Here is a 55,791-nt window from a genome sequence, read left to right as displayed (position 1 = left end):
CGTCGGTGTCGATGGCGAACCTCACCCCGTGGCGGCGCGCGGCCAGAATGTGCTCGTCGTTCAGGTCCAGCCGGCCCGGTGAGGCGTTCACCTCCAGGGCGGTGCCGGTGTGCGCGCACGCCTCGTACACCGCCTCCAGGTCCACGTCGATCGGCGGCCGGCGGCCGATCAGCCGCGCGGTCGGATGCCCGATCACACTGACGTGAGGGTTCTCGCAGGCCCGGACCAGCCGCCGGGTCAGCTCCGCCCTGGTCTGATCGAAGTGGGAGTGCACGGACGCGACGCAGATGTCGAACCCGGCAAGGAAGTCCGCCGGCCAGTCGACCTCGCCGTCGGGGTCGATGTTGAGCTCGGTCCCGTGCAGCAGAGTCATCGCCGGGTACCGCTTCGCCAGGGCGTGCAACTGCTCGCGCTGGGCCAGCATCTTCTCGTCCGTCATCCGTTGCATGAAGAGGTTCGGCGCGTGGTCGGTGACCGCGTAGTAGTCGTAGCCGCGCTCGGCCGCGGCGGCCACCATCGCAGCCATCGGCGCCACCCCGTCGGTGAGGTCGGTGTGGGTGTGCAGGTCGCCGCTGATGTCCTGCTCGGTCACGACGTCGGGCAGCGCGCCGTCGCGGGCCGCCTCGATCTCGCCGCGGTCCTCCCGCAGGGTCGGCGGGATCCACGGCAGCCCGATCCGGGCGTACACCTCCTTCTCCGACCTCGACACCACCAGCTCGCCGGCCTCGGGAGGTCCGGGCTCCTCTGCCGCCTCGACCTTCTCCTCGCCCGAATCCCCTTCACCACTTACCGTTTCGGCTGTCAACCCAGCCTTGCGCCGGTGCCGGCGCTGCGCGGGCGGGACGGTGAACAGGCCGTACTCGGACAGCTTGAGGTCCTGGCGTACCGCGATCTCGCGCGTGCGCACGTTGTGCGCCTTCGAGCCGGTGGAGTACTGCAGCGCCGCGCCCCACGACTCCGGGGGTACGACGCGCAGGTCGACCTGCATTCCCGCGGTGGTGCGCACCGACGTCTTGGTGTCGCCGTGCGCGATCACCTCCGCCACCAGCGACAGCCCGGTCAACGCGTTCATCAGCGACCGCGGCTGCGTGGACGCGGCCAGGATGTCCAGGTCGCCGACGGTCTCACGCATCCGGCGCAGCGACCCGGCGAAGGTGCAGCGCTCGCATTCGGGCAGGGCGGACAGGGCGGCGACGATCTCCTCGGCGAGCGCCATCGCCACGTCCAGGGTGACCCGGCCACCGGCCTGGCGGAGCAGGGTGATGCCGTGCCGGAGGTTCTCCTCGGTCTTCGGCCCGAACCCCTTCAGGCCCCTCAGCCGCCCCGCGTCCAGTGCGTCGAGCAGGTCCTGCACCGAGGCGATGCCGCGGTCGTCGTACAGCATCATCGCCTTGCGCGGGCCCAGCGTGGGGATCCGCGTCAGCTCGCGCACGCCGGGCGGGATGCGGGCACGCAGCCGCTCGACCTCCTCGATTCGGCCGGTTCGGAAGTACTCGACCACCTTCGCCGCGATCGAGTCGCCGACATTGGGGATCTCGCGCAGACCGGCCTCGTCGAGCGTGGACACGTCGAGGTGATGCCCGGCGAGCGATCGCGCGGCCTTCTCGTAGACCCGGGCACGGTAGGGCGCGCCACCGGTGATCGCCACCAGGTCGGCGTACTCCTGCAGGAGCGCGCCCACCTGCTCGTTCGGTCGCGCCATGGTGTCGAGTCTAGGGTCTGTCCTGCCGATCATGGCCGAACAGTGAGCGGGTCATCCGCGCCCGTCCGGCAAGGCGGAGGAGGAGACGCGTAGCGGTGTTCTACGCGCGACGACGACAACGCGGCCGGGCGGGATGCGGGGGCACGCGAACCGGCCATGATCCGCAGGACAGACCCTAGGCCGGGAGGGCCCTCACTCCACGAAGTTGATGCCGCGCAGGAACGTGCGCGCCACGGGTCCCGCGTCCTTGCCGCCGGCGCCGCCGTCCTCGACCAGCACCGCGAACGCGATGTCGCCGCGGTAGCCGATCATCCAGGCGTGCGTGCGCGGCGGGTCGTCGCTGCCGTACTCCGCCGTGCCGGTCTTGGCGTGGACGTCCGGGCCGGGCAGGTCCAACTGCTTGGCGGAGCCGTCGGCCACCACCGCCCGCATCAGCCCCCGCATCTCCTGGACCAGTCCGGCCGGAAGCGCCTCGCCCGCGGGACCGCCGGGCGCCACGTCGGGCAGCAGCACCGGTTTGTACGGCCGTCCGGCGTCCACCGTCGCGGCGACCAGCGCCATGCCCAGCGGGCTCATCAGCACCCGGCCCTGGCCGATCATGCTGGCCGCGCGGTCGACCAGATCGTGGGGCTCGGGGACCGAGCCGGAATAGGCCGGCAGCCCGAGCTTCCACTTCGTGCCGATGCCGAACCGCTCGGCCATCGCCACCAGGTCGCCGTCGTCCAGGTCGCGGGCGCGGTCGACCACGGTGGTGTTGCAGGAGTGCGCGAACGCGTCGGTCATCGGACCGTCGGGCAGGGAGAAGGAGTAGGCGTTCTTGAAGTGCTTGCCGCCCACGGACGTGTCGGCCGGACAGGTCACCGTGTCGCCGGGACGCAGCCCGCCCTCCAGCAGCGCGGACACCGACACCACCTTGAAGGTCGAGCCGGGTGCGTAGTGGCCGACGAAGGCACGGTTGTACGACGTCACGCCAGGGCCGTTCGCGGCGGCCAGCACCTCACCGGTGCCGGCCCGGACCGCCACCAGCGCGGTCGGTTTCTGCTGGCCCGCGACCGCGTCCTCCGCGGCGTTCTGCGCGTCCTGGTCGAGCGTCGTGCGCAGCGACCTGCCCGGCTTCGCCGTCCGCGAGAACACCGTGGCCACCCGGTGGTCGTCGGCGGTGCGCACCACGTCGATCCGGCCGCTCGGGCTACCGGCCAACCGGGTCTGGTACGCCGCCTGCAGCCCGCTCGCGCCCACCGCGTCGCCGTCCGTCGCGAACGGGCCCGCGTCCTTCAGCGAGTCCGCCGTCGCCGGCGCGACGACGCCGAGCACGCCGCGGGCGAACGACGACGACGGGCCGAGCGACATGGTGTCCTCGCGGGTCACCACCCCGGGGATGTCGTCCAGCCGGGCCCGCGCCTTCTGGTAGGCGGGCTCGCGCAGGGTCAGCACGTCGACGAAGAACGTCGGGTCGGCCGCCTCGGCCCGCCTGCGCAGGGCGTTCGGGTCGACGTCGAGCACCTGCTGCAGCTTGGCGTAGGTGACGTCCGGCTCGACCCGGCGCGGCTCCACCCCGACCCGGACCACCGGCGTCTCCTTGGTCAGCGGCTTCCCCGCGCGGTCCAGGATGGACGCCCGCTTCGGGAGCTCCCGGTGGCGGAGCAACTCCGTGCCCGCCACGAGCTTCGGGTGGAACGTCTGTGGCGTCCACCACACCTTCCACCTGCCCTGGTCGTCCTGGCGTACCTGCGCGGTGGTGGTGTAATGCCAGTCGCCCAGGCCGGCCAGCTCGTGGGTGACGGTCAGCGGCTGGCGGCAGACCTTCCCGTCGGCCTTCAGCTTCGCGGCCTGGTCGCTGTCGAGGCAGGTCAGCTCACCGGCCGGGCGGACGGTCGTCTTCCGGACCCGCACTGCCCGCGCGTCGGCCGTCAGGTCGCGGCCCGCGGCCTTCGCCGTGCGCGGGTCGACCGTGGCGCCGAGCGTGCCGGACGACCACGCCGCGGCGAACGCCCGTGCCGCCCTGGACGCCTCCTCCGGCGGGCCCTGCGAGCAGGCCGCCGCACCCGTGAGTAGGGCGAACGCGACCGCCGCCGCGGCCAGGCGTGTACGCATGAGATCCCCCGGTGCGATGCATCGGTGCACGAGTGTCGGGTAGGTCAGTCGGTGCAGTCGGTCGAGTGCAGGTCAGTCGAGAGCCCAGTCGACCGGCTCCCCGCCCTGCTCGGTCAGCAGGGCGTTGGCCCGGCTGAACGGGCGGGAACCGAAGAACCCCCGGTCGGCCGACATCGGGCTCGGGTGCGCGGACTCGATCCTGGGCACCTTGCCCAGCAACGGCCGCAGGCTCTGCGCGTCCCGCCCCCACAGGATCGCCACCAGCGGCGTCTCCCGGGCCACCAACGCCCGGATGGCCTGGTCGGTGACGGCCTCCCAGCCCTTGCCGCGGTGGGCGGCGGGCTTGCCGGGCTCGACGGTGAGCGAACGGTTGAGCAGCAGGATGCCGCGCCGCGACCAGGGCGACAGGTCGCCGTTGGACGGCAGCGGATGACCGAGGTCGGCGGCGTACTCGCGGTAGATGTTGGTCAGGCTGCGCGGGATCGGCCGCACCTCGGGTGCCACGGAGAAGCTCAGCCCCACCGCGTGCCCGGGCGTGGGATAGGGGTCCTGGCCGACGATGAGGACGCGCACGTCGGCGAACGGCTGCTGGAACGCCCGCAGGACGTCGGGACCGGACGGGAGGTAGCGCCGCCCGGCGGCGAGCTCGGCGCGCAGGAAGTCGCCCATCGCGGCGATCTGCCCGGCGACCGGCGCCAGGGCATCCTCCCAGCCGGCGGCCACCAGCTCGGCCAGCGATCCGCGGCCGTCGGTGGTCTGCCGCTCGCCCGCAGGCGTGCTGCCGGTGCCCTCGGTGCCACCCATGACTTCGGTGGCGCCTGGGTCTTCGGTGCCTTCGGCGACACCACTCAGTTGCGTCTGGGCCGCTTCGCTCATGCCTGCCTCCTGGGCTGTCGCCGGACCCGGCCGCCTTCGCCCCTGCTGCGTCGACCGAGCCTATGGGACCGCACCGACACCACCGGATCCACCCGCCGCGCCGGTGCGCGAGCCCCCGCATCACCAGTCGCCACGTGATCCACCGGGGGACCGGACACCTTAGGTTGAGCTCATGAACAACCCCGCCAACTCCGTTCCGCTGCACGGCGCGCTGGACCCACCTGCCTACGCGGCCTTCATCCGGGCCGAGGCCGCCCGCCTGCTGGCGGCGTACGAGACCGGCCCGGACACCGCCCGCGTCCCGTCATGCCCGAAATGGACGCTCGCCGACCTGGTGGCACACACCGGCCGGGTGCACCGGTGGGCCGCGAAGATCGTACGGACCGGCGAGTTTCCCGGCGGCGGGTCGGACACGGTGCCCAGCCCGGCCGACTCCGAGCTGGGACCGTGGTACGCCGAGTCGGTCGACCTGTTGCTCGACCAGTTGGCGGCGACCGACCCTGCCCGGCCGACCTGGGCTTTCGGCGACGGCGGCACGGCGGAGTTCTGGTCCCGCCGCCAGGCGCACGAGGTGTGCATCCACCGGGTCGACGCCGAACAGGCTGTCGGCGGTACGCCGGTGGTCGACCCCGACCTGGCCGCCGACGGCGTGGGTGAGGTCGTGGAGGTGATGATGCCGAGGTCACAGCGCTTCGGGCCGCATCGGCTCCTCGCGCCGGTCCTGCTGCGGTGTACCGACCACGCCGGCCGCTGGCTGGTCAGCCCTCCGGCCGAGCCGGACGGCGTACCGGTCGGAATCGGCCCCGCGCTCACCGACACCGAGGCTGCGGCCGCGACCGCCACCGTCACGGGAACGGCCGGCGACCTGCTGCTCGCGCTGTGGCGGCGGCTACCGGCCGACGACCTCGGCCGGCGACTCACCGTCGACGGCGACCAGGCGGCGGCCCGGGCCGCACTCGACGTCCGCGTGGTCCCCTGACCGGCGAATCACCAGGTCAGCGGGTCACCAACTCAGCGGGTCAGTAGGTCAGCGGCGGCGATCCTCCGCGCCGGGGTGGTCCGGGCCGGACCCGCCGTCCTCCGCGGTGTCGCCCGGCCCGCCGGCCGGTCCTGGCCGGTCACCACCGGCGGGCGGTTGTCCGGGTCCCGGGCGGCGGCGCGGCTCGGGCTCCTCGAACCGCACCTTGCGCAGCTGTTTGTTCATGTTGCGCCACAACAGCACCGTCGCCACGCCGATGGCCGCGATCACCACGAAACCGAGCAGACCGGGGCCCACCCACGCCGCGTCATCCTGCGGCGCGGCCGCCTCGACGATCATGTACAGCACTGGACGTACCTTCTCCCACCTGGGTGTTCGTGGTCCGCGACAGGCACGGGCCCGTCAGCCGATTGTCGCAGCCGAGGATGCGGACACGACCTCAGGACGCCTCCGGGGCGAGCCGTCCGGCGCCTCGCGGGCCGGGCGCGTCCTCGACGAGATCACGCAGCCCGGCGAACAGGTCGTCCTCGGGGACGGGCGCCTCCACCAGGCTGCGGGCCAGTTCGTAGTCCTCGGTCGGCCACGCGGCGACGTGCACCTCCAGCGGGCAGGCGAACCACGGCCCCTCGGGGTCGATCTGGGTGGCGTGTGCGAGCAGGGCCTTGTCGCGGACCGGGAAGTAGTCCGAACACGGCACCCGGGTGGTCACCCTGGCGGCGTGCGCGGGGTCCTGCTTCCATTCGTTCAGCCGCTCGGCGTAGGGCGACTCCAGGCCCCGCCGCACCATCTCGTCGTGCAGCGCCTTGGTGCGCTCCCAGTGGAACGAGTGGTGGTAGTAGAGCTTGAGCGGATGCCACGGCTCGCCGGCCTCGGGATAGGCGTCGGGGTCACCGGCGGCCTCCCACGCGGCGATGGTGACGTTGTGGCACATGATGTGGTCGGGGTGGGGGTATCCGCCGTTCTCGTCGTAGGTCGTCACGACGTGCGGGCGGAACTCGCGCATCACCCCCACCAGCGCACCGGCGGACTCCTCGACCGGCGTCGCCGCGAACGACCCCTCCGGCAGCGGGCCGGGGTTGTCGCCCTCGGGGAAGCCGGAGTCGACGAAACCGAGCCACTCCTGCCGGATGCCCAGGATCTCCCGGGCCCGGTCCATCTCCTGCCGGCGGATGTCGGCGAGGTTGTCCAGGACGTCGGGCCGGTCCATGTGCGGGTTGAGAATCGATCCGCGCTCACCCCCCGTGCAGGTCACGACCAGGACCTCGACACCCTCCGCGACGTAACGGGCGGTGGTGGCGGCCCCCTTGCTCGACTCGTCGTCGGGGTGGGCGTGCACGTGCATGAGTCGTAGCGGTGCGGGTGCGGTGGAAGGCACCGTAGTTGTCTCCTCTGTCCGGCGGCGCGGGTTGCAAAAAGTGCGCGCGACCACCATGGTGGCTCAGACGACCGACATTCTGCTCACCGACCTCGACGTACCGACGTGGGATGGCCGGGAGAGCCGCGCGTTGTTAGCCTGATAGGTCAGTCCGTACAGTTCCGGACACGCACCGAGAGCGCACCCGCGCGAAATGACCGGATCTTTTTCGAATGACCGAAGTGCCCCCGCATGACCAAGGAGCGAAGCTGTGACGCAGTCGACCGACGAGAACGTCATCTGGCTCACGCAGGACGCCTACGACCGTCTGAAGGCGGAGTTGGACCATCTCACGGGCACTGTGCGCGCGGAGCTCGCCAAGAGGATCGGTGAAGCCCGCGACGAGGGTGACCTGCGGGAGAACGGCGGCTACCACGCCGCCAAGGAGGAGCAGGGCAAGGTCGAGGCGCAGATCCGCAAGCTGCAGGACATGCTGCGCCGCGCCCGGGTGGGTGACACGCCGGCAGACGACGGGATCGTCGAGCCGGGCATGAAGGTGACCATCCGCTTCCAGGGCGACGACGAGACCGAGACGTTCGTGCTCGGCTCGCGCGAACTGCTGTCGCTGGACTCCTCGGTCGACCTGGAGGTCTACTCCCCCGAGTCGCCGCTCGGCCGCGCCATCAGCGGCAAGCGCAAGGGCGACCAGGCGACCTACTCCGCGCCCAACGGCCGGAAAGTCAAGGTGGAGATCGTCGACGCCGTGCCGTTCGGCTGACCACCGGCTGACCACCGGCTGAGCCCGGCGCCGGCCTGTCGCCCGGGCCACCACCGGACAGCGAGAACCCACGATGCGCGGTGACGCCGCGCATCGTGGGTTTCTTCGTACGCGCCGGGGTTCGCCGGGACGGTCGCTAACCGACCTGACGGAGCCGGTCGGCGGCCGCGTCCACGTCGATCTCGCCCCGGGCGAGCATGGCGAGGACGTCCTCCCGGCTCTGCTCCGGCTCGGCCGGAGTTGCCGGACCCGCCTGACCCGACGGACCCGCCTGACCTGACGGACCGGCCGCGGCGGCCGGCGACCCGGCGCCCTCCAGGCCCAGCTTCGCCAGCAGGTCGGCGTAGCGCTGCCGGGCCGTCGGATAGCTCACGCCGAGGTGCCGCTCCACCTCCCGCATGTTGCCGCGCGAGACCAGGAAGACGCGGAGCAGGTCGCGTTCGGCGTCGGTCAGGCCGCAGAACCCGCACGACTCGAACACTCCCGACAGTTCGCTGGCGCACGCGTCGCAGCTGAGCCGGGTCACCTGCAGTCCGGCGCCGCAGACGGGACAGTCGCGCGGCGGCCGGTGCGCGTGGGCGGAGGAGTGCCCCGGGTAACCACCCGTGCCGTACGCCATGCTCACGGCGCCTGCTTGACGGTCGCCATCCCCATCACGACCTCCAGGGCCAGCTGGCCGTCGCCGGTGCCGATCACGTGCTCGTCCCGGTCGGCGCCCGGCGGCTCCCACTGCACCCGGCCGAGCTGGACGTCGGGGCGCACCCGCACGCTCGAACCCGGCAGCAGCCGCAGCTGGAGAGAGCCGGACTCCGCCCGCAACCGCGACTTGCCCCGGTGGATGCGTCCCTCCACCTGCGCCGAACCCGCCTGCACGAGTACGTCGATCGGGCCCTCCACGTCGCGGACCCGTGCGGAGCCGCCGGTGACCCGCACCTGCTCCAGGCCCGGGATGCGTTCGGCGTTCACGCTGCCCGCGGTGACCTCGATCTCCACCGCCAAGCTGGGGTTGACGCGGACGGACAGCTCGCGTCCGAGGTCGAACACCCGCTCCTGCACGTCGCGCAGCGACCGGGTGCGCATCAGCGTGAAGCCGTCCAGGGACGCCCCGAACTCACCCTCGCTGGTGACGACCAGCGTGTCGCCCTCCTGGCGTACGACGTGCGGGCCGTCGACCGCGACCGTGGAGACGAACGGCTCACCGATGATCCGGACCCGCCGGCCGACGGCGCGGATCCGCACCCGGTTGGTCGGCTCGGCCGAGGAGGCAGTGGGCAGCGTCCGCCGCTCGGACCCGCCCGGTGCCGTCGCCCCTCCCGGGGTCGCTCCGCCTCCGGACTGCTGTCCGGACGGGGCGGACCCGGTGTCGGTGGTGCGGCGGGCCTCGTCCAGGCGGGCGGCCGCCTCCTCCGGGCCGAGCCGTCCGGCGGCGACGTCGGCCAGGATCCGGCGTACGGGATCGTCGCCTTCCGGCGGCGTGGGGGGCGTCGGCGGCGTCGGCGGCGTGGGCGTTACGGGCGGCTCGGAGGCGGGGTGCTCGCCGTTGCCGTGCGGACCGGCTGCATGCTCGGCTCCGCGGATCGCCTCGTTGGCGGCGGTCTGCGCCTGCTCCGCGCGCTCGGCGGCTTCCCGCTGGAGGCGTTCGGCCTCGGCGCGCACCCGCTCCTCCGCCGGGTCGGGGGTGCTGTGGCCTTCAGCGGTGGGGGTGGGCTCGTCGCGGTGGGTCGGCACGGCGTCGGTCGCCTCGGCCCAGGGGTCCGATTCGGGAGATGTGTTCTCAGGCATGGGTCGATTCCACTCCGCGAATCATGGAGTGTCAAGACAGTCTTTACAGAACCTGATATCTGACCTACGAAAAGTTGACCGTGTAGCCAGCTGATCGCAGTCGGTGCAGGATCTCCTCGCGATGGTGCTTCCCGCGCGTCTCCAGCTGCAGGGCCACGTCGACGTCGCCGAGGTGCAGGCCGGCGCCGGTGCGCTGGTGTACGACGTCCAGCACGTTCGCGTCCGCCTCGGCGAGCTGGCGCAGGAGCGCGGCCAGTCCGCCCGGCTGGTCGGGCACGCGCACGCGCAGGGACAGGTAGCGTCCGGCGGCGATCATGCCGTGGCGCAGCACCCGCATCAGCAGCAGCGGATCGATGTTGCCCCCGGACAGGACCGCGACCACCGGCGGCTCGAACGCGCCCGGGGCGTCCAGCGCAGCCGCGACGGCCGCCGCCCCCGCGGGCTCGACCAGCAGCTTGCCGCGTTCGAGGAGCAGCAGCAGCGACCGCGACAGCGACTCCTCCGACACGGTGACCACGCCGGCGACCCAGCGCCGGACGACCTCGAACGGCACCCCGCCCGGGCAGCCGACCGCGATCCCGTCGGCCATCGTCCGCATGCGTTCCACCGGGACCGGACGACCGGCCGCCAGTGACGGCGGGTAGGCGGCCGCGCCGGCCGCCTGGACCCCGACGACCCGGGCCTTCGAGCCGCGCCCGGCCAGCGCCGCCGCCACCCCGGCCACCAGCCCGCCGCCGCCCGTCGACACCAGGACGGTCGCGACGTCCGGGCACTGCTCCAGGATCTCCAGGCCGAGCGTGCCCTGGCCGGCCATGATGTCCGCGTGGTCGAACGGGTGGATGAACACCGCACCCGTCTCCTCGGAGTACTGCCGCGCGGCGACCAGCGCCTCGTCGATGGTGTGGCCGTGGAACCGCACGTCGGCGCCGTAGGAGCGGGTGGCCTCCTCCTTCGGGATGGGCGCGCCGAACGGCATGAACACCGTCGCCCGGGTGTCCAGCAGCCGGGCGGCCAGCGCGACCCCCTGCGCGTGGTTGCCGGCGCTGGCCGCCACCACGCCGCGGGCGCGTTCGGCCTGGCTCAGCCGGGAGATCCGCACGTACGCGCCACGGATCTTGAACGACCCCGCCCGCTGGAGGTTCTCGCACTTCAGGTGCACCGGCCCGCCCACCCGGTCCGCCAGCCAGCGGGACGCCTCCATCGGCGTGGTGCGGGCGATCCCGCGCAGGGTGCGCTCGGCGTCCTCGATGTCGGCGAGCAGGGCGCCCAGGTCCGGGCTGTCTTCCGCGCTGCCATCGGGGCTGCCGGTTGCGCTGTCGTACGGGCTGTCGTGGGGGCGGGCACCGGTCATGGCCGCAGTCTGGCACTCCCCGGCAGCCAGACCGACAGCCCGGCGGACAACGGGCCCAGCCGCGCCGACTGTGCGTCCGGGCGGCCGGAAACCACGTAGAACAAGTACATGGCCACCAGCCCTCCGTCCGACCGCACCGACCCGCCGCGCGACGACGACCGCCCGCAGCGACGTGGCCCGCACCGCCGTCCGGGCAGACCCGGCAGACCCGGCAGGCTCGGCAGGACCGGCCGGGTGGCCCGGCCGCCGGGTCCGCCCGGTGCGCTGCTGTACGCCGGACTCGCCCTGCGCCGCGACCCGCCGGCGTACTTCCTCCGGATCGCCCGCAGACATCCCCGGCTGGCCCATCTGCGGCTCGGCGGCGAACACGTCTACGTCCTCAGCCATCCCGACCTGGTGCACGAACTCTTCGTCACCCGGGGGCGGGATCTTCGCAAGGGCCGCACGCTGGAGCGGATCCGGATCCTCCTCGGCGAGGGCCTGCTCACCAGCGAGGGCGAGTGGCACCGTTCCCAGCGGCGGCTGATCCAGCCCGCGCTGCAGGGCGACCGGCTGCGGGCGTACGCGCCGGTGATGGTGCGGGCGGCACTCGACCGCGCGGCCGGCTGGCGGGACGGCCGCCAGGTCGACCTGGCCCGGGAGATGTCCGCGCTGACGGTGGCGGTGGTGGGCGAGGCGTTGTTCGGCACCGACCTGCGGGACCGCAGCGCCGAGGTGGCCGACGCGCTGGGTGAGCTGATGGACGGGTTCTCCCGGCGGATGCTCCCGGGCGCCGACCTGCTGCTGTCGGTGCCCACGCGCGGCCGGGCCAGGCTGTTCGCCGCCGCGGACCGCCTGGACGCCCTGGTGCGGACCATGATCGCCGAACGCCGCGGCCGCCCGCCCGGCCCCGACCTGCTGTCCACCCTGCTCGAGGCGGCGGCCGACGGGAACGGCACCGGGAACGGCGCCGCGACCGACGCCGACACGGTCGTACGGGACGAGGTGATGACGCTGCTGCTGGCCGGGCACGAGACCACGGCGAGCGCGCTGTCGTGGGCGTGGTGGCTGCTGGACCGGAACCCGGTGGCGGCGACCTGGCTGCACGCCGAACTCGACGCCGTGGTGACCGATCCCGCCCGGCTCACCTACGCCGACCTGGACCGGCTGCCGCGGACGAGGGCGGTGCTCGCGGAGGCGATGCGCCTCTACCCACCGTCGTGGATTCTCGGCCGGCGCACGCTCACCGACGTCGAACTGGACGGCTGGACACTGCCCGCGGGGTCGCTGTGCGTGACCAGCCAGTACGCCCTGCACCGCGACCCGCGGTTCTGGGCGGCCCCGGACGCGTTCGCACCGGCTCGCTGGATCGGCTCCGACGGGGCCTTCGGCGAGGGCGTCCCGGGCCAGCCGCGGGCGGCGTACCTGCCGTTCGGGGTGGGTGCCCGGATCTGTGTCGGGCTGGGCTTCGCCTGGACCGAGGGGGTGCTCGTCCTCGCCACGCTGGCCCGCCGATGGGCGCCCCAGGCGGTGCCCGGGCACCGGGTGAGGCCCCAGGCGGCGGTCACCCTGCGGCCCGGCGGAGGCATGCCGGTCGTACTCCGCGAGCACTCCCCGGAGCACTCTCCGCGACACTTCCCAGGGCACCTTCGGAGACACTTTCCGGGCACCGGTCAGGACCACCGTGAGCGAGATCCGGACGGCCCTCGGTAATGGTTGCATGGCGCATGCAAACCCGTATACTTGCGGCGTGCAAGCAACTGGCAATCCCGCTCCGACCGGCGAACCCGGCGGCTCCCCCTCCGCCTCCGGTCCGGCGCCGGAGACGTTGCTGGTCGCCCTGATGCGGCTGGTGCGGCTGGTCAAGCGCGGAAATGACGCGCCGATCGAGCCCGCTCTGCATTACGTTCTTCACACGGTCGCGTGTTCGGGGCCGACCCGGCTGTCCGATCTCGCCGGCCAGGTGCAGCTCGACGTGTCGACCGTGAGCCGGCACGTCCGCGCGCTGGAGACCTCCGGCTACCTCGGACGCGTCACCGATCCCGACGACCGCCGGGCCGCACTGGTCTCGGTCACCGAGGTCGGCAACCGCGTTCTGGAGGAGGCGGCGGCCCGCAGGCGCGCCCGCATCGACGCCGTGCTGTCCCAGTGGCCGGCCGACGACGTACACACCCTCGAGCGACTGCTCGACCAGCTCGCCAAGGACCTGGAGGCCGAGACGTCCACGCCGCCTGGGCCCTGACCCGGAGGACGCCGCCATGGCCACACCACGACCTCACCCGCACAAAGCGAACTCACCGGCGCGCCACCGCGCGCCCACCACGAAGCACTGGTTCACCAGGCAACAAGTCACCAGGCAACAAGTCACACGGAGTGCTGTTTCGATGAACGAACCCCAACGCGGGCCGTCGGCCGGCGCGGGAACGACCCCCGCGCCCGCCGACGGCCCCTCCTACCTGTCCCACCGGCAGATCCTGATCACCCTCGGCGGCCTGATGGCCGGGATGCTGCTCGCCGCGCTCGACCAGAGCATCGTCGGCACCGCGCTGCCCCGCATCGTCAGCGACCTCGGCGGCCTGGACAAGCTGTCCTGGGTGGTCACGGCGTACCTCCTGACCTCCACCGCGTCCACCCCGCTGTGGGGAAAGATCTCCGACCTGTACGGCCGCCGGCTGATCTTCCAGGCGGCGATCGGCACCTTCCTGGTCGGCTCGGTGCTGGCCGCCCTCGCGCAGAACATGCCCGAACTGGTGGCGTTCCGGGCGATCCAGGGACTCGGCGGCGGCGGCCTGATGGCGCTGGCCTTCGCCACCATCGGCGACATCATCCCGCCGCGTGAGCGCGGTAAGTACCAGGGCTACTTCGGCGCCGTGTTCGGCATCTCCAGCGTCGCCGGCCCGCTGCTCGGCGGCTGGTTCACCGACGGTCCCGGCTGGCGGTGGATCTTCTGGATCAACCTCCCGATCGGTGTCGCCGCGCTGATCGTCACGACGTACGCGCTGCGGATGCCCACGGTCCGGCGCAACCACCAGATCGACTACCTCGGCGCGGCCACGATCGTCGCCTCGGTGTCCTCGATCCTGCTCTACCTGTCCTGGCGGGGCCAGTCCTACGGCTGGACCGAGGGCGGGGCGCTGGGCCTGCTCGGCGCCGGCATCGCGCTTGCCGTGCTGTTCGTCTTCGTCGAGTCGCGGGCCGCCGAGCCGATCCTGCCGCTGCGGCTGTTCCGCAACTCCGTGTTCTCGATCAGCAACGTCTTCGGCCTGATCGCCGGGTTCGTGATGTTCGGCGCGATCATCTACCTCCCGCTCTACCTGCAGGTGGTGCACGGTCTGTCCCCGACCGCCTCCGGGCTGGCGATGCTGCCCATGGTGGCCGGCATCTTCACGTCCTCGATCAGTTCCGGCCGGCTGATCAGCAAGACCGGCCGCTACAAGATCTACCCGATCCTGGGTGCGCTGTTCATGGCGCTCGCGGTGTGGCTGCTGTCGCGGCTGAGCTCGGGGTCCTCGATGTGGACGATCGGGGTCTACCAGTACGTCCTCGGCTTCGGGCTCGGCCTCACCATGCAGACGATCATGACGGCGGTGCAGAACTCCGTGCACTTCCGCGACATGGGCACCGCGACCAGCGCGACGACGTTCTTCCGGAGCATGGGCGGCGCACTCGGCACGGCGGTGTTCGGGGCGATCCTCACCAGCCGGCTGTCCACCCACCTGACCGAGGTGCTGCCGCCGGCGGCGGCTACCAGGATCCCGGCCGGCGCGGTGGAGAACGTCACCGCGATCCAGAAGCTCCCGCCGGAGCTGAAGGCGCCGGTGATCGAGGCGTTCGTCCGTACGCTGCACGACGTGTTCCTCACCGGTGCGCCGTTCGCGCTGGTGGCGATGGTGGTGGCGTTCTTCCTCAAGGAGCTTCCGCTGGCCACCGGGCGCCCGCCGGCGGAGGGCACCGGCGAGGTCGAGGCGGAGTTCGCCCCGACCGCCACGCACTGACCATCTGGTACGACGAGCAGCCTGCTCCGACGAGCAGACCGGCACGACGCGAAGGAGCCCCGGCGATCCGCCGGGGCTCCTTCGTCGTCGGTGGTACTACCTGTCCGTGCGCGGCTCGTCCGGCGGGGCCGGCTCCTCACCGGTGCCCTGCGACTCCTCACCGGGCGGCGGAGAGGTCGTCGCCTCCGGCGGCGGCACCTGGGCGGGCGACGGCTCGTCGGCGGCCGGGGGCGCCGTCCGGGAGGTCGTCTCGCCACCGGGCTGCGACGCCCTCGGAGTTCCGTCGGCGGCAGGCGGCGACTCCCCCTGCGGCGATCCGGTGGCCCCGCCCGGCGGAGGGCCCGATGGCCGGGCGCGCTGGGACCGCGAGCCCGCAGCGACACTGCGGACGACGCCGTTCGTCACAGCGGTCAGCGGCACCGCGAACAACGCGCCCCCGATGCCGAACAGATAGCCGCCGGCCGCGATCGCCAGCAGGATCGCCAGCGGGTGCAGCCGGACGAACCTTCCCATCAGGAACGGCTGCAGCAGGTGCGCCTCCAACTGCTGGACGGCGAGCACCCCGAGCAGCATCAGCGCCGCCACCACGGGTCCCTGCGCCACCAGAGCGACCAGGACCGCCACCGAGCCGGACACGAACGCACCGACCAGCGGCACGAACGAGGCGAGGAACACCAGCACACCGATCGGCAGCGCGAACGGAACCCGCAGGATCACCGCGACGATGGTGATGCCGATCGCGTCCACCAGGGCGACCAGGACTGTTGCCCGGACGAAGGCGGTCAGGGAGACCCAGCCCTGCCGGCCCGCCGCGTCGACGCGTTCCCACCCCGAGCGCGGCAGCAGGCGGACCAGCCAGGTCCAGATGCGTTCGCCCTCGTAGAGGAAGAAGTACGTCGAGAACAAGGCGATGAAGAAGCCGGCCACCAGGTGGCCGACGGTCGTACCGACCTGCAGCGCACCGGCGGTGACCTGCTTGGTGGAGAACGTGTTGCCGAGGTTCTTGAACGTCCGGGTGATCTCCGACTGCGACAGGTGAAGTGGCCCGTGCACCAGCCACGTCTGGATCTCCGCCACGCCGCTGACCACCTGTTTGACCAGGCCCTGGTAGCCGACCGCGACCTGTTGCCCCACGAGCGTGAGCAGGCCGAAGATCACGATGAAGAGCGCGATCAGGGTGAGGAGGGCCGCCAGGCCGCGCGGGACGGCCCGGCTGATCACCCCGGTGGCCGGCACCAGCAGAGCCGTCACCAGGATCGCGATGAAGACGGGCACCACGACGACGCTGAGCTTGAGCAGGACGTAGCCGATGGCCAGCCCGGCCACCGCGAGGAGCAACAGCCGCCAGGTCCACTCGCCGGCCACCCGCAGGCCGTGCGGAACGAGCTCCGCCCGATCCGGTGCGTCCTCGCCCTGGGCTGCCCGCGCGGGGTCGGCCTCCGGGTCCGCCTGACCGGTCGCCCCGGAGCGGCCCGGACGCAGCCGCCGGACCGCGCCCCGCAACCGCCCGCGGGACCGGGCACCGCTCCCGCTCGCACCGGCCGTGCCGGCCGTGCCGGCCGTGCCCGCCGCGCCTTCACCGGAACCCGTGGCCCCGCCCTCGTTGATCACCACCGGTTCCTACCCGACGGACGAGGGCGACAACACGCCCATCTCGGGTACGCCATCCCTGTCACCATGCCCGCCAGCATCGCAGCCACCGGCCCGGGTCGCATCCGGCCGCACCCGGACGGCACCCTGGCGGCACCTGGGCGCCACCCGGAAGGCACCAGGACGGCACCCGTCGCGGGGTCAGTCGGCGGACCAGTAGCGGTCGCCGCGCAGGATGAACCCCGCGGCGCCGACCATGCCCGCGTCCTGGTCGAGGATGGGCCGCTCCACCCGCACGTGCCGGGCGAACTCGATCCGGGCGTACTCCCGCAGGGTGCGCTCCAGCGGCTCGAACAGCAGCGGCCCGACCTGGGAGACCCCGCCGCCGAGGACGACGCGTTCGACGTCGCACAACGCGACCGCGGACGCGATGCCCAGGCCGAGTGCCCAGCCGGCCCGCTCGAACGCGGCCCGGGCGACCTTGTGGTCGGCGCGCGCGTCGTCGGCGAGATCCCGGGCGTTCGCCGTCGGGTCGTTCGGCCGCCAGCCCTGCTCACGTGCCCAGGCCGCGAGACCCGGCCCGCGCGCGAACGCCTCGACGCAGCCGCGGCTGCCACAGCCGCACGGCGGGCCGTCCGGGTCGACGACCATGTGGCCCACGTGCCCGGCGTTGCCGCTGCCGCCGTCGATCAGCCGGCCTTCGAGGATCAGCCCGCCGCCGACCCCGGTCGACACGACCATGCCGAGCATGTTGGCCACGCCCCGGCCCGCGCCCTGCCAGTGCTCGGCGACGACGACGGCCACCGCGTCGTTGTGCACCCGGACCGGTACGTCGGGGTACGCCGCGGCCAGCCGGGCGCGCAGCGGGAAGTCCCGCCACGGCAGCAGGTTGACCGGCGACACCTCACCCACCGGCCAGCGCATCGGTCCGCCGCAGCCCACTCCGACTCCCTGGATCACCGGCCGGCCGGCCGCGTCCAGGACGGACTCGCACAAAGCGTGCAGCCGCGCCCAGATCGCGTCCGCGTCGTCGTCGTGACTTGCCAGCGTGGGCGCGCGATCGCTCACGAGCACCCGGCCGTCGGCGTCGACCACCCCGGCGGCGATCTTGGTCCCGCCGATGTCGACGGCGAGAACGGGTTCGGTACGTGCGTTTGCCGGGCGGCCGGCTTTCAGGTCGGTCATGCACGCATCTTGCCCGGTCCCTTGCCAACGCCGGACATGAGGACGAAGCTTCGGCGCAGCGGCCTCCATGACCCGTCAGGCCGAACGACCCCGGCACCGGCATCTGGCGGCGACCGGGTTCCGGGCCGACGCGGGTCGGCGCGACGAGGAGGCTTCGCGCATGCAGTGGTACGACGGCCCCACCAGGCCCGACCGTAAGCCTGCCCCCGTCAGCGAGCCTGCTCCGTCACCCGAAGGATCGCGTTCCGGCCGGGACAGGTCCTACGCCGGCAGCTCTCCCGGCGGCGACCCGTACGCACCCAGGTCGTTCGGCGACGGGACGGACGCCGACGTCGCCGAGACCGGAGCGCCCCGCCGCCGGCTCCCGCGCTGGGTGCGGTTCACCCTGGGCGTCGCGACCGCGCTGGTGCTCGGCTGGCTGGCGCTGACCCGCCTCACCGCACCCGGCGCGGAGGTCCAGGTGAGCAGGCCGCGGTTCGTCGACAACTTCACCGCCCGGGTCGACGTCACGGTGCGGAGCCGGATCGGCGACCCGCAGGTGGTCCTGCCGCCTCAGCCGCCGGCTTTGCCCGGCCTGGAGTTCGCCGGGGTGAACGGCCTCGCCGACCCGACGGCCCAGGGCCGGGCGGAGTGGCGGTCGATGCAACTGCCGGGGCACGGGCGGCGTGAGTTCTCGCTGTACTGGAAGGTGCGGGACTGCGCACCCGCCCTGGCGGCCGGTGACCGTGAGGTCGCCGCCCCGCTGCGAGTCGTCGACCCCGGTGGCGCGAGGAGCACGCTCCGGCTGTCCGTCGGAGTGCAGCGCGGCCTGCTGCCCTCGGTCTGCACGAGCGACCCGGGCGCGGGCCGGGCCCGCCTGGTCGACACCGGGCCGGTCAGAAGCGACGGATCGCGTTCGTTGCTGCTTCTGGTGACCGTGCAGAACGTCGGCGGCCGGCCGCTGACCTACCGCGACACCGTGGTCGCCGCCGACCCCTCGATGCGGGTCGTCTCCCCCAGCGGCGACTCCGCCGGCCCGGACGCCGCGCGGCCGGGGCAACCGAGACTGGTGCCGGTGGGCGAGGAGCGTGCAATTCCGCTGGACTTCCGGGCGAACGACTGCCGGGTCCCGCTGGACGGCGCGGCCGAGGTGACGATGCGGTTCAGCGACGGAGGGGCGTCGGCACGGCAGGTCGCCCTGCCGGTCCGGCTGGCCGACAGCTGGGAGAACTTCCTCGGGGTCTGCGCCGAGGTCTGAGGACGCTCAGGGGCGTCCCGACTCTGCTCCCTGGGCGTGCCGCGGCGGCGCTTCGATGACCGCCGATTCTGTGCCGGCGGATTCTTCGCTCGCCGGTCCATCGCTCGCCGGTTCGGCGTCCTCGGCCGGCAGGTCGACGACATCGACCACCGGTGAGGTCGCCCAGTTCGTCCGCCTGCGGGCGGCGGCGACGGCGAGGTCGGCCAACCGGGTCGCCAGGCCGGCGTTACGGCCCTCGTCGACCGGTTGCGCGTACCGGCCGGCCTCCCCCGGCGATGCCACAGCCGCCCGGGTCACGGCCAGCAGGTCGCCGGCCGCCCGGAGCGCGTCCGGCGTGGTGGCCGCCCCGCGCCGGTCGAGCGCGCGGCCGAACAGTACGGCGAAGTCGCCGGCCGCGAACTCGCGCGTACGCACGACCCGCCACCAGGCCGCCAGGGACGGGCTGGCGCGGACCAGCCGGCGATAGCCGTCCGGCCCACCGAACGCGACGAGCTGCACCTGCGCGCCGTGTGCGCTGATCAGCCGGTGCAGCTCCTGCGCCAGTGGCTCGCCGATCCGCTCGTAGCTCACCAGCCGGTCGAGCCCCTCGATGGCGATCAGCCGCTCGCCGTCGCAGCCCTCCACCCGGTCCCGGAGCTGAGCGACCGCGCTGTCGGCGTCCAGGAGGGCGAACTGCTCGTGGTGGAGCCACACCGCGGTCCCGTCGAAGCCGCGCATGGTCATCAGCCGGGCGAGTACGTCGACGGCGAGGTTGGTGCCCACGTCCGGCGGTCCGGTCACCAGCAGCCGGAGATCCTGGGCGGGCATGTCCACGAGTTCACGGAGTACGGCGACCAGAGCGGGCTGCCCCACGATCCGGTCGATCATCGCGGTGGCCTGGGCCAGCGCCGAGGCCCGGGCGCGTCCCGGCCCGCCCGCGCCCGGCAGGACGTGCCCGGCGTCCCGCTCCGCCGCCTCGTCCGGCGTCCCGTCCGTCGCCTCGTCCGTCGCCTCGTCCAGCGCGTCGGCCGGCACGAGCGCTCCCGCCGTGCCGCGTACGTGACCGTTGCGGTGACCGACCGGCGGGAAAACGTCTTCCGGGGCGAGCCAGGAGGGCGCGGCCACCACACCGGCGAGCGGATGCCGCACCCGCCGCACCCGGAACAGCCGGCGTACGTCGTCCTGGAACTCCCCCACCGGAACCAGGCACGGATCCGGCGTCACCGCGTCGCCGGGCAGGCCCTGCACCACGCCGGTGAGCCGGACCGCGAGGTCGAGCCAGATCCGGGCCACGTCGAACTCACCGGCCACCGTCGCCCGGGCGAGCCAGGACCGCACCCGACCGCGCCAGCCGGCGGCGTCCCACGTCCGCACCTCGTCGGGGAGCCGCGCACCCACCTGTGCGTACAGATCACCGCGTACGCCAACGGCGAGTTCGGGCGGCACGGCCGTGAGCCCGGCCTGCACCAGCAGGCGGGACAACGCGGTGCACACGTCGTCCCCACCCGGCACCGTGTCGGCGAGGTGCTGGTGCGCCGCGCACCAGCCGTCGACGATCCAGCTCAGGTAGCCGACGCCGCCGGTGAGTTCGGGCAGCGTGGTGACGAGGTCGTCGGCGGCCGCGTCCGCCCAGCGTTCCCGCAGCCGGGCCCGGCCCGACGGCGTGCCGGGCGCGGAGAGGGTCGCCTCCACCAGGTCGTGGTCGGCCGCCGCGTGGTCGTACAGCTTCACCAGGCTCTGCCGCCGGGCCTCCAGGGACTCGATCCCCGCCAGCGCCCGGAGGATCTCCACCGTCAGCTCCCACGCCAGCCGGCGTAGGCCGCGGTCGTCGCCGGCCGCCCGGAACAGCGCGCCGCCCGGCGGTCGCCACGAAGCCGCGGGGGCCGCCCACCCGGCGTACGCGCCATCGAGGCCGCCCCGACCGGGAGTCGGGCCGGCGAGGTGCGATCTCACCAGGTCGTGGTCCAGCCTCCGCCAGGACCCGGAGCGGACCGCGACGTCACCGCAGAGGAAGGCGGTGATGCCGAGCACGTCGGCGACGACGGCCGGCACCGGAGTGTGGAGCACCGGGTGCTCGTCGACGACCAGCAGCGCCGCGCGCGGATCCTCGGCCAGCGCGTCCACGCGTTCGGTGACTTCCGCGACCAGGCCGTCGGGGACCTGCCACCTGCCCCGGGAGTACAGGTCGAACACCGACTCCTCGCGAAACATCGCCTCGAGGGCGCCGGATGCCCGGGACGCGTTCGTCTGCACTGAGGATCCTCCGGCTTCCGGGCGCAGCACGCGGCCGGGCGTCGGGCGACCCTCGGCCGGGGAGCGGGACCAGGACCGCGGAACGAACAAGATCTCCGGCAGCCTAGCGGAGTGGATCAAGAACTTGCGGTGTGTGATCGCCTGCCGAACACCTCGGCCGGAGGCCTTTGCCGGACACCGTCGCGGGGCAGGACTCCCTCTGGTGACCTGGTGACGAACGACGTGATCCCGACCCGAGAGGGCGGCTCCGGACAGGTCCGGGTGGGGCCGATCGTGGACCCGGCGCGGCTGCCCGAGGCGGTCCGACTCTACCGGACGGTGCTGGACCTGCCGCCCGGCGACCCGGCGGTGAGTCCCCGGCTGCTCGCCGGCCTGCCCCGCAACGGCGGCTCGGTGATCGGCGCGTACGACGGGGACACGCTGGTGGGTTTCGCGTACGGCTACGTCGGCCGGGACGCGGGCACCGGCGAGGTGTACCACTACTCCCAGGCCGCCGTGGTCGCTCGGGCCTGGCAGGGACGCGGGGTCGGCCGGGCCCTGAAGCAGGGGCAGCGGGAGTACGTCCTGGCCACCGGGCTCACCCGGATGCGCTGGGCCTACGACCCGGTGCGCGCCCGGAACGCGCACTTCAACCTGGACGTGCTGGGCGCGCGCGGCCGGTGGTTCGTGCGGGATCTCTACGGCCCGGACACGCACGGATCGGGCCATGGCGGGCCGGCCGAGCCCACCGACCGGCTGGTCGTGGAGTGGGACCTGACCGGCGCGCCGTCACCGGTCGCCGAACCCGGAGCCGATCGGCTGCCGGGATGGGGCGAGACGGCGCCGGCCGGGGACGACCTGCTGCTCGGCGTACCCCGGACGTGGTCGCGGACGGAGCCTGAGCCGGTCCGGGCGGCGCGGGTTCGGGCGGCGGTCCGCGACGCGCTGGAGTCCGCGCTGGACCAGGGGTACGTCGCGGTGTCGTGCCGTACGCCGGCAGCACCCACCGGTGGTGGCGTACCGCACGACACCGCGTACTACCGCCTGCGCCGAGGCGTCTGAGCAGCCGCCGCGCTCAGCCGACCGAGCGCAGCTTGGGCAGGATCTCGGCGACCTGCTCGGCCCGCGCCACGGCGTCGTCGCCGCGCACCACGACGATCACCTCGCCGATGCCGACCCCGGCGAAGGCCTCGGCCTGCTTCAGCAGGTGGTCGGTGCCCTCGTCCGCACGGATCTGGACGGTACGCCGGATCTGCGCGGGGTCGCGGCCGACGTCGTGGCAGTGCCGGTCGAGCACACCGGACAGGTCGGCGATCTCCTCGACGGAGCCACCCGCGGCGTTCCAGGCGTCGGCGTACCGCGCGACGATCTTCAGCGTACGCCGGCGCCCGCTGCCGCCGATCCACAGCGGCGGCCCCGGCTGCTGCACCGGCTTGGGGTTGGCCAGCGCGTCGGTCAGGTGGTAGTGCTCCCCGTGGAACGTGGTCGTCGGCTCGGTCCACAGCGACCTGATCACCTGGCAGGCTTCCTCGAACCTGTCCAGCCGGCCCTTCACGCTGCCCAGGTCGATGCCGAGCATGGTGTGCTCGATCTCCGCCCATGCCGCACCCAGGCCGAACTCCAGCCGGCCGCCGGACAGGTGGTCGACGGTGACCGCCATCTTCGCCAGCACGGCCGGGTGCCGGTAGGTGACGCCGGTGACCATGCAGCCGATCCGCACCCGCTGGGTGCTCTCCGCCATCGCCGCGAGCAGCGTCCAGCCCTCGAAGACGTCGCCCTCAGGGTCGCCATGGATGGCGGCGAAGTGGTCGAAGTTCCAGACGCTGTCGAAACCGGCCTGGTCGGCCAGCTTCCACACGCGGCGCAGGTGGTCGACCGTGGTGTTCTGGGGTGCGAGCTTGAGACCGACTCGCAGGCCCGAGGTGTTGTCCGCGACAGAAGTCATGCGCCAGTCTTACCGCTCCGGACCCGTACCGGCGAGGGGGCGTTCACGTTCGGAGCCGGCGACGCACCCTACGGACGTACGGCCGGCACCAGCGTGGCGGCTGCGTCCGGGTGGTCCGGTGCCAGCAGGCCCACGGCGGCGAGTACGTAGTCGCGGTCCACCGCGAGGTCCGGGCGCTCGGGGACCAGCCGGCCGTGCCCACCGGATCCGGCCAGGCCGGTCGCCACCACCTGCCGGGCGAGCTCGGAGTCGACGTGCCGCAGCAGCCCGCCCGAACCCACCAGCAGGCCCACCTCGCGCAGATCCCTGCCGGTGCGGTCCACCGCAGGCCCTGCCGGACCGGTGACCACCTGGGACCTTCCGGCGTGCCGGCGCAGGGCCAGCTTGACAGCGAGTTCCGCCAGGCGTACGTCGATGTCAACCTCTGCTTGCGTCGTGGCGACGAACCCCGGATTCTCCTTACGGCGTTCGGCTTCCATCCGCAGCGCTTCGACCTCGGGCGCGGCAACCTCGTCGAGCAAGTGCGCCTTGACAGCCGCGTGGACGATCTGCGGCGCGTTCCACCGCAGCCCGAGGTCACCCTCGACGGTGCGGCCGACCGGCAGGGTGGCGACGACCTCCCGGCCCAGCCCGGCGTCCTCCGGATCGGGCTCGACCACCGAGTGCACGTCGGTGGTGGCCCCGCCGACGTCCACCACGACCACGCCCGGAACACCCAGGGTGCGGGCCAGCACCTCCACCCCGCACAGCACCAGGTCGGGGGTGGCACCCACGACGATGCGGGCGAACTCCTCCCGCCGGGACAGGTGCTTCCCGCCGATCACGTGCCGGACGAACATCTCCCGGATCGCGGCCCTGGCCGGGTCCGGGCACACCACGCCGATGCGGGGCAGAACGTTGCCGGCGACCACCGCCGCGACCCCGGCGCCGGTCAGCACCCGCGCCACCTCCGGAGCGCAGGCGGCGTTGCCGGCCACGACGACCGGGGCGGCCGAGGCGGAGCCCGACGTCGTGGCCGCGTCCGCGAGCGCCCGCGCGTTGGCCCGCAGCACCGCGGTGTTGCCTCCGTCGGTGCCGCCGACCAGCAGCACCAGGTCCGGCGCCGACGCCGCCAGCGCGGTCAGCGCGCCGGAATCGAGGATCGCGGCCGCCACGTGCACCACCCGGCCACCGGAGGAGGTGGCGACGCGTTCACCGGCCTCGACGGTCACCAGTCGCTCGTTGCCGACGACCGCGATCCGCAGGCCGCCGCCGGCGCTCGAGCACGCGCGCACCGGCCAGTCCGGCTGGTCACCGGTCGCCTTCGCGAGGTCGGTACGCAGGACGTCCAGCGCCTCCATCAGGTCGGTTCCGATGGTGGTGCGATGGCTGCCGGTGGCGACCAGCCGCCCGGTCGGTACGTCGACCAGGGCGGCCTTGGTGAACGTCGACCCGAAGTCGACGCACAGGATCCGGGTGGAGTCGTTCGGGTCGGTCACGTCGCCCTCGACGGCGGGTCGGCCAGCCGGGCGGAGATCGCTTTCTCCAGTTCGCCGACCGTACGCCGGAACTCCGTGTCCAGGTCGACGTCGTACAGCCTGGCGAGTACGAGGACCGACCACAGGCAGTCGGCGAGTTCGTGGTGCAGCGCCTCCCGGCCACCCGGCATGTGCCGTGCGCCCTCCCGGGCCATCACCAGCTTGGCCAGGTCACCCACGTCGCCGACGAAGCCGAGCATGAACTCCTCGCGGTTCCACGTACGCCCGCGCTCCTTGTGGTTGAGCTCGTCGTAGAGGGCGTGCACCCGCATCGCGCGTTCGGTGAGCTGGTCGAGATCCAGCCGGTCCCCGGTCATCGCCTCAGCGTAGATGCACCCGGGTCGGAGTCAGCTCCACCTCCGTGTCCCCGGGTCCCACTGGTGGTGTGCGATCGTCCCGGTCAGCGCGGGATCGGCAAAGGCGATCACCGTGCCGAGCAGTTCCATAAACGACGACGGTAGACGCTCTTCGAGGCTCTGCTTGCGCCGCCAGGCAAACCAACGCGCTTGGGCCGACGAGGCGTATCCATCCAGGACGTCTGTAAGCGGTAGCAGCTCCACCCGGCGGTACGCCGCGACCTCGGCGAGGGACCCTTGTAGTTCGGCCCCCTTGACAGAGTGGCGTCCGGAAAGGAGGTAAAGGTCAGCAAAGTCGCGCCGCCGCGTGTTGACGATGCCGCGTTGCAGTGCGGTAGTTGGCCAGATCGGATCGCCGATGTTGATGTCGACGTGCAAGCTGAGCTTTGCACTGGCCAGCGTCGCGGTCAGCGTGATGCGTACGCCGCTGTACTCGTCATCGTCTCGGATGACCTCTGCCGTCGACGCGTCAGTGTCGAAGCGCAGCCCGTCGTCCACGCGTGCCGCTGCTATGTCTCGTACGAGGCGCAGCACATCTTCACGCTCCCCGCTGATCGCGCGCGCCTGCATGTCGACGTCTCTGGTCGGACGGCGGGCGTCGTAGGCAGCAAGGAGTACGCCACCCTTGAGTACCAGTTTGTCGGCGTGCCGAGAGATGGCGAGGCGGCTGAGGAAGCCTTCGAGAGCGTAGAGCTGGTGCAGTTCATCGGTAGGACGATGCTGGCGACGGGCGAGGTTCTGCAGATCCAGATAGGCGCGGCCCTCGACGGTGGCTCGGGTGGGCCGGCGGACGGCGGTCATTGCAGTATCTCCAGGGTGTCGCGCAGCGCGGGTTCGGCCTTGGGGAACGACCGGGCCATTCTCAGGAGCGTTGCCGGCTGCGCGCCGCGACGCCTCAGCCAGCGGCGTAATGCCTCGACTGCCACCTCGGGTCCTTCGAGGTGGCGGAGCCGGAAGACGTCGATGATGCATCGCTCCGGGTTGTACAGGCCGATGCTCGTCTGCGCGGTCAGCGCCAGTTCGTCGCGGCCGATGGTGAACGTATCCGGGGCGAAAGCATGCCAGGCAACCGGAGCACTGGTACCCGGAGCGCGCCGGCCTCGCGGGAGAGCGACATCTATGCGGGCTGGTATGGCGTCGCTCAGTCCATGCCTGGCCAGTGCGGTGGTCAGGCACAGCGTTGCCTGCGGCGCGCGATACGCGATCTCCAGTAGATCCGGATCAGCCTCGTCCGCCGCGTCGACCTGACGGAACAGGCCCCGCCCGAGTTGTTCGATCTTTCCCTCGTCGCGCAGCGCGTACAGTCGCCTTTCCGAGAGGCCGCCCGCCCGCGCCTCGGAGTAGGTGAACGTGACCGGCAAAGCAGCGAGGATGCCTGCCGTGACTGGTTCGGTTGGCCGCGCCATGAAGGAAACCGTATACACATCGGGGTGATGTGTATACGTTTTCCTCCGGTTGCAGGTCCTAGCCGAGGGCCTGGGCGAGGTCCTCGAGCAGGTCGTCCACCGTCTCGATGCCCACCGACAGCCGTACCAGGTCGTCGGGCACCTCCAGCGGCGAACCCGCCGCGCTGGCGTGTGTCATCCGGCCCGGGTGCTCGATCAGCGACTCGATGCCGCCCAGCGACTCGGCGAGGGTGAACACCCGCGTGCGCTCGCAGACCTCCGCGGCCGCCTCGGCACCTTCGGCGTGCCGGAACGACACGATCCCGCCGTACCGCCGCATCTGCTTGGCCGCGACCTCGTGACCGGCGTGCTCGGGCAGTCCGGGGTAGAGCACCTGGCGCACCTTCGGGTGCGCCTGCAGGAACGAGGCGATCCGCTCGGCGTTGTCGCAGTGGCGTTCCATGCGTACGGCCAGGGTCTTCAGCCCGCGCAGCACCAGCCACGAGTCGAACGGCCCGGCCACCGCACCCATGGAGTTCTGGTGGAACGCCAGCCGCTCGCCGAGGTCCGCGTCGTTGGTGACCAGCGCGCCGCCCACGACGTCGGAGTGGCCGCCGGCGTACTTCGTCGTCGAGTGCACCACCACGTCGGCGCCCAGGGTGAGCGGCTGCTGGAGATACGGCGAGGCGAACGTGTTGTCGACCACCAGCAACGCGCCGGCCTCGTGCGCGACGTCGGCCAGGGCCGCGATGTCGGCGACCGAGAGCAGCGGGTTCGTCGGCGTCTCCACCCACAGCACGGACGTGGGCCGCGCCTGTACGGCAGCCCGGACCGCGGTCACGTCGGACACGTGCGCGGGCGTGTGGTCGACCCCCCACGGCTGGGCGACCTTGGCGAACAGCCGGTAGGTGCCGCCGTAGGCGTCGTTGGGGATGACCACATGGTCGCCGGGCCGGCAGATCGTCCGCAGCAGGGTGTCCTCGGCGGCCATGCCGCTGGCGAAGGCGAACCCGCGTACCCCCTGCTCCAGCGCGGTCAGGCACTCCTCCAGCGCCGCGCGGGTGGGGTTCTGCGTACGGGAGTACTCATAGCCCTGACGGGGCCGGCCCACGCCGTCCTGCGCGTAGGTGCTGGTGGCGAAGATCGGCGTGATCACCGCGCCGGTCGCCGGGTCGGCCTCCTGACCTGCGTGGATGGCCTGGGTCTCGAACCCGCGGTGCTGCTCGTTCATGGCCCCGAGGCTATCCGGGACGGCTCCCGGCGGCGGGGACCAGGCCGGGTCGGCACGGTGAGTCGCGGCAGCAGCACGTGCACGAGCGGGCCGATCCCGACCGCGTACACCACCGTGCCGACGCCGACGGTGCCGCCGAGCAGCCAGCCGATCGCGAGGACGACCACCTCGATGCAGGTACGGACAACCCGGACCGATCCCCCGGTTCGCCTCACCAGGCCGGTCATCAGGCCGTCCCGCGGCCCCGGCCCGAGCCGGGCGCCGAGGTAGGCGGCGGTGGCGACGGCGTTCAGGACGACCCCGCCGAGCATGAACGCGATCCGGGCGGCCATCGGGTCCGGGGCCGGGAGCACCGCGAGGGCGAGGTCGACCGCCACCCCGACGAGGAGCGCGTTGCTCACCGTGCCCAGCCCGGGCCACTGGCGCAGCGGGATCCAGGACAGCAGGACGGCCAGACTGACCAGGATCACGATCGTCCCGAACGACAGCGGCATGCGTACGGCCAGTCCCTGGTGGAACACGTCCCACGGGTCCAGGCCGAGGTTGCCGCGGATCAACAGCGCCATCGAGACGCCGTACAACGCGAGCCCGGCGTACAACTGGGGCAGCCGGCGACCCAGCCGGCCGGTCCGGAGCGCGGCCAGCGGACCGGAGGCGTCCTTGGGCGGTTGCTCCTGATCGCCGGCTTTCCGGTCGTGATCGCCGGGCGGTTGGTCCTGGTCGGCGGAACGGGCATGATCGTTGGGCACGGGTCCGATCCTGCGCCACGTCCGGCGGCGGCTGCCACCGGGTTCCACAGGGCGAGCACCCATCCCGCGCTCCCCGGCCCCGCGGTCGGGGAATTCGGTACCCGCGGGGCCGCGTTGAGCCATTCGGGGAATCCCGTCGGGAACCCGTCGTCAACCCGTCGGCGACCCCCGCCGAGTACGCAGGTCGCAGCAAGGAGAGGGTGGCTCATGAGCTTGTTCAGCCGTAAGACCGAGATGCCCAGCCCGGAGAAGGCCCTGCCCGGCCGGCCCGAGCGGCCCTTCAAGGTCGCCCCGCGCCACCTCGTCCTCGGCAACCCGCTGGAGGGCCCGGTCCCCGACGGCCACGAGGTCGCGCTGTTCGGCCTGGGCTGCTTCTGGGGTGCGGAGGAGATCTACTGGCAGCTGCCGGGCGTGTGGTCCACCTCGGTCGGGTACGCGGGCGGCGTCACGCCGAACCCGACGTATGAGGAGGTCTGCTCCGGCCGCACCGGGCACACCGAGGCGGTCCGGGTGGTCTACGACCCGGCGCGGGTGTCGTACGCCGACCTGGTGAAGACGTTCTTCACGGTGCACGACCCGACCCAGGGGATGCGCCAGGGCAACGACATCGGCACGCAGTACCGCTCGGCGATCTACTACACGACGCCGGAGCAGGCCGAGGTCGCCGAGCAGTTGCGCACGGCGTACGGCAAGGCCGTCGCCGACCGCGGGTACGGCGAGATCACCACCGAGATCGCGCCGGCGCCGGCGTACTACCTGGCCGAGGACGGGCACCAGCAGTACCTCGCGAAGAACCCGCACGGCTACCGCTGCCACGCGAACACCGGGGTGCCCTTCCCCGGATGATCGGTCCCGCATGATCTGATCCGGATGATCGTGTCGATTTCGCCGCTCGCCGTTCGTCGAGGAGGCGAAGGGCGGGCACCCAGGCCCGCCGGCGGGAGGAGCAACCAATGGCCCAGTACCTCATCTTCTTCAACCAGCAGTGGGTCGGCGACCACCCCGAGGAGTGGTATCGCGGGCGGGTGGCGCCGAGCAGAGCGGTCGTGGACGAGATGAAGGCTGCCGGCGTGTTCGTCTTCGCCGGGGGTCTGGAGGAGGAACCCGAGAAGGCCTTCAGCGCCGACGCGACCAGCGGCACCGTGATGATCACCGACGGGCCGTACGTGGAGACCAAGGAGTTCCTGGGCGGATTCACCGTGGTGGACGTGCCCGACGACGAGGCCGCGAAGATGTGGGCCGGCAAGGTCGCGGAAGGGTGCGGCTGGCCCCAGGAAGTACGCCGCTTCAAGCCGTGGCCGCAAGTCTCGTCCTGACAGCAGCCCTGTCCGGCAGTAGCTCGCGGGCGGGCCCGAGGGGCACTGCAGGCAGGCGACCACCGGCGTCCCGTCCCGGCGACGGGTAGCGTCGGCCCGATCTCTGGGGGCTGCGAGAGGTTCTTCGGCGGGACCGAAGAACCTCGGCGGCATCCTCCCAAGTGATGGAGGGCGGGCAGGAACACCAAGCACCGGTCCGCCTTGCGTCACCGCGGCTCCGTCACCGTCCGATAGCCTGACGAAATGAGTGCTGAGCCGATCCATGAAGTCGGGTACGACCCGGCGGAGATCTTGCGGGTGCTCCCCGAGGAGTGGCATGCGCAGTTCCTCGGGGAGTACCACAGCGCGCTCGATGCGGCCCACGAGATCTGGCGGTTCAAACAACTGCAAGAGCTGTTGCGGGTATGGAGGCTGCACGCGGCCGCCGTCTCCAATCCCGCATTCGAGCAGGCGGAGCGTGCCGTGCGGGAGAACAGGCGGGACGAGTTCGTTTCGATGGACGAGGCGTTTCCCGGTTGGGCCGACGAACGGTGACCTACCGCGTGGAGCTCCACGTGGCTGCGTTGGCACAGATGAAGGGCCTCCCGACCGAGGCGCTTGATGCGCTGGTCTCGAGGACAGTCGAGTTGCTCGACAAGCCGTGGGATGCACGGACTTTGTACCAGGATCAACCCGAGTTCCGGCAGACGACCTTTGGCGACGCCGGGATTATGTACTTCAAGGTCGATGAGGGAGCCGAACTCCTTACGATCTTCAACGTGACATGGGTCGGCTGAGCACCTGACGGCTGGACTGCATACACCCCATAACCACCTGCCGCGTGGGCTCACTGGGGTGGTCGGAGGTGAGTTGTAGCTTCCGTGCATGCCTTCCGAGCCGATGCCCGGGGTCGCGTGGGACCCGGCCGAGATCCTGCGGGCGCTCCCCCAGGAACGGCATGCGCAGTTCCTGAGCGAATACCACGCCGCTCTCGACGCGGCCCATGATCCCGCGCAGTTCGCGCAACTGCGGACTCTGCTGGGTCAGTGGCGCCTACGGGCGATGGCCTACGCCCGGCCCGGATATCGGGAGGCGATCCAGGACGCCATCGAAGGACGGGAAGAAGGCTTCGTCCGGCATGTCCCAGCGGAGTGGACGGAGCTGCGCGCCCGACTTGGAGGCGGCGACGGGTGAGCCCCGCCGCCGGCCGGCCGGAAACCCGAGCGAGCTAGCGGCGGGAGGCTGTGGCGGGGACGGGCGACGCCTTCGCGGGCTTGTCCGCCTCGGGGCCCGCAACCGGGTCCGCTGCGTTGGCCGCCTCGGCCTCCTCCGCCGCCTCGGCATCGGGGCAGCCGGGCTTCGCGGCCTTCGCGGTCACCTCGAACTCCCCGGGAAAGAGCACGGTGTAACGGACGTCACTGTCCGCGCCGAGGTCGATCAGATAGGACCGGTCGGGCTTGTCGTGGGTGTCGAACACGACTCCCACGGTGCCGGTTTCGATGACCTGGAAACCGCTGCGGATCTCGACCGTGGTGCGTATTCGGTCTCCGAGTGCAACCTTCATGCCGTGGTCTCCTCAGGCGCGGGCCGCGGATCCCTGTTCCCTGCGCGACGGGTCCGCCCGGCCGGCGCGAGGCCGGTCCGGCGACCCATCCGCCGCCGCACTGCTGCTCGTCGTGGATGTGCCTACCGCGTCACGTGACCCCCGTCTCCGCCCGGCCGGCAGTCGGGGTTCTGCGCAACGGTGATCAGTATGCAGACAATACGCCGACGCCGCCCGCGAATCGCCTGATTTGCACGGCCCCTTTGTGACGATGACAATCACCTGGTGAACGGCGCGCCAGAGGGCCGGTGGACATCGCGGGCAGCCGCGGCGGTCCGGCGCGCCCTGGACGAGCTGGCCGCCGAGGTTCCGACCGTCGTCTTCGAGCGTCCGGAGGCCGGTTCGCCGGCGCAGGCCCGGCCCCGGGCACGCCAGCACGGGCCCCCTGGGGACGCCGCCGACCCGCCGGCCACCGGGTCGCCGCCCGCGGGCGCGTCGTACGACTCGCTCGTCGCGGTGATCGAGGAGAACGTCGACCGCTACCTCCGCTCCGCGGACGAGCACCGGCTGCCCACCCGGGCCGAGCTGGCGGAGGTACGCGAGGACGCCGCCCGCCACGCCCGCGCGGACCTACCCCTCGCCGACCTGCTCGGCGCGTACCACCTGAGCTCCCGGACCGGCTGGGAGGAGGTCGTCTCGGCGGCCGACCCCGGCGAGCTGCGCCGGTGGAGCGAGCATCTGCTGGCCTACCTACGCTCCGTGACGGCCGTGGTGTCCAGCGGCTACGTCGAGGGGCACCAGGAGTTCAACGACGAGGAGAACACCGCCCGGCGGGCGCTGACCAGGGCACTCCTGTCCGGCGAACCCGCATCCGCCCACGCCGAGCGCGCCGGGATCAGCCTCACCACCAACCACCTGGTGCTGGTGTTCACCATCAGCGGGCCGGCCGACGTGACCGCCGAGAAGGTCGGTCACCTGGTCCAGGAGGAGCTGGACGCCTACGCCGGAACGCCCGTACTCACCGTGCTGGACGGGCACCGCGGCGTCGCACTCGTCCCCGCACCGGGCGACACCCTGCCGTCGCTGGAGCTCGGGCTGGTCTCGCTGGCCGAGCGGCTGGGCGCGGCGCTCACCACTCCGGTGCTGGTCGGCGCCGAACGCGCGGTCGGGCTGGGCGCGATCCCGGACGCGGTGGAGCAGGCCGACGAGATCGCCCACCTCGCGTCCGCCCTGGGCCGCCCGCCCGGCGCGTACGTCCTCACCGACGTGCTCCTGGAGTACCAACTCACCCGGCCGGGACCGGGGCGGGAACGGCTGGCCCGCATTCTCGACTGCCTGGACGGGCACCCGCACCTGGTGGAGACGCTGCTCGCCTACCAGCGGAGCGGGCACAACCGCCGGCAGGCCGCCGCCGAGCTGCACGTGCACCCGAACACCCTCGACTACCGCCTGAACCGGGTGGCCAAGCTGACCAGGCTCGACCCGGGCCGGCCGGCGCACGCCCAGCTGCTGGCCGCCGCGGTGATCGCACGCACGCCGCTGTCGGAGGACTGACGGCGGGTCGGCGGCGCGGCGAGGTCAGCGACGGGGAACGTACATGATCACGGCCACGCCCACCAGGCAGATCGCGGCGCCGAGCAGGTCCCATCGGTCCGGCCTGAACCGGTCGACGACGACGCCCCAGGCCAGTGAGCCGGCCACGAAGACCCCGCCGTACGCGGCCAGGATCCGGCCGAAGTTCGGGTCCGGCTGAAGGGTGGCGACAAAGCCGTACGCCCCCAGCGCGATGACGCCGGCGCCGATCCAGGCCAGACCGCGGTGTTCGCGGACACCTTGCCAGATCAGCCAGGCGCCGCCGATCTCGGCGAGCGCCGCGACCACGAACAGAACCAGGGAACGCGCCACCGTCACCCACCGGACGCTACGGCACGACAGTTCGGCCGCTCGGCCGCCGCCCGGCTCAGCCGCCGTCCGCCGGGTCGATCGCGAGGCGATATCCCCGTTTGGTGACCGTACCGACGATGTGGGAGTCCCCCAGCCGGGCGCGCAGCCGCGCGATCGCCATCTCCACCGCGTGCCCGTCGGCGCTGCGCGGGAGGGTGCGCAGCAGATCCGCCCTGGACACCACCCGGCCGGGATGCTCCACGAGCGCCCGCAGCACGGCCATCGGCGCGGGGGCGAGCATCCGCATCTCCCCGTCCACGACGACGGCGTGGCCGCGGATCTCCAGCCGATGGCCGGCCACCGCGACCTGCCGGGTGCGGTGTGCGGGCAGCCGGTCGGTCAGGGTGCGCACCAGCCCGCCGAGCCTGGCCCGGGCGGGTTGCAACGTGGGTACGCCGCGCCGGGCGAGCGGACCGGCGGCCACCGGTCCCACGCAGGCGGCCAGCACTCCGCTCCGGAACGCCTCGACCACGGCCCCCTCCTCGGCACCCGCCACCTCCAGCAGCGCGGCCGCCGCCGGTGCGCTGGTGAACGTGACCGCGTCGACGTAGCGAAGCTTCACCAGCTCCACCAGCCGGACCAGCGGCGCGACGTCCTCGGGCAGCACCCACCGGTAGACGGGCACCTCGACCACCGAGGCACCCGCCGCCCGCAGCGCCGCCACGAAGTCCGGCAACGGCTCGCCGTGCAGCTGGACCGCGATCCGCAGACCGCGTACGCCACCGGCCAGCAGGTGGTCGAGCACCTCCTCCGAACACTCCGACGCGGGTGCCCACGTCTCGGTCAGCCCGGCCGCACGGATCGCACCCCGCGCCTTCGGCCCCCTCGCGAGCAACCGGGCGCCGGCCAGGGTGGCCAGCAGCCCCTCGGCCAGGCCGGCGCTCTCCGCCGCCTCCAGCCAGCCACGGAAGCCGATCCCGGTCGTGGCCACCGCGACGTCGATGCCCTGGGCCAGGCACAGCCGGGTGGCCGCCTGCAACGCCCGGTCGTCGGCCAGCGGGACGATCCGGATGGCCGGGGCCTCGACGACCCGTGCGCCGCGACGTTCGAGGAGAGCGACGAGCTCCTCCCGGCGGCGAGCGGCGGTCACCCCCACGGTGAAGCCGGTGAGCGGCCGCAGTTCCGTCGAGGCCTCGGAGTGGGCGCGCGGCGGCTCGACGCTCGCCACCGCCGGCGGCGCCAGACCCGTGGACGGGACCTCGCCCTGCTGGACGGGAGTCATGACCTGGCCCCGAGGGCGACGGACACGACGCCTTCGCCGACGGTCACGGCGTACGTCGGCACGGCCACTCCCCGCGCTGCGAGACACTGTCCGGTCCGCAGGTCGAACGCCTGCTTGAACATCGGCGAGATGAGCACGGGAACCTCACCGGCGCTGCCGACGATGCCGCGGGACAGGACGTACGCGCCGGAGAAGGGGTCGCGGTTGCCCACGGCGTAGACCTGACCGTCGTGGGTGCGGACGATCGCGACCTGTTCCTCGCCGACCAGTGCCGCGACCGGGCGTTCGGGCGTCAGGTCGGTCTCGGCACACACCGCGACCCAGGCGCCGCCCGGCCTTGTGTCCGGAGCCGTGTCCGGAGTCCTGCTCAGCACTGCTGTCATCTGTCAACCTCTCCTTGCGTTCGCGTCGCCAGGGTGGGTCCGGCGACGAGGACGGGCGCGTCGGCGGGTACCGCCTGGCCGCGTTGGGTGACGAACTCGATCGAGGGATCCGGCGTTCCGGGTGCGTTGACGAACGACACGAAGCGGCTGAGCTTGTCCGGATCGTCGAGGGTCGCCGCCCACTCGTCGCTGTAGTCGGCGACATGGCGTTCCATGGCCGCGTCGAGGTCGGCACAGATGCCGAGCGTGTCGTCGACGATCACCGACCGGAGATGGTCCAGCCCACCGTCCATGCCCTCGATCCAGGCGGCGGTGCGCTGGAGCCGGTCGGCCGTTCGTACGTAGAACATCAGGAACCGGTCGATGGTCCGGACGAGGGTCTCGGTGTCCAGATCGGTGGCGAACAGGTCCGCGTGCCGGGGACGGAAGCCGCCGTTGCCGCCCACGAAGAGGTTCCAGCCGTTCTCGGTCGCGATCACGCCGACGTCCTTGCCCCGCGCCTCGGCACACTCGCGCGCACAACCGGACACCCCCGCCTTGATCTTGTGCGGGGACCGCAGGCCGCGGTAGCGCAACTCCAGGTTGACGGCGAGACTCACCGAGTCCTGTACGCCGAAGCGGCACCAGGTCGTGCCCACACAGGACTTCACCGTCCGGACCGCCTTGCCGTACGCGTGCCCGGACTCCATCCCCGCGTCGACCAGCCGGCGCCAGATCAGCGGCAACTGCTCAACCCGGGCGCCGAGCAGGTCGATGCGCTGGGCACCGGTGATCTTCGTGTAGAGGCCGAAGTCGCGGGCCACCTCGGCGATCACCAGCAGCTTGTCCGGCGTGATCTCCCCGCCCGGGATGCGGGGCACGACGGAGTAGGTGCCGTTGCGCTGCAGGTTGGCGAGGAAGCGGTCGTTGGTGTCCTGCAGCGCGGCCTGCTCACCGTCCAGGATGTGCCCGTTGCCCAGACTCGCCAGGATGGAGGCGATCGCGGGCTTGCAGACGTCGCATCCCCGGCCGGTGCCGAACTCCGCCACGATCCTTGAGAAACTGCGCAGCTCGCGTACCCGCACCAGGTCGAAGAGCTCCTGCCGGGAGTACGCGAAGTGTTCGCACATCGCCTTCGACTGCTCCACGCCGGCCTGGGTGAGCAGCGTCTTCAGCAGCGGTACGCACGACCCGCACCCGGTGCCCGCCCGGGTGCACGCCTTCAGCCCGGCGACGTCGGTGTGGCCGTCGCCCACGGCGGTGAGGATGTCGTCCTTGGTGACCGCGTGACACGAGCACACCTGCGCGCCGCCGGGCAGGTCGCCGGACACCTCGCCGGAGCCGAGGAAGTCGGCCAGCTTCCCCGGCAAGGGGCCGTTGACACCGGCCCGCAGCACGGCGTACGCCGAGGCGTCGCCGACCAGGATCCCGCCGAGCAGGGTCTGCGCGTCGTCTGTCAACGCCAGCTTGGCGTAGATCCCGTGTGCGGGGTCGGAGTAGACCACGTCGAGTTCGCCGGCCGGCGTGCCGAAGCTCGCCACGTCCACGCCGAGCAGCTTGAGCTTGGTCGAGCTGTCCGCCGCGGCGAAGGTGTCGTCACCGCCCAGCAACCGGGCGGCCACCACCTCGGCCATGGCGTAGCCGGGCGCCACCAGGCCGTGCACCTGCCCGTCGACGTTCGCGCACTCCCCGATCGCGTACACGGCCGGGTCAGACGTACGACAGGTGCGGTCGACGACCACACCGCCGCGCGGGCCGACCTCGAGGCCACACGCGCGGGCGAGGTCGTCACGGGGACGGACGCCGGCCGCGAACACGACGGTGTCCACGTCGATGCCCGGCTCCGCGCCCCCGGTGACGGGTGCGCCGTCCTCGGCGGCGGCGAACACCATCCGCTCCACGATGCCGTCCGGTCCCGCCTCCAGGCGTTCGGTCCTCGTGGCGGTGTGCACCGTGAGGCCGAGCGCCTCGACGTGGCGGCGCAGCATCGCACCGCCAGCCTCGTCGAGTTGCATCGGCATCAGCCGCGGCGCGAACTCCACCACGTGGGTGCGAAGTCCCAGCAGGCGAAGGGCGTTCGCGGCCTCCAGCCCCAGCAGGCCACCACCGACCACCGCACCCGCGCGCCGCCCGGCGCAGTGCGCCGCGAGTGCTTCCAGGTCCTCCAGCGTGCGGTAGACGAAGCAGCCCGGCAGGTCGCTGCCCGGCACCGGCGGCACGAACGGGTACGACCCGGTGGCCAGCACCAGGGCGTCGTAGGCGTACTCACCCCGCGCGGTGGTCACCACGTGGCGGTCGCGATCCACCGACAGCACCGGCTCACCGAGTCGCAGGGTCACCGCCGGGGCGTCGTCGTAGAACCCTTCGGGCACCAGCGACAGGTCCTCCGCCGACGTGCCGGTGAAGTACGCCGACAGGCCCACCCGGTCGTACGCGGGCCGGCTCTCCTCGGCGAGCACCGTCACCTCCCAGCGGCCGGCGCTGTCACGGGCACGCAGTGCCTCCACGAACCGCTGCCCCACCATGCCGTTGCCGGCGACGACGAGCTTCATGCGACCACCTCCTCCGGCGCGGGGGTGTGCGCCGGGCCGGCGGACAGCGCGGCGACGAACCCCTCGATGGTGTCGCGGCAGCCGCCGCAACCTGTGCTTGCGCGGGTTGCCCGCGCGACCTGCTCGGTGGTGCGGGCGCCGGCCAGCCAGGCGGTGGCGATGCCGCCGGCGGTGACGCCGTTGCACCGGCACAGCGTGTCGCCGGCGGCGGGCACACCCGGCGACCCGTTCGCGGCCGGCCCCGAGCCGGGGCGGGCGAACAGCAGCGACCGGGCGTCCACCGGCACCGGTGCGTCCCGGTCGAACAGCTGCGTGACCGTGCCGACGCTCGGGTTGTCGCCGAGCAGGATCGCCCCGACCAGTCGGCGTTCGCGGATGAGCACCTTCTGGTAGACGTGCCGCGCCGGGTCGGCGAAGGTCACCACCTCGGTGTTCTCGTCGCGCACGTGTGGGTCGCCCATCGTGGCGAGGTCGATGCCGGGCGCCTTGAGCCGGGTGACCAGCCGCGACCCGGCGTACGTTCCGCCCCGGCCCGCGATCACCCCGGCCGCGACCCTGGCCTGCTCCCAGGCCGGGGCGACCAGGCCGTACACGCGTCCGCGGTGTTCGGCGCAGTCGCCGAGGGCGTAGACGGCCGGGTCGGACGTACGCATCCGGTCGTCCACCACGATCCCCCTGCCGGTGCGCAAGCCGGCGTTGACAGCAGGGCCCGTGTCGGCCCGTACACCGCAGGCGACCACCAGCAGATCGGCCGGAATCCGGGTGCCGTCGTCCAGGACGACACCCCGCACCCGGCCGTCCGCGTCGCCGGCCACCGCCGCGGTAGCCGCCTCGACCAGCACCTCGACCCCGAGTCCGGCCAGCGTGCTGGTGAGGATGCGGCTGGCGTCAAGGTCGAGTTGACGTTCCATCAGCTGACCTCGGGCGTGCACGACTCGGACCCGGAGTCCCCGCCTGGACAGGCCGCGCGCGGCCTCCAGGCCGAGCAGCCCGCCGCCGAGCACGACCACGTCGCGGGCGCCGCGCGCCGCGGCCAGGATCCGCCGGCAGTCGCCGAGGGTACGGAACACCGCCGCGCCGTCGGCGAGCGAACCGTCGTCGCGGCAGATCCCTTCGACCGCAGGGATCACCGGCCTGCTCCCGGTGGCGAGCACCAGCGCGTCGTACCTCGTCCGGCTGCCGTCGTCGGCGTAGACCACCCGGCGGTCCGGGTCGATCGCGGTGACCGCCACACCACACCGCAGGTCCAGCGCCCCCGACGGTTCGGGCAGCGCCAGGTCGTCCGGCGTGAGCCGCCCGGACAGCACCTCCGGCAGCAGGATCCGGTTGTAAGCCCGGCCGGGCTCGGCGCCGAAGACGACCAGCGGACGATGCGGGTCGAGGGCACGCAGGTCGGCCGCGAACCGCGTACCGGCCATCCCGTTGCCCACCACGACGACGCTCATCGGGTCGCCTCCGCCCGCTCGCGCACCACGCGGCCCACAGGTTCCAGCCGGACGGCGCAGACCTTGAACTCCGGCATCCGCGACGTCGGGTCCAGCGCGGGGTTGGTGAGCACGTTCGCCCGGCCGGCGCCCGGCCAGTGGAACGGCATGAACACCGTGTCCACCCGGATCGTCTCGGTCAGCCGGGCCGGTGCCACGGCGACGCCGCGCCTGCTCACCACCCGTACGTCGTCCCCCTCGGCGATGCCGTGGCGTTCGGCGAGCACCGGATGCACCTCCACGAACGGACCCGGCGCCGCCCGCCGGAGCGCTCCGACCCTCCTGGTCTGGGCGCCGCTCTGGTACTGCGCGAGCACCCGGCCGGTGGTGAGGTAGACCGGATACGCCACGTCCACGTCCTCCACCGCGGGCCGGTGCTCGACCGGGACGAACCGCGCCCGGCCGTCCGAAGTGGCGAAGCGGTCCAGGAACATCCGCGGCGTGCCCGGGTGCGCGGGCGAGGGGCACGGCCAGAAGACGCCCTCCTCGGCGTCGATGCGTTCGTAGCTGATCCCCGCGTAGTCGGCGGGACCGCCCGCGCTGGCCCGGCCGAGCTCGGCGAAGACGCGTTCGGGGTCGGTCTCCACGGCCGGCCCGCGGCCCAGTGCGTCCGTGAGCCCGGCCATGATCTCCAGGTCGGTACGCACCTCGCCGGGTGGCGGTCGCAGCCGGCGGCGACGGATCACCCGGCCCTCCAGGTTGGTCATCGTGCCGTCCTCCTCCGCCCACTGCGCGGAGGGCAGCACCACGTCCGCGAGGTCGGCGGTCTCCGAGCGCACCAGGTCGGAGACCACGAGCAGGTCCAGACCGGCCAGGCGTTCCTCGACCCGTGCGGCCGCGGGCGCCGAGACCACCGGGTTGGTGCCGAACACCAGCAGGACGCGAGGCCCACCCGGCCGGCCGAGGGAGTCCAGGAGTTCGTACGCGCTCGGGCCCGGGCCGGGCAGGTCGTCCGGGTCGACCCCCCAGACGGCGGCGACGTGCGCACGGGCTGCCGGGTCGTCGATGCGGCGGTAGCCCGGCAGCTGGTCGGCCTTCTGCCCGTGCTCGCGGCCGCCCTGCCCGTTGCCCTGCCCGGTGAGGCAGCCGTACCCCGAACCCGGTGTGCCCGGCAGCCCCAGTGCCAAGGCCAGGTTGACGAACGCGCTCACCGTGTCGGTGCCCTTGGCGTGTTGCTCCGCGCCGCGTCCGGTGAGCACCACCGCCCGGCCGGCGGTGGCCAGCAGCCGTACCGCCTCGCGTTGCTGGGCCACCGGCACGCCGGTGATCCGCTCGACGCGTTCGGGCCAGTAGCTCATCGCGATCGGCCGTACGCCGGCCAGACCGTCGGTGCGCGCGGCGACGTACTCGGTGTCGGCGTACCCCTCCACCAGCACGATGTGCAGCAGCCCCAGCGCGAGCGCGAGATCCGTGCCGGGCGTGGGCTGCAGGTGCAGCCGGGCACGCTCGGCCGTGGGCGTACGCCGCGGATCGACGACGATCAGGCCGCCGGTGTCCGGTCGCGGTGCGGTGAGCACCCGCAGGAACGGCGGCATCGTCTCCGCCGCGTTGCCGCCGACGAGGAGCACCACGTCGGCCGCGGCGATGTCGCCGAGCGGGAACGGCAGCCCGCGGTCGAGCCCGAACGCCCGGTTGGCGGCGGCCGCCGCCGACGACATGCAGAACCTGCCGTTGTAGTCGATGTTCGGTGTCCGTAGAACGGTCCGGGCGAACTTCCCCAGCAGGTAGGCCTTCTCGTTCGTCAGCCCTCCGCCGCCGAGCACCGCCACGGCACCCGGGCCGTGCTCGGCCTGCACCCGCGCGATCGTCGCGGCGACGGTGCCGAACGCCGCCTCCCAGGACGTGGGCGCGAGCGCCTCACCGCGCGCGGCCCGCACCAGCGGCGTACGCAACCGGTCGGTGGACGTGAGGAGTTCGGCCGCCGTCCAGCCCTTCTGGCACAGGGCGGCGGCGTTGTCGCCGTGCGCGCGGGGCGCCACCAGCACGGCGCCCGCGTCCGGTGCGGAGTCCGGCGTGGCACTCAGCTCCATCCCGCACTGCAGGGCGCAGTACGGACAGTGCGTCGCCGCCACCACCGAATCGGACATGTCGTCGAGCCTGCGGTCCCACCGTTTCACGCCTGGGTCCCCTCTGTTTCGTGTCTGTCAACGGGCGCTCACCGATCCCCGGATCGCTCAGACAGCCGCCTCGGCCAGGCTCGGCATCCGGGCGACCAGCAACTGCCGGCGCAGGTAGCACCACCAGGTCACGCCGAGACAGAGGGCGTAGAAGGCGGCGTACGCGACGACCGCGGCGGCGACCGAGCCCGTCGCGCCGAGCGAGGCGCCGTACGCCCGCGGGATCAGGAAGCCGCCGAACGCGCCGACCGCGGAGATGATCCCGACCGCCGCGCCGGCCTCGGTCAGCGCCGCCCGCCGGGCACCGGGGACACCGGCCCGCTCGTCGCGTTCACCCTGCCGGGCGAAGATCGCCGGGACCATGCGGTACGTCGAGCCGTTGCCCACGCCTGCGGCGACGAACAGCACCGCGAACGCCGTGACGAACAACCCCAGCGACCCCGCGTTCACCGCGACCAGCAGCACCGCCATCCCGGCCACCATCGCCGCGAAGACCGCGCAGGTGACCCGGGCGCCGCCCCAGCGGTCGGCCAGCCAGCCGCCGACCGGCCGCGCCAGCGAGCCGGCCAGGGCGCCCAGGAACGCGTACTTCGTCGCGCCCGAGTCCGGGAACACGGTCTTCGCCAGCAGCGGGTACGCCGCCGAGTAGCCGATGAACGAACCGAACGTCCCGATGTAGAGCAGCGACATCACCCACGTGTGCGGACGCTTCGCCGCCGCCAGCTGACCCCGGACCGGCGCCCTCGACACGGTGAGGTTGTCCATGCAGAACCAAGCGAGCACCGCCGACACCGCGATCAGCGGCACCCACATCAGCCCGGCGTACGCGAGCGTCCCCGCACCCGCGCCGAGCACGACCGGCACCAGGAACTGCACCGTGCTGGTGCCGAGGTTCCCGCCGGCCGCGTTCAGGCCGAGGCCGAGGCCCTTGGCGCGTTCGGGGAAGAAGAACGAGATGTTGGTCATCGACGAGGCGAAGTTGCCGCCGCCGAGCCCGGCCGCGGCGGCGACCAGCACGAACACCCAGTACGGCGTGCCCGGGTCGCTCACCGCGAGCGCCATCGCGACCGCCGGCACCAGCAACAGCAGCGCGCTCACCACGGTCCAGTTCCGCCCGCCGAACCTCGGCACCGCGAAGGTGTACGGCAGCCGCAGCAGCGAACCCACCAGGCTGGGCAGCGCCACCAGCCAGAACAACCGGTCGACGGAGAACGCGAACCCGGCGGCCGGCAACGCGACGACGGTCACGCTCCACACCAGCCAGACCGAGAACGCGAGGTGCTCGGCGAACACCGACACCAGCAGGTTGCGGGTCGCCACCCGGCGGCCGGTACGCCGCCAGAACGCCGCGTCCTCCGGCTCCCAGCGGTCGATCCACCGGCCGCCGAGCCGGCCCGTCGTCCTCGGCGTGGTCCCCGTCGGCGAATCTGTCGGCGTCTGCGTTGTGCTCACGGCGTCCTCCCACGACGGCGCCCACGGCGGGGCACGGTTACCCGGTCGTGGTGACGTTAGGAAGGCGCTGTTTCAGCCGGAGTCACCCGAGGGCCGTGGTGCGGTAACAGAGCCCGCACAAGCGCTGGGACCCGTGGTGAGATTCGCCGGGATCTCCGGGGACGTGTCTCACGAACGCACGCCGGTCGGCTCCCAGGTGGTCGGAGAGGTGAGACTGCGGCTGGCCTTGTTCGCGGGCACCAGCGAGATCAGCCGGTCCCGCAGCCGCGCACCCAACGGGTTGCGCACCTGCCCGATCAGTCCGAGCACTCGCGCCTGCCTGGCCAGCCCGGTGGTGCGCGCCCGCCGGAGCCGGTCGTACTCCGGCAGCGCCGCGGGCACCTCGCCGGGCCCCGCGGAACGCACGACGGTCGCGAGTTCCACCGCGTCCTCCAGCGCCTGGCACGCACCCTGGCCGAGGTCGGGCGTCATCGCGTGCGCGGCGTCGCCGAGGAGCACCAGCCGGTCGCGGACGAAGGTGCGCGGCAGCGGCCACAGCAGTTCGATGTCGGTACGGATGATCCGGTCCGGCGGGGTGGCTCCGAGCAGCCGGGGAACGGGATCGTGCCAGTCGGCGAACAGCCCGGGCAGGTCCTCGGCGCCGTCGGCCCGGTAGCGGGGGTCGGCGTGCGCGAGCGTGGCGTACCAGTAGACGCCGCCGTCGGCCAGCGGAATGCAGCCGAACCGCTGGCCGCGCCCCCAGGTCTCGCTGCCCGACACCAGCGCGGGCGCCGACTCCGGCGGGATCAGCGCCCGCCAGGTCACGTAGCCGGCGCCGCGGGTCCGGGTCCGCGGGTCGACCGACGTCCGCAGCCGGCTGTGGATGCCGTCCGCGGCCACCACCAGGTCGGCGGGATACTCCTCGCCGTCGGTACGTACGACCGCGCCGGCCGGCCCCGCGTCCACTCCGGTCGCGGTCCGGCCCAGGTGGAGCGACTCGGCGGGCACCAGGTCGCGGAGTACGTCGTACAGCTTCGGCCGGGTCACCATCAGCGGAACGGTGAAGGCGTCGGCAGCACCGGCGGAGTCGGCGTCCTCGGCGCCGGCCGGGCTCGGCTCGACCCGGCTGAGCCAGCGCCCGTCCGGCCGGCGCAGCCCGACCATGTCCTGCAACTCGTTCCGCCCGCGCAACTGGTCGACGGCGGCCGGGTCGATGGCGGCGATGGCCCGCAGGGCGTTCGGCCACAGCGAGAGACCGGCGCCGACGGCCCGGATCTGCGGCCGGCGTTCGAGCAGGTCGACCTGCCAGCCGTCCCGGGCCAGTGCGCCCGCGGCGGCCAGCCCGCCCACTCCGGCACCGACGACGACCGCCCTGCGCTGCTGCGTACTCATCCGTTCCTCCGCTCCCCGCACGTCCCGTTCGGCTGTTCGGTTGGATCCCATCCATCCTCTACATCTGTAGAGGTGTCGCGGTCACACTACAGCTGTAGAGGGGTGGTGGGTAGGGTTCCGGACGTGACGCCCGACGCACCGCGACCCGCTCGACGACGGCCCGGCGGCCAACCCGACCGCCAACCCGCCCGTCCCGCCGTCCGTACGGCACGGGCCGACGCCCTGCTGGATGCCGCGATCACGGTGGTCGCCGACTCCGGCCTGCGCGGGCTCACCCACCGTGCGGTCGACGCCCGGGCGGAGGTGCCGGCGGGTTCGGCCAGCTACTACTTCCGCACCCGGGTGGCGTTGCTGCAGGCGATCCTGCAGCGGCTGATCGACCTGGACGCCGCCGACTCCGCGACGTACCTCCCCTTCGACGACGAGGCGTCGGTGCGGGCCACCGACCTGGCCGCGATGGCGGCGGGCTGGGCCCGGCTGTTCACCCACTGGCTCGGTCCGGGACGGCAACGCCTGCGGGCGCGCTACGCCCTCTACCTGGAGGGCCGCCACCACGCCGAGCTGCACGAACTGCTGGACACCGCGAGCGCGCGGTTCGTCGGCGGAGCGCGCGAACTCCTGGCCGCGGCGGGCGGCCCCGATCCCGACCGCGACGGGCCGCTGCTGGTCGCGCTGCTCGACGGCCTGCTCTACGACCAGATCATCCGCGGCAGGCCGGGCGTGGACGAGGCCGAACTCCGCCGCCGGATCGAGGTGATCCTCGGCGCGGTCCTCCCCCACCTGCGTTGACACCGCAGTTCAATGGGACGCATGCCGACACCCGACAGCTCGTCCGACAACTCGTCCGAGAAGCCGACCGAGAACCCGACCCGGCTCACCGTCACCGTGTGGGACAGCCCCGGCGCCGAGCCGCGGACGTTCGAGCTCACCGAGGCCCCGCCGGCCGGCACCCATCCCCGCCCCGAGGCCGCGGTCGCCGCGATCGAGGCGGCGCGCCGGCCGTTCGAGCCCGTTCCCCGCGACGCGATGTGCACCCAGATCTACGGCGGGCCGCAGCGGGCGGTCATCGAGGGCACCTGGCGGGGACAACGCGTCCAGGCGTCGTACGACAAGAAGAACGGATGCGAGATCGCCCGGTGGAAGGCACTCGCCGCGGTCCTCGACCCGGAGTGAGCCAAGGGGCCGCGCCGGCTACTCCCCGGCCGCGAGGTGCTCGAGCAGGTCCTGCCGGGTGAGGACGCCCGCCGGCTTGCCGTCGTCGAGCACGAGGATCGCGTCCGCGGTCTCCAGCAGCCGCACCGCGGCGGAGACCGGCTCGCCGGCACCGAGCTGGGGCAGTGGCGGCGACAGGTGCTGCTCCACCCGGTCGGCCAGCTTGGCGTGCCCGGAGAACAACGCCTCCAGCAGGTCGCGTTCGTGCACCGCGCCGGCGACCTCGGCCGCCATCACCGGCGGCTCGGCCCGCACGACCGGCATCTGCGAGACGGCGTACTCCCGCAGGATGTCGATCGCCTCGGCGATCGTCTCGTTGGGGTGGGTGTGTACCAGCGAGGGCATCGTCCCGGTCTTGCGCCGCAGGACGTCCCCCACGGAGTCGTTGCTCTGCCCGCGCAGGAAGCCGTAGTGGGTGAGCCACGCGTCGTCGAACACCTTCGACATGTAGCCGCGGCCGCCGTCGGGCAGCAGCACAACGACCACGGCGTCCTCGCCGGCCTCCCGGGCGACCTGGGCCGCGGCGACCACCGCCATCCCGGACGAGCCGCCGACCAGCAGCCCCTCCTCGCGGGCGAGCCGGCGGGTCATCGTGAACGAGTCGTGGTCGGACACCGCGATGATCCGGTCGCAGATGGTCCGGTCGTACGTGGTCGGCCAGAAGTCCTCGCCCACACCCTCGACGAGGTAGGGCCGGCCGCTCCCGCCGGAGTAGACCGAGCCCTCCGGGTCGGCGCCGATGATCTGCACCCGGCCGCCGGAGACCTCCTTGAGGTAACGCCCGACACCGCTGATCGTGCCGCCGGTGCCGATGCCGGCGACGAAGTGCGTGATCCGGCCGTCGGTCTGCTCCCACAACTCCGGCCCGGTGCCCTCGTAGTGCGACTCGGGGTTGTTGACGTTGGAGTACTGGTCCGGCTTCCAGGCCCCCTCGCGCTCCTTCACCAGCCGGTCCGACACCGAGTAGTAGGAGTCGGGGTGCTCAGGGGGTACGGCGGTCGGGCACACCACGACCTCCGCGCCGTACGCCCGCAGGACGTTGCGCTTGTCCTCGCTCACCTTGTCCGGGCAGACGAACACGCAGTGGTAGCCGCGCGACTGGGCGACGATGGCCAGCCCGACGCCGGTGTTGCCGCTGGTCGGCTCCACGATCGTGCCGCCGGGGCGCAGGGCACCCTCGCGTTCGGCCGCCTCGACCATGCGCAGCGCGATCCGGTCCTTGACGCTGCCGCCAGGATTGAAGTACTCCACCTTGGCCAGCAGGAGGCCACGGACACCCTCGGCGGACCGGGTCAACCGGACCAACGGGGTGTTGCCGACAAGGGACTGCAGGGACTCGTGATACCGCACGGGTGCACTCTAGGTGGTGGGGGCCGGGTGCGGCATCCCGACGTCACCGCCACGCGGTGCGAACGGGAGAGTTCCGGCCCCGCACGGGGTAGAAGCATCAACCGGAGCCCTCCGACGGTCCCTCGACCGGCCCTCGGACGGGCAAGACCTCGAGGGAGGTCCAGGTGGGCAAGGCTCGCGCCGCACGAAAGTGGGCGGCCGCCGCCGCGCTGGGCGGTGGCGGCGCCGGACTGCTCGGCGGCACCGTGATCGCGATCCTGTTCGCCGAGGCGATGCTCGCCAAGCGCACCATCGGCGAGCCCGTCGGCCAGGCGCCGGACGCCGACGGCATCTACGGCGACGGGGCCGGCGACCCGATCTCGTTCGTCGTCCTCGGCGACTCCACCGCCTGCGGGCTCGGCACCGAGGCCGCCGAGGAGACCCCCGGCGCGCTGCTCGCGGCCGGCCTGGCGTCCCTTTCCGACCGGCCCGTCCAGCTCAGTGTCGCCGCCTTCTCCGGCGCGGAGACCCAGCACCTGGAGGACCAGGTGGACCAGGCGCTGGCCGTCGAACCCGACGTCGCCCTGGTGATCATCGGCGCCAACGACGTCACCCACCGGACCCTTCCGTCGGACTCCGTACGCCTGCTCGTGCAGGGCGTACGCCGCCTGCGCGAGGCCGGCTGCCAGGTCGTCGTCGGCACCTGCCCCGACCTCGGCACCGTCGAGCCGCTGGCGTTCCCGCTGCGCCAGCTCGCCCGGATGTGGAGCCGGCGGCTGGCGGCGGCGCAGACCATCGCCGTGGTGGAGAACGGCGCGCGTACGGTCTCGCTGGGCTCGCTGCTCGGGCCGGAGTTCGCCGCGGCGCCGCGGGAGCTGTTCGGCCCGGACCGCTTCCACCCCTCGGCCGCCGGCTACGCCAGCGCGGCGGTGGCGCTGCTGCCCTCGATCGCCGCCGCGATCGGCTACTGGCCCGAGGACGAGGACGCCGACACACCCCTGGGCGAGGGGCAGATCCTGCCGATCTCCTACGCCGCCGTACGGGCCGCGCGGTCGTCCGGCACCGAGGTGGCCGCGACCGACGTGGCCGGACACGAACGCGGGCCGCGGGGCCGGTGGGCGCTGCTGCGCCGGCATCCGCACCGCCAGGTGGAGCTGCGCGAGCGGACCGGTTGAGCAGGACCGGGCGGGCGTACTAGCCTCGACATTACCGGCCGGTAACCATGGCGGCCGGACGACCACAGGGAGGGCCCCATGTCCGAGGTCAGCGCCAACGACGCCGTCATCGTCGCCACCGCGCGTACCCCCATCGGGCGGGCCGGCAAGGGCTCGCTGAAGGACGTCCGGCCCGACGACCTTGCCGCCTTCGCGGTGGACGCGGCCCTGGCCAAGGTCCCCCAGCTGGACCGCGCGGAGATCGACGACCTGCACCTCGGTTGCGCGGAGCCCCGCGACGAGCACGGCGGCAACATGGCCCGCCGGGTGGCCGTCCAGCTCGGCCTGGACACCCTGCCGGCGGTGACCGTCAACCGGTTCTGCGCCTCCAGCGTCCAGACGGCGCGGATGGCCTTCCACGCCATCCGCGCGGGCGAGGGCGACGTGTTCGTCTCCGCCGGGGTGGAGTGTGTGTCGCGGTACGCCGGCTTCGGCAGCGCGGGTGTCGACCCGGTGCAGACGCACAACCCGCTGTTCGCCGAGGCGGAGGCACGCACCCGCAAGTACGCCGAGAGCAACGACGTCTGGCACGACCCGCGCGCCGACGACCAGCTGCCCGACATCTACATCGCGATGGGCCAGACCGCGGAGAACGTCGCCACCGCGCGCGGGGTGAGCCGGGCGGTCCAGGACGAGTTCGGCGTGCGCTCGCAGAACCTCGCCGAGGAGGCGATCCGCAGCGGGTTCTTCGCCCGCGAGATCACGCCGTACCCGCTGCCCGACGGCACCCTCGTCGAGACCGACGACGGGCCGCGCGCCGGCACCACCCTGGAGAAGGTCGGCACACTCGAGCCCGTCTTCCGGCCGGGCGGCACCATCACCGCGGGCAACTGCTGCCCGCTCAACGACGGCGCCGCCGCGGTGGTGATCATGAGTGCGGAGAAGGCCCGCCGGCTCGGCGTCACCCCGCTCGCCCGGATCGTCGCCACCGCCGCGTCCGCGCTGTCCCCGGAGATCATGGGCCTCGGCCCGGTGGAGGCGAGCCGGCGCGCGCTGGCCCGAGCGGGTCTGGGGATCGGCGACATCGACCTGGTGGAGATCAACGAGGCGTTCGCGGCCCAGGTCGTTCCCTCGGCCGAGGACCTCGGCATCCCCTGGGACAAGCTGAACGTCCACGGCGGGGCGATCGCGCTCGGCCACCCGTTCGGCATGACCGGCGCCCGCATCATGACCACGCTGCTCAACGGCCTGCGCAGCCGGGACGCGCAGTTCGGCCTGGAGACCATGTGCGTCGGCGGCGGACAGGGCATGGCGATCGTCCTCGAACGCCTGTCCTGACCGAACTCGACGGTCCGTACGCCGGCCCGAACGCCTGCCGGGCCCGACGGTTCCGGCGGAACGGCTCGGCTGGCCGTAGGCTGACCGGCCATGAGCCCTTCCATCGCCACCACCGAGCACCTCGAGCGCCCCGACCTGCTCTCCTTCCTCCGTACGCGCCACCAGGGCGTGCTGGTCACCACCCGGCGCGACGGCCGGCCGCAGATCTCCCCGGTCACACTGGGCCTCAACTCCGACGACCGGATCGTCGTGTCCACCTACCCCGAGCGGGCCAAGGCGATCAACGCCCGGCGTGACCCGCGGGTCAGCGTGTGCGTGATGTCGGAAGGTTTCTCCGACCCCTACATCCAGGTGGACGGAACCGCCCGGGTGATCGACCTGCCCGAGGCGGTGGAGCCGCTCGTGGAGTACTTCCGGTGCATCAGCGGCGAGCACCCCGACTGGGACGAATACCGCGAGGCGATGCGCCGGCAGGGCAAGTGCGTGATCGAGATCGACATCGACAGGTGGGGTCCGGTCGCCCGCGGCGGCTTCCCCCCGCGGCTGGCCCAGTCCGACGAAACCTGACGCATCCACCCGTACGCCGAACCGTCCGGAACCACGCCCCGAGTGTGCCGAGACGCCAACGAGGGTTACGGAAACGGGGCGATCATGAGGGATCTCTCCGGGTGGTCCGGCGGATGCCCGAGGTAGGTGCGCGCGGGGGGTTGTGTACGGCCCGCACGTCAGGCAGGCTCGGGGGCATGGTCCACCACTGACTGTCCCCGATCTCGGGAGGGCGACATGGCTCTGCACCACTCCGAAGAGACCCATCAGAACCTCTGCGCCAGGCTGGCGCAGGCGACCGGACGAGATCTCACCGAGTGGATCAGAGTGCTGGAGGCCGGACCCACGTTCCTCCGTTTCGAGGATCGGGTCAGTTGGTTGCGCAGCGAGTACGGCATCGCCCACGGGCACGCCACCGCGATCGTGCACGAGCAGGACCTCCGCCGCGCCCAGCGCAACTTCCTGTGAGCCCCGCGGACGCGGTGAGCGTCGCGGCCCGGCCCCGGCACTGAGCCGGCGGCACCGATGGACGTGACGCGCGCGCGGGCGTTCCTGCGCGAACACCACCATGCCGTTCTGGGCACGCTTCGCCAGGACGGGCGGCCCCAGCTCTCCCCGGTCACCGTCGGGGTGGACGCCGAGGGGTACGCCGTGATCAGCACCCGCGAGCCGGCGTACAAGGTGCGAAACCTGCGGCGTGATCCGCGGGCCAGCCTCTGCGTCTTCACCGACGCCTTCTACGGCTCGTGGGTCCAGGTCGAGGGCGAGGCGCACATCGTGTCGCTGCCGGACGCGATGGAGCCGCTGGTCGACTACTACCGCGACGTCTCCGGTGAGCATCCGGACTGGGCCGACTACCGCGCCGCGATGGAACGCGAGCGCCGCTGCCTGGTCCGCGTCCGGATGGACCGGGTGGGGCCGGCGGTGTCCGGCTGAGAGAGCGTACGAAAGGGCCGCCCGGGAGTTTCCCGGGCGGCCCTTTTCGTTGTCGGCGGGTGCATCCGGTGCACCCGCCGGCCGGTCAGTCGCCGCCACGCAGGATGGCGAGGATCCGGAGCAGCTCGATGTAGAGCCACACCAGCGTGACGGTGAGCCCGAACGCCGCGAACCACGCGTCCTTGCTCGGCGCGCCGGCGGCGATGCCCTTCTCGACGTAGTCGAAGTCGAGCAGCAGGTTGAAGCAGGCCAGCGCCACGCCGATGATCGCGAACACCAGGCCCAGCCCGCCCAGGCCGCTGACGCCGAGGTTGAGGCCGAACATCCGCAGGACGAGGTTGACAGCCACGATCAGGAAGAACCCGAGGGTGGCGGCGACGACGAACCGCTGGAACTTCGGGGTCACCCGGATGATCCGGAACTTGTAGACCGCGAGCATGCCGGCCGAGGCGCACATCGTGCCGAGGACCGCCTGGACCACGATGTTGGTGTCGCCGGCATAGGCGGACAGCACCTTGCTGGCCAGGCCGACGAACACGCCCTCGACCGCGGCGTAGCCGAGGATCAGCGCCGGGTTGGTGATGTGCTTCATGCCGATGACGAAGCCGAGGCCCATCCCGACCAGCGCGGCGCCGATCAGCCAGCCGAAGTGCGCCGGCTGCACGGGTCCGGTGAGGAACCACGTCGCGCCGGCCACCACGACCAGGGTGCCGAGCGTCATCGCGGTGCGGGCCACCACGTCGTCGATGGTCATCCGGTCGCGGCGCGGGCCGGAGTAGGACGGTGCGTCGTACATCTCCCGCAGTTGGTCGGCGCTCGGGCCCGCGCCGGCGCCGGCCGACTGGAACGCGTCGCTGCGCCGGAACACCGGGTTCTTGCTCTGCATCCTGGAGTCCTCCTCCGCCGGAGGCGGTGACGGTCGGACGGCCCGCGAAGCGCGGGCCGACTGGTCGCGGAACGGATCCACAACGACGCCGGGCCGGTCAAGCCGGCTCGACGGTGACGCCAATAGTAATGACTCGGCAAAGTCCTTGTCCTCCCCCAGCGGCAATTCCGCCGAGAATGCCCGCCCTGTCCTGGTTTCCCGACGGCCCGAACAGCCAGGATGGGCGTCGAACTCCGGCTGGGTGCCAGTCCGGTGACCACGGGAGGACGGCGATGTCGGAGAGCTCACGGCCTGAGGACGTAGGCCCGGTCGGCGGCGGGCACTACAAGGCACCGGGGTGGTTCACCCGCCGGGTCTTCAACCCCCTGGTGGCCGCCGCCACGAGGGCCGGGCTGAGCGTGTGGGGCAGTCGGATCCTGGAGGTGCGGGGGCGCAGCAGCGGGCAGCCCCGGCGGGTGCCGGTCAACCTGCTCACCCACGAGGGACGTCAGTACCTCGTCGCGCCGCGCGGCCAGGCCCAGTGGGTACGCAACGTCCGGGCCGCGGACGGCCGGCTCGACCTGCTCCTCGGCCGGCGGCGTGAGCACTGGCTGGCGACCGAGGTCGCCGACGCCGACAAACCGGCGGTGCTGCGCGCCTATCTTCACCGCTGGAAAGCCGAGGTCGGAGCGTTCTTCGACGGGGTGAACGCCGACTCCCCAGCGGAGGAACTCGCCCGGATCGCTCCGCGTCACCCGGTGTTCGTCCTGGCCCGGCGCGACGGCTGATCCTTCGGCCACTCCCGACCGCATAACACCGCCTTTGCGCCGTCGCTTGACCTGAACCTTGGTGAAGGTCGCAGGCTGTGCCCGTACGGATGACGAGGGCACGAGCCTGGAGGTCTGCGGATGCGAGCCGTGTGGGTCGAGGAGTTCGGGGGGCCGGAGGTTCTGGTTCCCGGTGAGGCGCCGGACGCCGAGGCCGGTCCGGGCCAGGCACTGGTCGAGGTGGCGTACGCCAACATCACGTTCGTGGAGACCCAGCTCCGGTCCGGCACCGGCCCCTTCGCCCCGAAGCTGCCTGCCATCCCCGGCAACGGCGTGGGCGGGACCGTCCGCGCGGTCGGGCCCGGCGTCGATCCGGCTCTGGCCGGCCGGCGGGTGGTGACCAGCACCGGGGGTTCGGGCGCGTACGCCGAACTCGTCGCGGTGCCCGCGGACGGGCTGGTGGAGGTCCCTGCCCCGCTCCGGCTCGACGACGCGGTGGCGCTGCTGGCGGACGGCCGGACCGCCACCTGGCTGATGCGCGCGAGCGGGGCCGGGTCCGGCGACCGGGTGCTGGTGACCGCCGCCGCCGGCGGCGTCGGAACCCTGCTGGTGCAGCTCGCCACGGCGGCCGGAGCGCAGGTCGTCGCGGCCGCCGGCGGTGACCGCAAGGTCGCGTTGGCGACGGCGCTGGGCGCGAAGGTCGCCGTCGACTACCGCCGTCCGGACTGGACCGAGCGGGTACGCGAGTCCGTCGGCGGCGTCGACCTCGTACTCGACGGCGTGGGCGGTGCGCTGGGCAGGTCGGCGTTCGACCTGCTGGGCGAGGGCGGGCGGATGCTCAGCTTCGGGCTGGCAAGCGGCACCTGGACCGACGTTCCGGAAGAGGAGGCGCGGCGACGCGGCGTACGCACGCTCCGCCCGGCTCTGGACCCGGCGGACGTCCGCGACCTCACCGAGCGCGCGCTGCGGGCGGCCGCCGACGGGCGGCTGCACCCGGTGATCGGCCAGCGGTTCGAGCTGGCCCGGGCGGCCGAGGCACACGCGGCGATCGAGGCGCGCGCCACCGTCGGCAAGACCCTGTTGGAGGTACGCCCGGAGCAGACCCGGGAGTGACGCTCCGGTCGGGAAACCAGGGTGCCCCCGGTGGGATTCGAACCCACAAACTGACGCCCATTTTAAGTGGGCCGCCTCGACCAGTTGGGCTACGGGGGCGCTGCGCGGTCGACCGCCGGATCACCGACAACCGACCTGTGACCACCCGCAAGCCTAGTGTTGCCAGGCGCTCCGGGTGGCGGGCAGTGGTGCCCGGCCGTCGGTGTGCGGGCGTACGACCAGCAGCTGGTACGCCGAGATCCGGGCGGCCTCGAAGGCCAGCGCGGACACCGCGAGGTAGAGCAGCCAGATCCGGGCCCGCCCCGGTGAGGCCTGCCGCACGCACTCGTCCCAGGCCCCCTCCAGGTTGGCCACCCAGGCGCGCAGGGTGCGGGCGTAGTGCTCGCGCATCGCCTCCACGTCGCGGACCTCCAGGCCCGCGCCCTCGACGAGGTTCGTGACGGTCCCGATCGGGAGGAGTTCGGCGCCGGGATGGACGTACGCGTCCAGGAAGGAGCGTTCCTGCGCCAGCGGCTCACCACGCCGGCCGACCTGGTTGACCAGCAGCCGGCCGCCCGGGCGCAGCAGGCCGTGCAGCGTCCGGGCGTACTCCCCCAGCCGGTCCTCGCCCACGTAGTCGGCCAGCCCGTACGCCACGACCGCGTCGAACGGGTCGGCCTCGACCTCGCGCCAGTCCGCGACCCGGAACTCCACCCGCCCGGCGAGCCCGGCGTCGACGGCCCGCTTGGTCGCCTGCTCGGCCTGTTCGGCGGAGGCGGTGATACCGAGCCCGGTCACCGCGTGGTGCTCGGCGGCGTGCAGGAGGAACGTCCCCCAGCCGCAGTCGACGTCGAGCAGCCGGGCGCCGCGTTGTCCAGCGTCCCGGTCGGTGAGGCCGAGCTTGCGGCAGGCGAGCTGCAGGCCGGCGCGTTGCGCGTCGTCCAGGGACATGCCCGGCTCGGCCCAGTAGCCGGCGCCCAGCATCAGCGTCTGGCCGAACACCTTCGCCAGGAACCGCGTACCGACCGGGTTGTCCGGCGACCCGCTCGGCGCGGTGTCGCGGTCCAGGGCATGCCGGCGTTCGGCCCCGGTGATCTCCTCCTCCGGCGGCTTCGGCGCGGGGCCGACGGCGCCGAGATAGACCGCCGCCCGCATCAGCTCGCTGCGGTCGGCGGCGGTCAGCTCGGGGCGGGCGCCGATCGAGCGGCCGAACGGCGCGAGGCGTTCCAGGGCGGTGAGGATCGGGCCGTCGACCTCGATCTCGCCGGCGACGAACGCCCGGGCCAGGCCGAGTTCGTCCGGCCGCCACAACAGCCGGCGGACCGCGCGCCGGGAGTGCACGCGCACGGCCGGTGCCTCGGTCGGCCCGGCGACCGAGCCGTCCCAGGCGTACAGGCGGACGGGCGCTTCCAGACCGAACAACCGCAGCAGGATGTCGTGCAGCCGCTCGGCGACCACGGGACCGGCCACGGCGCCCCCTTTCGTTCGGTCGTCTCCGAGACGTTCTACCCGTCCCGGGGACGATCGAGCCACTGCCGGGTCAGACCCGAGTCACGGCAGGCGCTACTTCCCGTCCTGCTCGGGTCTCCCACCAGCATGAGCGGATTCGAGCTCGGGCGACCTGCTCGCGGGTGGGGAGAACTGGCGCGGCAGGGCGCTGCGTTCGAACTCCTCCCGCGGGCGCTGCAGGCTGCCCAGCGAGACGATCTCGCGGGGGAAGAACAGCCCGAGCGTCCAGTCGGCCACGATGCGGACCTTGCGGTTCAGGGTGGGCATCCGGCTGACGTGGTACGTGCGGTGCATGAACCACGCCGGCCAGCCGCGCAGCTTGATGCCGTAGACCTGCGCCACGCCCTTGTGCAGGCCGAGGCTGGCGACCGAACCCACGTGCTTGTGCTCGTAGTTCTGCAGCAGCCTGCCCTTGAGGGCGCGGGCGACGTTGTCGCCGAGCACCTTCGCCTGGCGTACGGCGTGCTGGGCGGAGGGGCTGCACACCGCGTTCGGCGGTCCGGTCAGGTCGGGCACGGCGGCGCAGTCACCGGCCGCCCAGACGTGCTCGGCGCCGACGACCCGCAGGTCGGGCTCGGTGGGCAGCCGGCCCTTGTCGTCGCGCGGCAGGTCGGACTCGGCGAGGACCGGGTTGGCCTTGACGCCCGCGGTCCACACGATGGTGTCGGAGTCCAGCCGGGTGCCGTCGGAGAGCTCCACGTGCCCGTCGACGCAGGACTCCAACATGGTGTTCAGCTTCACGTCGATGTGCCGTTTGCGCAGCCGCTCGACGGTGTAGCGGCCCATGTCCTCCCCGACCTCGGGCAGGATCCGGCCGGCCGCCTCGACCAGCACCCAGCGCATGTCCTCGGCGCGGAAGTTGCGGTAGTAGCGGCAGGCGTAGCGCGCCATGTCCTCGAGCTCGGCGAGGGCCTCCACTCCGGCGTAGCCGCCGCCGACGAAGACGAACGACAGTGCCCGCCGCCGGGTCTCCTCGTTCGTGGTGGACTCGGCGACGTCGAGCCGGTCGAGCACGTGGTTGCGAAGCTGGATGGCCTCCTCGACCTGCTTGAACCCGATCGCGCGCTCGGCGAGGCCGGGGATGGGCAGCGTGCGGGCGACCGAGCCGAGGGCGACGACGAGCTCGTCGTAGTGCACGTCGTACGCGGCGCCGTCCCGCGGGTCGATCCGGGCGGTGTGCTCGGCGTGGTCGATGCCCACGACGCGGCCGGTGATCACCTGGACGTCCGGGAGGACCCGTCGCAGGGGCACGACGACGTGGCGGGGCTCGAGGTTGCCGGCCGCGGCCTCGGGGAGGAAGGGCTGGTAGGTCATGTAGGAGCGGGGCTCGACGACGGTGATCGTGACCTCGCCGCGACGGATTTCCTTGCGAAGGGATTTCTGGAGCCGAAATGCGGCGTACATG

Annotated in this window: 53 protein-coding genes and 1 tRNA gene (2 of these 54 running past the window's edge); 22 read left to right on the top strand and 32 right to left on the bottom strand. The window is 72.7% G+C overall.

From position 1 onward, the window contains the following. From FHR37_RS02570 to FHR37_RS02560, 3 genes are all read right to left on the bottom strand, one after another. On the bottom strand, nt 1-1,702 hold the 5' portion of the coding sequence (locus FHR37_RS02570) for a helix-hairpin-helix domain-containing protein (protein WP_092881730.1). The gene continues 215 nt to the left of window position 1, outside the view; the window shows 1,702 of its 1,917 coding nt (coding positions 1-1,702); its start codon is at nt 1,700-1,702; its stop codon lies off the left edge, out of view. Between the two features lie 192 nt (nt 1,703-1,894). Then, nucleotides 1,895-3,796, bottom strand: a complete 1,902-nt coding sequence (locus tag FHR37_RS02565; protein ID WP_092881728.1) for a penicillin-binding transpeptidase domain-containing protein — start codon at nt 3,794-3,796, stop codon at nt 1,895-1,897. 72 nt (nt 3,797-3,868) lie between these two features. Continuing rightward, entirely contained in the window at nt 3,869-4,672 is an 804-nt protein-coding gene (locus FHR37_RS02560; protein ID WP_237768607.1) for a uracil-DNA glycosylase, read from the bottom strand. Between the two features lie 172 nt (nt 4,673-4,844). Between FHR37_RS02560 and FHR37_RS02555 the strand changes: the two genes are divergently transcribed. Next, nucleotides 4,845-5,651 carry a maleylpyruvate isomerase family mycothiol-dependent enzyme gene (locus tag FHR37_RS02555; protein WP_092881726.1) on the top strand — a complete coding sequence of 269 codons (807 nt, stop codon included), beginning with the start codon at nt 4,845-4,847 and terminating at the stop codon, nt 5,649-5,651. A 48-nt stretch (nt 5,652-5,699) separates the two neighbouring features. Here FHR37_RS02555 and FHR37_RS02550 read toward each other — a convergent pair whose 3' ends face one another. Together FHR37_RS02550 and mca are read right to left on the bottom strand one after the other, a co-directional pair. Continuing rightward, a complete protein-coding gene (locus FHR37_RS02550) occupies nt 5,700-5,999 on the bottom strand; it encodes a hypothetical protein (RefSeq protein ID WP_092881724.1) in 300 nt (99 codons plus the stop codon). A 91-nt stretch (nt 6,000-6,090) separates the two neighbouring features. Next, the gene (gene mca, locus FHR37_RS02545) at nt 6,091-7,026 is read right to left on the bottom strand and encodes a mycothiol conjugate amidase Mca (protein ID WP_378079661.1); all 936 of its coding nucleotides are present in this window, start codon (nt 7,024-7,026) and stop codon (nt 6,091-6,093) included. Between the two features lie 250 nt (nt 7,027-7,276). On the opposite strand from mca, the gene greA reads away from it, so the two are divergent. Then, entirely contained in the window at nt 7,277-7,783 is a 507-nt protein-coding gene (greA, locus tag FHR37_RS02540) for a transcription elongation factor GreA (RefSeq protein ID WP_092881720.1), read from the top strand. A 136-nt stretch (nt 7,784-7,919) separates the two neighbouring features. On the opposite strand, the gene FHR37_RS02535 is transcribed toward greA, so the two are convergent. The 3 genes from FHR37_RS02535 to ilvA form a co-directional block, all read right to left on the bottom strand. After that, nucleotides 7,920-8,402, bottom strand: coding sequence for a DUF2089 domain-containing protein (locus FHR37_RS02535; protein ID WP_092881718.1), 483 nt, complete (start codon nt 8,400-8,402; stop codon nt 7,920-7,922). Nucleotides 8,403-8,404: 2 nt separating this feature from the next. Further along, complete coding sequence (locus tag FHR37_RS02530; RefSeq protein ID WP_092881717.1) at nt 8,405-9,565, bottom strand: hypothetical protein; 1,161 nt, start codon at nt 9,563-9,565, stop codon at nt 8,405-8,407. A 64-nt stretch (nt 9,566-9,629) separates the two neighbouring features. Then, complete coding sequence (gene ilvA / locus FHR37_RS02525) at nt 9,630-10,916, bottom strand: threonine ammonia-lyase (protein WP_092881715.1); 1,287 nt, start codon at nt 10,914-10,916, stop codon at nt 9,630-9,632. A 108-nt stretch (nt 10,917-11,024) separates the two neighbouring features. Between ilvA and FHR37_RS02520 the strand changes: the two genes are divergently transcribed. The 3 genes from FHR37_RS02520 to FHR37_RS02510 all read left to right on the top strand — a co-directional run bounded on the left by FHR37_RS02520 (nt 11,025) and on the right by FHR37_RS02510 (nt 14,890). Next, on the top strand, nt 11,025-12,608 hold the full coding sequence (locus tag FHR37_RS02520; RefSeq protein WP_092881713.1) for a cytochrome P450: 1,584 nt from the start codon (nt 11,025-11,027) through the stop codon (nt 12,606-12,608). A 37-nt stretch (nt 12,609-12,645) separates the two neighbouring features. After that, the gene (locus FHR37_RS02515; protein ID WP_175542381.1) at nt 12,646-13,137 is read left to right on the top strand and encodes a MarR family winged helix-turn-helix transcriptional regulator; all 492 of its coding nucleotides are present in this window, start codon (nt 12,646-12,648) and stop codon (nt 13,135-13,137) included. A 142-nt stretch (nt 13,138-13,279) separates the two neighbouring features. Next, on the top strand, nt 13,280-14,890 hold the full coding sequence (locus FHR37_RS02510; protein WP_092881709.1) for an MDR family MFS transporter: 1,611 nt from the start codon (nt 13,280-13,282) through the stop codon (nt 14,888-14,890). A gap of 96 nt (nt 14,891-14,986) precedes the next feature. Here FHR37_RS02510 and FHR37_RS02505 read toward each other — a convergent pair whose 3' ends face one another. Continuing rightward, nucleotides 14,987-16,504 (bottom strand): AI-2E family transporter, encoded by a 1,518-nt coding sequence (locus tag FHR37_RS02505; protein WP_237768606.1) that lies wholly within the window; start codon nt 16,502-16,504, stop codon nt 14,987-14,989. 177 nt (nt 16,505-16,681) lie between these two features. Further along, on the bottom strand, nt 16,682-17,665 hold the full coding sequence (locus FHR37_RS02500; RefSeq protein ID WP_092881707.1) for an ROK family protein: 984 nt from the start codon (nt 17,663-17,665) through the stop codon (nt 16,682-16,684). Nucleotides 17,666-17,825: 160 nt separating this feature from the next. On the opposite strand from FHR37_RS02500, the gene FHR37_RS02495 reads away from it, so the two are divergent. After that, on the top strand, nt 17,826-18,902 hold the full coding sequence (locus FHR37_RS02495; protein WP_139238835.1) for a hypothetical protein: 1,077 nt from the start codon (nt 17,826-17,828) through the stop codon (nt 18,900-18,902). 6 nt (nt 18,903-18,908) lie between these two features. Here the strand turns inward: FHR37_RS02495 and FHR37_RS02490 are convergent, their stop codons facing one another. Next, nucleotides 18,909-21,134, bottom strand: a complete 2,226-nt coding sequence (locus FHR37_RS02490) for a hypothetical protein (RefSeq protein WP_092881703.1) — start codon at nt 21,132-21,134, stop codon at nt 18,909-18,911. 210 nt (nt 21,135-21,344) lie between these two features. Here FHR37_RS02490 and FHR37_RS30805 point away from each other — a divergent pair, with 210 nt between their 5' ends. Beyond that, complete coding sequence (locus FHR37_RS30805; protein WP_092881701.1) at nt 21,345-22,175, top strand: GNAT family N-acetyltransferase; 831 nt, start codon at nt 21,345-21,347, stop codon at nt 22,173-22,175. 13 nt (nt 22,176-22,188) lie between these two features. Here FHR37_RS30805 and FHR37_RS02480 read toward each other — a convergent pair whose 3' ends face one another. From FHR37_RS02480 to yczE, 7 genes are all read right to left on the bottom strand, one after another. Continuing rightward, a complete protein-coding gene (locus FHR37_RS02480) occupies nt 22,189-23,058 on the bottom strand; it encodes an LLM class F420-dependent oxidoreductase (protein ID WP_092881699.1) in 870 nt (289 codons plus the stop codon). A gap of 68 nt (nt 23,059-23,126) precedes the next feature. Next, nucleotides 23,127-24,536, bottom strand: coding sequence for a glutamate mutase L (locus FHR37_RS02475; protein WP_202817926.1), 1,410 nt, complete (start codon nt 24,534-24,536; stop codon nt 23,127-23,129). After that, nucleotides 24,533-24,892, bottom strand: coding sequence for a nucleoside triphosphate pyrophosphohydrolase family protein (locus tag FHR37_RS02470; RefSeq protein ID WP_202817925.1), 360 nt, complete (start codon nt 24,890-24,892; stop codon nt 24,533-24,535). Before FHR37_RS02470 ends, FHR37_RS02475 begins: the two co-directional genes overlap by 4 nt. 30 nt (nt 24,893-24,922) lie before the next feature. Beyond that, nucleotides 24,923-25,732 carry a nucleotidyl transferase AbiEii/AbiGii toxin family protein gene (locus FHR37_RS02465; protein WP_092881697.1) on the bottom strand — a complete coding sequence of 270 codons (810 nt, stop codon included), beginning with the start codon at nt 25,730-25,732 and terminating at the stop codon, nt 24,923-24,925. After that, nucleotides 25,729-26,337: a type IV toxin-antitoxin system AbiEi family antitoxin domain-containing protein gene (locus tag FHR37_RS02460; protein WP_092881898.1), complete on the bottom strand. Its 609-nt coding sequence runs from the start codon at nt 26,335-26,337 to the stop codon at nt 25,729-25,731. Before FHR37_RS02460 ends, FHR37_RS02465 begins: the two co-directional genes overlap by 4 nt. A 58-nt stretch (nt 26,338-26,395) precedes the next feature. Beyond that, nucleotides 26,396-27,547 (bottom strand): cystathionine gamma-synthase, encoded by a 1,152-nt coding sequence (locus FHR37_RS02455; protein ID WP_092881695.1) that lies wholly within the window; start codon nt 27,545-27,547, stop codon nt 26,396-26,398. Next, on the bottom strand, nt 27,544-28,296 hold the full coding sequence (yczE, locus tag FHR37_RS02450) for a membrane protein YczE (protein WP_237768605.1): 753 nt from the start codon (nt 28,294-28,296) through the stop codon (nt 27,544-27,546). The genes FHR37_RS02455 and yczE overlap by 4 nt, the downstream gene beginning before the upstream one ends. Before the next feature lie 207 nt (nt 28,297-28,503). On the opposite strand from yczE, the gene msrA reads away from it, so the two are divergent. The 5 genes from msrA (at nt 28,504) to FHR37_RS02425 (ending at nt 30,785) form a co-directional block, all read left to right on the top strand. Next, entirely contained in the window at nt 28,504-29,142 is a 639-nt protein-coding gene (gene msrA, locus FHR37_RS02445; RefSeq protein WP_092881693.1) for a peptide-methionine (S)-S-oxide reductase MsrA, read from the top strand. Nucleotides 29,143-29,249: 107 nt separating this feature from the next. Further along, on the top strand, nt 29,250-29,612 hold the full coding sequence (locus FHR37_RS02440) for a YciI family protein (RefSeq protein ID WP_092881691.1): 363 nt from the start codon (nt 29,250-29,252) through the stop codon (nt 29,610-29,612). Nucleotides 29,613-29,855: 243 nt separating this feature from the next. Continuing rightward, nucleotides 29,856-30,146: a DUF6247 family protein gene (locus tag FHR37_RS02435; RefSeq protein ID WP_092881689.1), complete on the top strand. Its 291-nt coding sequence runs from the start codon at nt 29,856-29,858 to the stop codon at nt 30,144-30,146. 8 nt (nt 30,147-30,154) lie between these two features. Further along, nucleotides 30,155-30,388, top strand: coding sequence for a hypothetical protein (locus FHR37_RS02430; protein ID WP_139238834.1), 234 nt, complete (start codon nt 30,155-30,157; stop codon nt 30,386-30,388). Between the two features lie 88 nt (nt 30,389-30,476). Further along, nucleotides 30,477-30,785: a DUF6247 family protein gene (locus tag FHR37_RS02425; protein ID WP_175542380.1), complete on the top strand. Its 309-nt coding sequence runs from the start codon at nt 30,477-30,479 to the stop codon at nt 30,783-30,785. 34 nt (nt 30,786-30,819) lie between these two features. On the opposite strand, the gene FHR37_RS02420 is transcribed toward FHR37_RS02425, so the two are convergent. Further along, nucleotides 30,820-31,155 carry a hypothetical protein gene (locus FHR37_RS02420; RefSeq protein WP_092881685.1) on the bottom strand — a complete coding sequence of 112 codons (336 nt, stop codon included), beginning with the start codon at nt 31,153-31,155 and terminating at the stop codon, nt 30,820-30,822. Nucleotides 31,156-31,419: 264 nt separating this feature from the next. Between FHR37_RS02420 and FHR37_RS32875 the strand changes: the two genes are divergently transcribed. Continuing rightward, nucleotides 31,420-32,688, top strand: a complete 1,269-nt coding sequence (locus tag FHR37_RS32875) for a PucR family transcriptional regulator (RefSeq protein ID WP_175542379.1) — start codon at nt 31,420-31,422, stop codon at nt 32,686-32,688. Nucleotides 32,689-32,712: 24 nt separating this feature from the next. Here the strand turns inward: FHR37_RS32875 and FHR37_RS02410 are convergent, their stop codons facing one another. From FHR37_RS02410 to FHR37_RS02375, 8 genes are all read right to left on the bottom strand, one after another. After that, a complete protein-coding gene (locus FHR37_RS02410; RefSeq protein ID WP_092881681.1) occupies nt 32,713-33,045 on the bottom strand; it encodes a YnfA family protein in 333 nt (110 codons plus the stop codon). A 49-nt stretch (nt 33,046-33,094) separates the two neighbouring features. After that, entirely contained in the window at nt 33,095-34,300 is a 1,206-nt protein-coding gene (locus tag FHR37_RS02405; RefSeq protein ID WP_092881679.1) for a uroporphyrinogen-III synthase, read from the bottom strand. After that, nucleotides 34,297-34,683 (bottom strand): nitrite reductase small subunit NirD, encoded by a 387-nt coding sequence (nirD, locus tag FHR37_RS02400; RefSeq protein WP_092881677.1) that lies wholly within the window; start codon nt 34,681-34,683, stop codon nt 34,297-34,299. The genes FHR37_RS02405 and nirD overlap by 4 nt, the downstream gene beginning before the upstream one ends. Continuing rightward, complete coding sequence (nirB, locus tag FHR37_RS02395; protein WP_092881675.1) at nt 34,680-37,214, bottom strand: nitrite reductase large subunit NirB; 2,535 nt, start codon at nt 37,212-37,214, stop codon at nt 34,680-34,682. The genes nirD and nirB overlap by 4 nt, the downstream gene beginning before the upstream one ends. Further along, complete coding sequence (locus tag FHR37_RS02390; protein ID WP_092881673.1) at nt 37,211-38,659, bottom strand: FAD-dependent oxidoreductase; 1,449 nt, start codon at nt 38,657-38,659, stop codon at nt 37,211-37,213. The genes nirB and FHR37_RS02390 overlap by 4 nt, the downstream gene beginning before the upstream one ends. Next, nucleotides 38,656-40,785, bottom strand: a complete 2,130-nt coding sequence (locus tag FHR37_RS02385; RefSeq protein WP_092881894.1) for a molybdopterin oxidoreductase family protein — start codon at nt 40,783-40,785, stop codon at nt 38,656-38,658. The genes FHR37_RS02390 and FHR37_RS02385 overlap by 4 nt, the downstream gene beginning before the upstream one ends. Nucleotides 40,786-40,872: 87 nt before the next feature. Continuing rightward, nucleotides 40,873-42,267, bottom strand: a complete 1,395-nt coding sequence (locus FHR37_RS02380; protein WP_092881671.1) for an MFS transporter — start codon at nt 42,265-42,267, stop codon at nt 40,873-40,875. 168 nt (nt 42,268-42,435) lie between these two features. Continuing rightward, nucleotides 42,436-43,638 carry an FAD-dependent monooxygenase gene (locus tag FHR37_RS02375; RefSeq protein WP_175542378.1) on the bottom strand — a complete coding sequence of 401 codons (1,203 nt, stop codon included), beginning with the start codon at nt 43,636-43,638 and terminating at the stop codon, nt 42,436-42,438. A gap of 123 nt (nt 43,639-43,761) precedes the next feature. Here FHR37_RS02375 and FHR37_RS02370 point away from each other — a divergent pair, with 123 nt between their 5' ends. Next, on the top strand, nt 43,762-44,427 hold the full coding sequence (locus FHR37_RS02370) for a TetR/AcrR family transcriptional regulator (RefSeq protein ID WP_175542377.1): 666 nt from the start codon (nt 43,762-43,764) through the stop codon (nt 44,425-44,427). A gap of 21 nt (nt 44,428-44,448) precedes the next feature. Continuing rightward, entirely contained in the window at nt 44,449-44,811 is a 363-nt protein-coding gene (locus tag FHR37_RS02365) for an SSI family serine proteinase inhibitor (RefSeq protein ID WP_092881890.1), read from the top strand. Between the two features lie 18 nt (nt 44,812-44,829). On the opposite strand, the gene FHR37_RS02360 is transcribed toward FHR37_RS02365, so the two are convergent. Beyond that, nucleotides 44,830-46,200: a cystathionine beta-synthase gene (locus FHR37_RS02360; protein WP_092881668.1), complete on the bottom strand. Its 1,371-nt coding sequence runs from the start codon at nt 46,198-46,200 to the stop codon at nt 44,830-44,832. Between the two features lie 164 nt (nt 46,201-46,364). Between FHR37_RS02360 and FHR37_RS02355 the strand changes: the two genes are divergently transcribed. From FHR37_RS02355 to FHR37_RS02335, 5 genes are all read left to right on the top strand, one after another. After that, nucleotides 46,365-47,354 carry an SGNH/GDSL hydrolase family protein gene (locus FHR37_RS02355; protein ID WP_092881666.1) on the top strand — a complete coding sequence of 330 codons (990 nt, stop codon included), beginning with the start codon at nt 46,365-46,367 and terminating at the stop codon, nt 47,352-47,354. Between the two features lie 78 nt (nt 47,355-47,432). Beyond that, nucleotides 47,433-48,671 carry an acetyl-CoA C-acetyltransferase gene (locus FHR37_RS02350; protein ID WP_092881664.1) on the top strand — a complete coding sequence of 413 codons (1,239 nt, stop codon included), beginning with the start codon at nt 47,433-47,435 and terminating at the stop codon, nt 48,669-48,671. A 90-nt stretch (nt 48,672-48,761) separates the two neighbouring features. Continuing rightward, a complete protein-coding gene (locus FHR37_RS02345; RefSeq protein WP_092881662.1) occupies nt 48,762-49,238 on the top strand; it encodes a PPOX class F420-dependent oxidoreductase in 477 nt (158 codons plus the stop codon). Between the two features lie 216 nt (nt 49,239-49,454). After that, nucleotides 49,455-49,685 (top strand): DUF4287 domain-containing protein, encoded by a 231-nt coding sequence (locus tag FHR37_RS02340; protein ID WP_092881660.1) that lies wholly within the window; start codon nt 49,455-49,457, stop codon nt 49,683-49,685. Nucleotides 49,686-49,742: 57 nt separating this feature from the next. Further along, a complete protein-coding gene (locus FHR37_RS02335; RefSeq protein WP_092881658.1) occupies nt 49,743-50,153 on the top strand; it encodes a PPOX class F420-dependent oxidoreductase in 411 nt (136 codons plus the stop codon). Nucleotides 50,154-50,238: 85 nt separating this feature from the next. On the opposite strand, the gene FHR37_RS02330 is transcribed toward FHR37_RS02335, so the two are convergent. Continuing rightward, nucleotides 50,239-51,039 (bottom strand): Bax inhibitor-1/YccA family protein, encoded by an 801-nt coding sequence (locus FHR37_RS02330; RefSeq protein ID WP_092881888.1) that lies wholly within the window; start codon nt 51,037-51,039, stop codon nt 50,239-50,241. A 272-nt stretch (nt 51,040-51,311) separates the two neighbouring features. Here FHR37_RS02330 and FHR37_RS02325 point away from each other — a divergent pair, with 272 nt between their 5' ends. Both FHR37_RS02325 and FHR37_RS02320 read left to right on the top strand, forming a co-directional pair. Beyond that, nucleotides 51,312-51,806, top strand: coding sequence for a nitroreductase/quinone reductase family protein (locus FHR37_RS02325; RefSeq protein ID WP_092881656.1), 495 nt, complete (start codon nt 51,312-51,314; stop codon nt 51,804-51,806). Nucleotides 51,807-51,926: 120 nt separating this feature from the next. Further along, nucleotides 51,927-52,898: a zinc-binding dehydrogenase gene (locus FHR37_RS02320; RefSeq protein WP_092881654.1), complete on the top strand. Its 972-nt coding sequence runs from the start codon at nt 51,927-51,929 to the stop codon at nt 52,896-52,898. A gap of 22 nt (nt 52,899-52,920) precedes the next feature. Here FHR37_RS02320 and FHR37_RS02315 read toward each other — a convergent pair. From FHR37_RS02315 to FHR37_RS02305, 3 genes are all read right to left on the bottom strand, one after another. Then, nucleotides 52,921-52,997 (bottom strand) — tRNA-Leu (locus FHR37_RS02315). Nucleotides 52,998-53,051: 54 nt separating this feature from the next. Then, a complete protein-coding gene (locus tag FHR37_RS31200; RefSeq protein ID WP_202817924.1) occupies nt 53,052-54,347 on the bottom strand; it encodes an SAM-dependent methyltransferase in 1,296 nt (431 codons plus the stop codon). 93 nt (nt 54,348-54,440) lie between these two features. After that, nucleotides 54,441-55,791 carry the 3' portion of an NAD(P)/FAD-dependent oxidoreductase gene (locus tag FHR37_RS02305; RefSeq protein ID WP_092881652.1) on the bottom strand. Its footprint extends 50 nt past the window's final position, so 1,351 of the gene's 1,401 nt are visible here — the last part of the coding sequence; its start codon lies off the right edge, out of view — the gene reads right to left on this strand; it ends in the stop codon at nt 54,441-54,443.

This window comes from Actinopolymorpha cephalotaxi (assembly GCF_013408535.1).
GTDB lineage: Bacteria > Actinomycetota > Actinomycetes > Propionibacteriales > Actinopolymorphaceae > Actinopolymorpha > Actinopolymorpha cephalotaxi.
Note: the sequence above shows the minus strand (reverse complement) of the source record. Positions and strands in the feature narration are given on the sequence as shown.

Bases quoted from the DNA above. Each gene is read 5' to 3' on its own strand.
- msrA (WP_092881693.1), top strand. From the start codon at position 28,504: ATGAGCTTGTTCAGCCGTAAGACCGAGATGCCCAGCCCGGAGAAGGCC.
- FHR37_RS02340 (WP_092881660.1), top strand. From the start codon at position 49,455: ATGGCTCTGCACCACTCCGAAGAGACCCATCAGAACCTCTGCGCCAGG.
- FHR37_RS02375 (WP_175542378.1), bottom strand. From the start codon at position 43,638: ATGAGTACGCAGCAGCGCAGGGCGGTCGTCGTCGGTGCCGGAGTGGGC.
- FHR37_RS02480 (WP_092881699.1), bottom strand. From the start codon at position 23,058: ATGACTTCTGTCGCGGACAACACCTCGGGCCTGCGAGTCGGTCTCAAG.
- FHR37_RS02335 (WP_092881658.1), top strand. From the start codon at position 49,743: ATGGACGTGACGCGCGCGCGGGCGTTCCTGCGCGAACACCACCATGCC.
- FHR37_RS02365 (WP_092881890.1), top strand. From the start codon at position 44,449: ATGCCGACACCCGACAGCTCGTCCGACAACTCGTCCGAGAAGCCGACC.
- FHR37_RS02390 (WP_092881673.1), bottom strand. From the start codon at position 38,659: ATGAGCGTCGTCGTGGTGGGCAACGGGATGGCCGGTACGCGGTTCGCG.
- FHR37_RS02560 (WP_237768607.1), bottom strand. From the start codon at position 4,672: ATGAGCGAAGCGGCCCAGACGCAACTGAGTGGTGTCGCCGAAGGCACC.
- FHR37_RS02510 (WP_092881709.1), top strand. From the start codon at position 13,280: ATGAACGAACCCCAACGCGGGCCGTCGGCCGGCGCGGGAACGACCCCC.
- FHR37_RS02330 (WP_092881888.1), bottom strand. From the start codon at position 51,039: ATGCAGAGCAAGAACCCGGTGTTCCGGCGCAGCGACGCGTTCCAGTCG.
- FHR37_RS02425 (WP_175542380.1), top strand. From the start codon at position 30,477: ATGCCTTCCGAGCCGATGCCCGGGGTCGCGTGGGACCCGGCCGAGATC.
- FHR37_RS02470 (WP_202817925.1), bottom strand. From the start codon at position 24,892: ATGACCGGGGACCGGCTGGATCTCGACCAGCTCACCGAACGCGCGATG.
- FHR37_RS02555 (WP_092881726.1), top strand. From the start codon at position 4,845: ATGAACAACCCCGCCAACTCCGTTCCGCTGCACGGCGCGCTGGACCCA.
- ilvA (WP_092881715.1), bottom strand. From the start codon at position 10,916: ATGACCGGTGCCCGCCCCCACGACAGCCCGTACGACAGCGCAACCGGC.
- FHR37_RS02530 (WP_092881717.1), bottom strand. From the start codon at position 9,565: ATGCCTGAGAACACATCTCCCGAATCGGACCCCTGGGCCGAGGCGACC.
- nirB (WP_092881675.1), bottom strand. From the start codon at position 37,214: ATGAAGCTCGTCGTCGCCGGCAACGGCATGGTGGGGCAGCGGTTCGTG.
- FHR37_RS02320 (WP_092881654.1), top strand. From the start codon at position 51,927: ATGCGAGCCGTGTGGGTCGAGGAGTTCGGGGGGCCGGAGGTTCTGGTT.
- FHR37_RS02350 (WP_092881664.1), top strand. From the start codon at position 47,433: ATGTCCGAGGTCAGCGCCAACGACGCCGTCATCGTCGCCACCGCGCGT.
- nirD (WP_092881677.1), bottom strand. From the start codon at position 34,683: ATGACAGCAGTGCTGAGCAGGACTCCGGACACGGCTCCGGACACAAGG.
- FHR37_RS02455 (WP_092881695.1), bottom strand. From the start codon at position 27,547: ATGAACGAGCAGCACCGCGGGTTCGAGACCCAGGCCATCCACGCAGGT.
- FHR37_RS02440 (WP_092881691.1), top strand. From the start codon at position 29,250: ATGGCCCAGTACCTCATCTTCTTCAACCAGCAGTGGGTCGGCGACCAC.
- FHR37_RS02385 (WP_092881894.1), bottom strand. From the start codon at position 40,785: ATGTCCGATTCGGTGGTGGCGGCGACGCACTGTCCGTACTGCGCCCTG.
- FHR37_RS02520 (WP_092881713.1), top strand. From the start codon at position 11,025: ATGGCCACCAGCCCTCCGTCCGACCGCACCGACCCGCCGCGCGACGAC.
- FHR37_RS02535 (WP_092881718.1), bottom strand. From the start codon at position 8,402: ATGGCGTACGGCACGGGTGGTTACCCGGGGCACTCCTCCGCCCACGCG.
- FHR37_RS02435 (WP_092881689.1), top strand. From the start codon at position 29,856: ATGAGTGCTGAGCCGATCCATGAAGTCGGGTACGACCCGGCGGAGATC.
- FHR37_RS02565 (WP_092881728.1), bottom strand. From the start codon at position 3,796: ATGCGTACACGCCTGGCCGCGGCGGCGGTCGCGTTCGCCCTACTCACG.
- FHR37_RS02465 (WP_092881697.1), bottom strand. From the start codon at position 25,732: ATGACCGCCGTCCGCCGGCCCACCCGAGCCACCGTCGAGGGCCGCGCC.
- FHR37_RS02405 (WP_092881679.1), bottom strand. From the start codon at position 34,300: ATGACTCCCGTCCAGCAGGGCGAGGTCCCGTCCACGGGTCTGGCGCCG.
- FHR37_RS02325 (WP_092881656.1), top strand. From the start codon at position 51,312: ATGTCGGAGAGCTCACGGCCTGAGGACGTAGGCCCGGTCGGCGGCGGG.
- FHR37_RS02460 (WP_092881898.1), bottom strand. From the start codon at position 26,337: ATGGCGCGGCCAACCGAACCAGTCACGGCAGGCATCCTCGCTGCTTTG.
- FHR37_RS02495 (WP_139238835.1), top strand. From the start codon at position 17,826: ATGCAGTGGTACGACGGCCCCACCAGGCCCGACCGTAAGCCTGCCCCC.
- FHR37_RS02420 (WP_092881685.1), bottom strand. From the start codon at position 31,155: ATGAAGGTTGCACTCGGAGACCGAATACGCACCACGGTCGAGATCCGC.
- FHR37_RS02500 (WP_092881707.1), bottom strand. From the start codon at position 17,665: ATGACCGACCTGAAAGCCGGCCGCCCGGCAAACGCACGTACCGAACCC.
- FHR37_RS02345 (WP_092881662.1), top strand. From the start codon at position 48,762: ATGAGCCCTTCCATCGCCACCACCGAGCACCTCGAGCGCCCCGACCTG.